The organism is Mangrovibacter sp. MFB070 (genome assembly GCF_000705335.1).
Lineage (GTDB): Bacteria > Pseudomonadota > Gammaproteobacteria > Enterobacterales > Enterobacteriaceae > Mangrovibacter > Mangrovibacter plantisponsor.
Genome location: NZ_JJMI01000010.1, coordinates 1 through 57,671 on the forward strand (window position 1 = coordinate 1; position 57,671 = coordinate 57,671).

Genomic DNA, 57,671 nt, shown 5'->3' on the forward strand with positions numbered 1-57,671 from the left:
GGGCGAAAGCGTCCTGAAGGTGGACCCGAAAGCCCTGACCCTGCTGGCTCAGCACGCATTCCGCGATGCCGCTTTCCTGCTGCGCCCGTCGCACCAGAAACAGGTGGCCGCCATTCTCAGCGACCCGCAGGCCAGTGAAAACGACAAATATGTGGCGCTGCAGTTCCTGCGTAACTCAGAAATCGCTGCCCGTGGCGTGCTGCCCACCTGCCAGGATACCGGCACCGCCATCATCATGGGGAAAAAAGGCCAGCGCGTCTGGACCGGCGGCGGCGATGAAGCGGCCCTGGCTCAGGGGGTGTACAACACCTACACCGAAGAAAACCTGCGTTATTCCCAGAACGCCCCGCTGGATATGTACAAAGAAGTCAACACCGGCACCAACCTGCCTGCCCAGATTGACCTCTACAGCGTGGATGGCGACGAATACAAATTCCTGTGCATCGCCAAAGGCGGCGGTTCAGCCAACAAAACCTATCTGTACCAGGAAACCAAGGCACTTATCACTCCGGCCAAACTGAAAAATTACCTGGTGGAGAAAATGCGTACCCTGGGTACGGCTGCCTGCCCGCCATACCATATCGCATTTGTGATTGGTGGCACTTCGGCTGAAAGCACCCTGAAAACCGTGAAGCTGGCGTCCACCCGCTATTACGACGGGCTGCCCACAGAAGGCAACGAACACGGCCAGGCGTTCCGCGATGTACAACTGGAACAGGAACTGATGACCGAAGCGCAGAACCTGGGCCTTGGCGCACAGTTCGGCGGGAAATACTTTGCCCATGATATCCGGGTTATCCGCCTGCCACGCCATGGGGCATCCTGCCCGGTTGGTATGGGTGTGTCCTGCTCCGCTGACCGTAACGTGAAAGCGAAAATCAACCGCGAAGGCATCTGGATTGAGAAGCTGGAAGATAACCCCGGCCAGTACATTCCGGCAGAGCTGCGTGGCGAAAATGAAGGCGAAGTGGTGAAAGTGGACCTGAACCGCCCGATGAGTGAAATCCTGCAACAGTTGTCGCAGTTCCCGGTTTCCACCCGGCTTTCCCTGAACGGCACCATCATTGTCGGGCGTGACATTGCCCATGCCAAACTGAAAGAGCTGCTGGACAGCGGTGAAGAACTGCCGCAGTACATCAAGGACCACCCGATTTATTACGCCGGGCCGGCCAAGACACCGGAAGGGTATGCCTCCGGCTCGCTGGGCCCAACCACTGCCGGGCGTATGGACTCCTATGTGGATTTACTGCAGTCCCACGGTGGCAGCATGATTATGCTGGCGAAAGGTAACCGCAGCCAGCAGGTAACGGATGCCTGTAAGAAACACGGTGGCTTCTACCTGGGCAGCATTGGTGGCCCGGCTGCGGTGCTGGCGCAACAGAGTATCAAGAGCCTGGAGTGCGTGGCTTACCCGGAACTGGGTATGGAAGCTATCTGGAAAATCGAAGTGGAAGATTTCCCGGCGTTTATCCTGGTGGACGACAAAGGTAACGACTTCTTCCAGCAGATCACCAGCAAATGCAATAACTGTGGAATGAAGTAACCCACAGGGCAAAGCGTTCATGGCTCACTACGGTGAGCCATAATATTGATGAAAAAGCAGGAAAAAACGTGGTTTTTCCTGCTTTTTAGTTTGCGGATGAAAATCAACCATTTGATTTTCCTTGTTTTTTATTAGGTGGCATCCTGTCGTTCTGTGCGGGCATGAGGTTTGCCATCAGCCTCGTGGCTCACTACGGTGAGCCATATTTTTGGGGAAAACAGGCAAGGCAAATCTGCGAGAAGGTTATTTCACTGCGCGTTATCAGGCAAACCACAAGACGTACTAACGCCTTTATTTTTCTCAATATTTAACACTATTCACCCATCCTGCCTATGGCTCTACTATTTCCGCCACGGCATAATTTCCTTCACGCCACCTGACAATACTAATAACAGGCTGGAACACGCTTTGCCTGCTCACTAATTCACCTGCTACATCAGCAATAATGGATGACACAAACCATGTCTGACGCACACTTCGCTCCGCCCTTGTTTATTCAGGAAAAAAATGAAGAAGACATCAATCTCGCTCTGACTCCCTGGTTTTGTAACACGCCCAATGGGCCAGTCTGGGTTGCCGAACCCGCTCCCGAAATAGTGCGAGTGGAAGCTGCGCCTGATAACCCCGCAACTGCCATTGGCACACCTTATGTGGTGGCGGATATTGTGAAAGTGACGCCAAACCCACCCTGGGGCACAGAAACACAGTTAGGATTTAGTGCAGCAGAAGTGGTCTTTGAGCCTTTCTGGGCTACCCCGGCGATTGCTGCAGCATTTGGTGCGACGCTGATTCAACCAGGGCAAGCGATTCAGGTTTCCAGCCCGGTAAGCCCATTGCAATATGTAGAATATGATTACGGTGTATTTGCCGGCCACTGGTCACCGTATCAGGGCACAGGGAATACCTTACTCACTGTTTCCTGTACCGACCTTGAACACCATGATTTTCCCCATGTCTTTGCCTCTACGGACCCGCGACAACCGCTGGTGGTTTCAGTAGGCCGTTACTGGCCTGAACAATCTATTATCCGTGTCGCAGACCTGTGGGTAAAACAGGGCGACGCATTGTATATTCCCCCCAAACCGGCACTGCCGAATCAGGTTTGTCTTGATTTGCATAATAACCGTAACTCGGCACTGGCATGCTGGGGTAATATTCAGCAAAACAGCATAACAACTCACACGCTATTACAACAAAACAACGGGTACTTCTACTGGTACTGGAACGCTCTGGCAACAGTACACAGTCGTCCGGTAATGCCCGGTTAATTTATTTTTTTGGAGAGTGTTTTATGGCAGACATCAGTGAACTCACCAGCGATAACGCAGTATATAAAACGTTACTGGAATCGACTCTGGCTATCCCGTGGAAAATAGACTGGTCAACCATGTCATTTGCCTACATTGGCCCACAAATTGAGCCGCTGTTAGGCTGGGAACAAGCCAGTTGGGTTTCAGCTGAAGACTGGGCGATGCGTATTCACCCTGAAGACCGGGAGCGCGTGGTCAACTTCTGCATTGCCCAGTCTCAGGCTGGCGTGGATCATGAAGCTGATTACCGGGCACTGACAAAAGATAACGGATACGTGTGGATCCGCGATGTTGTGCATGTGGTGCGCAAGGAAAATGGCGATCCAGACAGCCTGATTGGCTTTATGTTTGATATCAGTGAACGGAAGAAAACAGAAGAAAAGCTCATCGCGCTGCAAAAAGAGCTCGAAGCCTTATCTTACAAAGACGGCCTTACTGGTATTGCCAACCGCCGCCGCTTTGACGCCACGCTCGCCGTGGAGCTGGAAAGCGCCCGCCGCAGCAAAGCGCCTTTGTCACTGCTGATGATGGATATCGACTTCTTCAAACAATTTAATGATATGTACGGCCACATTCAGGGAGACCAGTGTTTGATCCGTGTAGCGCAAACCCTGAGCCTTGCCCTTGAAGGCCCGCGAGACCTGGTTGCCCGCTATGGCGGTGAAGAGTTTATTATTATTCTGCCTGGCGCTGATGCTGTTATGGCAGGCAATATTGCAGAGCGCTGCCAACGGCTTATCGCTAAACAGGCCATTGAACATAAAGGTTCACCACACCAGGAGCTTGTTACCACCAGCATTGGTTGCCTCACTGCTATGCCAGATGAATCATTAAAACCAACAGAGTTCCTGCGCAAGGTGGACCAGTTACTCTACAAGGCCAAACAAAATGGCCGTAACTGTATTGAAAAACAGTCGCTGTAACTCATGAAGGCCACACTATGTGGCCTTGAGTCGGAAGACAAACCTCATGTCCGCACAGAGCGAGAGGATGTCACCCAATAAAAAACCAGGAAAATCAATTTATTGATTTTCGCCCGCTAACTAAAAAGAAGGAAAAACCACGCTTTTTCCTTCTTTTTCATCAATCTGAAGGCCACACTATGTGGCCTTTTGGCATTAACGGCGAGCAGGCTGCTCGCCTTTTTTCTGACCAGCATGCCCTGTGCGTAATTGCCACTCAGGCAGCCGTACGTTTTGCCTTTGCAGGTAATACCACCAGAAAACTGGCAAGGGTGAACAAGGCAATAATCCAGGCCATTGTCCAGGGTGTGCCATCGCGGAAGAAAGCCAGTAACAGTGATGAAATAATACCGCTGCCATATTGCAACGCCCCAATCAAAGCAGAGGCGGCACCAGCGATATGTGGCACTTCATCCAGCGCAGCCGCTGTGGATGTTGCCGCGATTATCCCGTTCATAGAAAAGAAGATAAAAACGGTAATCACAATACTGGCTACCCCGCCAATATTCAGCTTTACCAACACAGACAGCGCGATTGTCGCGATCACTGCAATTACACTGGCTCCTTTCAACAGGCTCTCCAGAGAATGGCGGACAACCAGGCGGCGGTTCACCACGCTCATGGCCATAACACCCAGAATGTTCACCGCAAACAACCAACCATAGTGCTGTGGGTCAATGCCAAAGTAATGGATATAAACAAAGGGTGAACCGGTAATAAACGCGTAAGCCGCCACGTAATAAAAGGTAAGGCTCAGGGTATAACGCATAAAAGCGGTGTTTTTCAGTAACGAGAAGTAGTTATGAAAAGCATTCCCCAAAGAAGCCCGGGTGCGTTTTTCCGGACTGAGGGTTTCAGGCAACCACACCAGTGAAACGAACATCACCCCACCAATCACCGCAAGTAGCCAAAAAATGGAATGCCAGGTACTAAAACGGATAATTTGACCACCCAGTAAGGGTCCGGCAATAGGTGCTACAGCCATGACCAGCACCAGTGTCGATAACATTTGAGCGGCCTGGGTTCGGGTAAACAAATCACGAATCATAGCCCGGGCCAGCATCGGGCCGGTACAGGCTCCCAGCGCCTGAAAAACACGCCAGAACACAATCTGGGTAATATTTTCCGACATAGCACAACCGACGGAACCCACAGCGAACAGCACCATACCAATAAACAACGGCAGGCGGCGCCCGAAATGATCGCTAATTGGCCCCCAGATCAGTTGTGCGATAGTAAAGCCCACTAAAAAGCCGGTTACAGTAAGTTCAGCATCACCCTGTAAGTCCCGCGCCATTTGAGGCATTGCAGGCAGGTAAATATCGGTTGAAAGCGAAGTAAAAGCCATTAATGCGCCAAGAATGGCAATAAAGGCGACGGGTGTTTTTGCGGGGGAAGCAGTGCCCACCACAGGTTTTGCATTCATCATTATCTCTGTTTTATTTTCAATAAGCAGGTGATGCCCCGGGCCTGCAACAATAATAAACGGGCACAGCGCTATTGTACGTATTCATCCCTGGTGGATAATCCAGGGAAATCAGCATGTGATTATGAATTTAAATCATTAATCTGGCTGCCGAAGGGAGTGAATGGTTAACAGAAAACGCCCGTAGCCAGTGACGGCACCAGACAGGGCGTTGCCCTTTGGCTCTGGAGAAAGAGGAAAAAACACAGAAGAAAGGAATGGTATGCTACAACGACTAACTGAACCATGCAGACACCCCGGCGACAACGGCCAGGGAAGCAGGAACAATAGTTAGTATCAGCACCGTTTGTTTGTGTATAGCCTTATGTAACATACCCGAAAACTCACCACGAAAACCGTTTATTTCACCGCGCATGGCGGCCATTTCGCCACGCAACTCACCCATTTCGCCACGCAACTCACCCATTTCGCCACGCAATTCCTCACGCAGCTCACCCATTTCACCGCGCAACTCCTCACGCAGCTCACCCATTTCAGCACGTAACTCACCACGCAACTCACCCATTTCAGCACGTAACTCACCACGCAACTCGGTAATATCAGATTTAGTAGCAAACTGTTCAGAGCGTGTGGTTAATGCTGCAAGGTTTACACGGATATCGGCGACATCAACTTCGAGCTTCCCCACCCGCAGGCCGAGATTCTGCAAAAAATAATCCCGTGAGCCCTGATGTGGGTAGTGATTTTTGACACGACAGACACGCACACTGGTGATTTTGGGCGTAATACTCATACGTTATGTTTCCTTACCTGAACACACTCTTCCTGTTAAAAGGAATTATCCCCTGTTTCTTGACAGGGGAAAATAGTGCTTCGAATAACACTGCAATTCTCATCGCAGAAAAAACACGCAAGAATGAAACAGTTTCAGGAAGATGCAGCGAGACGCGCAGCAAACAGCAAAAACAAACCACCGGTAATGCGGTTAAGCCAGCGAGCCACAACGGGCTTTTTCAGGATATGGGCCACACGGCGTGATGCATTAATAAGCGTGAGTGACCAGAGTGTCCCCAACACCACATGAATGGATACCAGCAAGAAAGTCCACTCTACCGGATTGTGCCCCGCCGGGATAAATTGTGGCAAAAAAGAGACATAAAACACACCGACTTTAGGATTCAACACGTTGCCCAGCATCCCACGGATAAACCAGTTACTGTGCCGGGCTGTTCCCTCACCTTCGTTTAATTGAGGCGTTACAGGAGTACGTAACATATGAAAAGCGAGCCAGCATAAATACACCGCACCGGCCCACTTCAACAGCATATAAGCCAGTTCAGAAACAGCCAGTAATGCCGCCAGGCCAAATGCGACCATCGCGCCCCAGATAAAGCACCCAGTATTAATCCCCAGCGCGGCCATAAACGCTTTCCGGCCACCTTCAAGGGTTGCAGTGCGTAAAATCAATGCGGTATCAAGACCTGGCGTGATTGTCAAAAGTGAGGCTGCAAGGGAATAGGCAAGAAGGGAATCAGTGACCGTCATTTTCGAGCTCCGAAAGAGTGGAAATTACATAAATCCCCCCGTACAGACAAGCTCTTTATACAAAAAAATCTCACGCCCTTCCATGGGCCGCGATAATCAATCAAGCAAAGATGGGTCCTGGCGAATCATCAGTTGTTTCATTTCTTCAAAATGCTGGCGTGAAAAATCGGCAATTTTCTCCCAGTCTTGTGCTGTCTTTTCCGCAACTTCATCAGCAAGTACGCGCAGCGGTTGCCCGGTGGACCAGGCAGTAACCAAAATCTGGCAGGCCCGCTCAAGTGTCCAGATATCATCAAATGCTTCGCCAATATCCGGCGCCGTCACCAGAACGCCATGGTTGCCCATCATCAGGCGTTTGTTACCTGCCAAAAGCCCGGCCAGGCGTGCGCCTTCCTGTACTGTATCAGCCATGCCACCATACAGTGAATCGAAAGAAACACGGTTAAAGTAACGCGCCGTATTCTGATCGATTGGCGGAATATGCGGGTGCGCCTGGCAGGCAACACTGGTGGTGTAGACCGGGTGTAGATGCAATACCACTTTGACATCAGGCAAACGCTGGTGAATTTGCCCATGAATAGCCCACGCCGTTGCATCCACATCCTCACGCTGTGCCGCTTGCGGATCATCAGCATGTAATAACAGCAAATCACTGGCCCGAATGCGGGAAAAATGCATCCACTTCGGGTTCAGTAAAAACTGTTTTCCATCTGGCGATAACGCCGCACTGAAGTGATTGGCAACCGCTTCATGCATACCTTCATGCGCAATAATGCGGAATGTGGCAGCCAGGTCGATACGCGTTTGTTCTTCATGAGAAAGCGCCATAAATTACCTCACCTTACAGGAAACGAAGAAAACCGGGAGCTGTTATTGAGCCTGCGGCATCAAGGTTTTCAGGTCTGCTTGCGTGGGAGCCTGGAAATTATATTTTTTGAGCAATGCAGCGTACTCCGGTGTTTTTTGATATGCCGCCAGCGCTTTTTCCAGCGCCTGCTTAACCTCTGTGTTGCCTTTCTTCACCCCAAAACCATTGAGCACCGGATAAATCAGGGTATCAGAGGAGATAACAATACGATTACCCAATTTGGCCGTAACACCACGGGCCACAGCCGCATCTGTTATCTGCGCCTCAACTGCATGAGATAATAACGCCTGAGTGGTTTGTGGATCGGTGGTGAATTCGCTCAGCGCAATAGGTTTCAGCCCTTTTTTCACGCAATAGTCGTCAGACAGCTTATGTAACTGCTGGAGCCAGGAAGTGGCTCCCATTGAACCAATTTTGTGGCCACAAAAATCCTCAGGCTTTTTAGGCTGATAATTGCTGCCTTTCAATGCAAGGATGGACTCACCACTTTTAAGATAAGGCACCATGTCAATAACTTTCAGGCGTTCAGCAGTGATATACATTGACGAGTTGGTGATATCAAAACGCCCTCCCTGTAAACCGGGGATCAGGTTAGGGAAACGGGTATCCAGGTTTTCAGCCTTGCGCCCCATCACTTTCGCCAGGCCATTAAGAAATTCAATATCAAACCCGGCCGGATGGTTATTTTCCATGTATTCATAGGGGTAAAACGTCATGTCGGAACCCGCAATAATTTTCCCTGGCTGCATAAATGCCAGTGAACTGAATGACGCCATAGCGGTGGCCGCGCCAACCAGGCATAAAACAACAGGGCGAAGCGAAGTGCGTAGCTGTTTCATAAAACCTCCAAAGATAAAATATCAGGCACTGGCAAGATCGTTTCCGGCCTGTTGAACAAAAAAGGATGCGCCACGGGGTTTTTGCGGCAAACGTAACTGGTTGTCTGTACTGCGAATCAGGCCGCTTTCTTCACCCGCAACCAGTGTGCCGGTATGAATACTGGGTAACGGGTTTTCGCCATAAGGCAACGCATCTTCAGCGGCGTATACCGTAATGAATAACGTTCGCGGGTGTTCCGTTTCATTCGGGCTTGATGCATGCAGCAACCGGGTGTGCATAAAGCACACTGAGCCAGAGGGGCCAAAGCAAGCTACAGGCTCCTGGCAATGTTGTGCGACAACGGTCTCTTCCACAGCCCCGGTAAATTTTCCATTCTGCCAGTGAGACCAAAGCGGGCCATTGTGGCTGCCAGGGATCACGTTAAGCGGGCCGTTTTCTGGCGTCACATCGCTGACCATCAAAAGCGCCGTTATCAGGCTGTCATTGCTATGAGGCGTAAATAAAAAATCCTGATGCCATTTCACCTGTGTCGCAGTGTGCGGCAATTTGGAATTGATTTTGCTGTGATGAAACCGCGTGCCGTTATGGCCGATTAACTGGGCCGCAATCTCTGCCATACGTGACTTCAACGCAGTTTGCAGGTAAGACGCGGAAATCTCGGTTGGTGATGTTACCCGGCGTAAAGAAGGGTGTTCCGGGCTATGGTCACTTTCCAGGTCAAAGCGAGCTCGCCCATCCAGTGTCTCTCCCCAGGCATTATCATGATGACGGCTGTCTTCCACCCAGTTATCAAAATCTTTTTGCAATGCATTGATTTCACTGGCAGTTAATACGTTTTCGACTACCAGAAAACCTTGTTGATGAAACTGTTCAATTTGCCACTGTTCAATCACAACATGTTCCTCTCAAAATACAGGGTTCATTAAGCAAGGGAGACATCTTTCAGGAACGCACCAACACGTGGGTTCTGCCCCTCACGCAATACGGCAGGTGTGTCATCGCAAACCACACGCCCTTTCTCCATAAAGACAATTCGGTCAGAAACTTTGAACGCAAAATTCATTTCGTGGGTCACGATAACCATCGTTATCCCTTCATGGGCGAGAGCTTCAATAACCTGTAAAACTTCGTTAACCTTTTCGGGATCAAGTGCCGATGTAGGCTCATCAAACAGCATGATTTGAGGGCGCATCATCAGCGCGCGGGCAATCGCCACACGTTGTTGTTGCCCGCCAGAAAGTTGGTGAGGGTATTTCCACGCGTGTTCCAGCATGCCAACTTTATTCAGCAGTTCGCAGGCACGTTGTTTTAATTCAGATTCAGGGGCCAGGCGGTGATAACGTGGCGCCAGCAACAGGTTATTCATCACAGACAGGTGCGGAAACAGGTTAAAGCTCTGGAACACCATACCGATATTCAGGCGGTGTTCAGCATGCTCTGTAAAACGCGGTTTCTGCCGGTTACTCCGGTCAAGATGAATAAAGGGCTGGCCATTGATTTTAATTTCCCCGTTATCTATCTGTTCCAGGCCGTTCAACAGGCGAATAAGAGTGGTTTTCCCGGAGCCTGACGGGCCAATGACCGACACCACTTCACCCGGGTGAATGTTCAGGCTCACGGCCCCCAACACTTCCACATTGTTGTATGCTTTTTGCAGTTTGAATGCCTGCAAGGCGGGCCCGTCTGTTGCACTGACCGGGCGCTTTACGCTACCCGCCTGCTGTGTTGCCAGTGCCAGCATGGAGGCATCAACTTCACGGCTGGTATTGCGCTGGGTAACATCCAGGTAACGCTCCAGTTGTTTCAGCAGGAAATCAAATACCGTAACAATCAGCACATAATAAAATGCAACCGCTGCCATGGTTTCCATCACCAGGAAGTTCTGCGAATAAAGCCGCTGCCCTACCATCAGGATTTCGGTCAGGGAAATAACAGACACCAACGAACTGAGCTTAACAATCGCGATATATTCATTTGCCAGCGCGGGTAATGCCACGCGCAGTGCCTGGGGAATGACCACGCGCCATTGAATACCGGCATAACGTAACCCCAGAGCCCTTGCCGCTTCACTCTGCCCTTTCGGAATAGACAACAACCCACCACGATGAATCTCAGCCACATAAGCGGCTTCACTCAGTACCATAGCAATCAGACCAGACCAAAATGGGTCACTGAGAACCACGGAAGACCCGGGAAAAGCCTGAGGCAGGTTGTAGACAAAAATAAGCAATACCAGTAACGGCATACTGCGAAATAACCAGATATACCCCCGTGCAGGCAGGCGTAAAAATAAATGAGAGGATTGTTTCGCCAGGGCAAGAAGAAAACCAAATACAATACTTGCCCCCCAGGTCAAAAGACTGAGCTTAATAACAGTCCAGGTGGCTCGCCAAAAGTCTGCATCACTGAACAGACTCAACATGTAGTTCCAGTCAAAAGTCATGGGCTATTTCGCTCATTTAAAATAATGGAATTACGCGATACCCCATGGGCAATAATGGGGCATTTACCGTAATCAGCTTTGAATTACACTATGTCGGCACTCCTGCGATGGTGGCAACTAGTAAATTTTTTGCCTTTAACTTTAAAAAAACTATGCAGACTGGTTAACACATAGAAAACAGGCAAAATATTTACACCCACACATAATCAACAATAAAAAAACAATTACACACATAAAAAAACGCATACCCTAATTAAACATTAAAGCGCACAACCAGGGTGCAATTAATGAATCAAATAAGGGCATGCGTATTATTTTAGTGCAAAATAAAAAATAACCTTGAGAAACCACCTCCTCAATTACGTTCACCACGTAAAAAGGCCAGAGAAAGTAATGTATTCATAAGCCAGAGAATAATGGTGGCGGTATGTTCACTGGCATGATGCTTGCAAGACTGGTTAGCCTGAAACTATACCGATTAAGTCAGTAACAATATTTAATAAATGGTCCCTGCTATGACACGTTTTACACTTAAGCAACTGAAGTATTTCGTCACTGTCGTTGAGACAGAGAGCATCGCCGAAGCTTCACGACAACTACATATCGCTCAACCTTCCATTTCCATCGCGATTAAAAATCTGGAAGATACTTTCGACCAGCAACTGTTTATTCGCCACCATGCACAGGGAGTATCCCTGACTTCTGGCGGTCGCCGTTTTTATGAAAAAGCCAGAGAGTTACTCCGCCTTTCTTACGAGTTTGAGCAGAACTCCCGGGCAGATAAGGATATGGTTTCCGGTACTATTTCAGTCGGTTGTTTTGAATCTGCAGCCCCCTTGTATATGCCCAAACTGGTGGCAGGCTTCACCAAAATCTATCCGGAAATTACTATTCAGTTGTATGACGGTGAGCAACATGAATTAATGCACGGTCTGCACCGTGGGCGCTTTGACCTGGCATTTTTATATGATCTTGAATTAGGCAATACCATTCACAAAGAAGTGCTGAATGCGCCACATAAACCTTACGCTCTGCTTCCTGAGCGCCACCGGCTGGCAAACCGCAAAAGCGTTACTTTGCAGGAATTAAGCCGTGAACCCATGATTTTATTGGATGCCGTACCCAGCAAAAATTATTTCATCAACATCTTCAAAGAAAAAGGATTTAATCCGGAAGTCGCTTACAGCTCCCCATCGATTGAGATGGTTCGTTGCATGGTCGCCCAGGGGTTGGGTTTTTCCGTGCTGGTTACCCGGCCTTGCTCAGATATCACTTATGACGGAGAGCGCCTGGTACAAATGGATATTGATGATGAAATGCCAGCCTCCACGCTTATCATGGCCTGGTTACAAAATAACGAACCCACGCGCCCGGCACAGTTATTTATGGATTACTGCCGTAACGCTGAATTACAACCGGCGCCCACCAGCCACTAAATAAATGACTATTAAATAGATACGTCAGCGCTGGCGTATTTATTTACACCTGATTGCCTCATAAATTTCTATTCAGACACTCGTTTTATAATAATTTACCGTAACAGCTGAGTTACATACTCTGGTTTTTATCAACATCGGCCAGGTTGCCGATTCATGGTAATTGAAGGACCCAGAGATGACAGAAAACGTAATAACAACAGATACGCTGGTTGTAGGCGCAGGCCAGGCTGGCGTGGCAATGAGTGAACATTTAACCCGCCTGGCAATACCGCACCTGGTTGTGGAAAAAAACCGTATCGCAGAAGCCTGGCGCAGTGGGCGCTGGGATTCTCTGGTTGCCAATGGCCCCGCCTGGCATGACCGCTTCCCGGGGATGACCTTCCCCGGCAACCACCCGGACAGCTTTGTCGCTAAAGAACAAGTGGCTGACTACTTTGTCGCTTATGCCGACAAATTCAAAGCGCCCATTCGCACTGGTGTGGAAGTGTTCAGTGCCACACGCCTTAAAGGGCGCCCGGGGTTCAGGGTTGAGACATCGCAAGGCATTATTGAAGCACAGCGTATTGTCTCGGCTACCGGGCCTTTTCAGCGGCCGGTTATCCCCGCCATCGCGCCGCAAGACAGCGCACTCCTGCAACTCCACTCAGCTCAGTACCGTAACCCGGAACAACTGCCAGATGGCGGTGTGCTGGTTGTGGGAGCCGGTTCCTCCGGAGTGCAAATTGCCGATGAACTGAACCGTGCCGGGAAAAAAGTGTGGCTCTCCGTTGGCGCGCATGACCGGCCACCACGTACCTACCGTGGCCGGGATTTCGTATGGTGGCTGGGCGTGCTGGGCCTGTGGGATGCAGCAGCAAACCAGCCCGGCAAAGAGCATGTCACCATTGCGGTGAGTGGTGCCCGCGGCGGGCATACCGTCGATTTTCGCCAGCTTGCCCACCAGGGCATTACCCTGGCGGGCCAGACTGAAGGTTTTAATCAGGGTGTGGTGGCTTTCCAGGATAACCTGGCAACACATATCCGCACAGGTGACGAATCTTACCTCGCCCTGTTGGATGCCGCAGACCTGTATATTTCCCGCCACGGGCTGGACTTGCCGCCAGAACCAGAGGCCCGCTATTTCATGCCCGACCCGGATTGCATGACCCACCCGGTACGTACCCTGAATCTTCAACAAGCCGGTATCAGCACCATTATATGGGCAACAGGCTACGCCACGGATTTCAGCTGGCTCAAAGTGGGCGCCTTTAACCAACAAAACCAGCCTCAGCACCACCGGGGGGTATCCAGCGAGCCAGGCGTGTATTTCCTGGGGCTGCCCTGGTTGTCCCGTCGTGGTTCCACTTTTATTTGGGGAGTGTGGCACGATGCGAAATATATTGCCGACCAAATCGCCATTCAGCGCCAGTACCAGCACTATCGCCCGGATGATACCGAGGCCTGAGCCCCTTTACCCTTTGTGAACAGGAAAACCATCATGCCAACACATACACGCATCCGGATGTTTAACACGAAAGAAACCTACCCAAACCAGGTTTTGGATAATGACCTGTGCCAGGCAGTGCGCGCGGGCAACACCATTTATGTACGCGGCCAGGTCGGAACAGACTTTGCCGGTAACCTGGTTGGGCTGGGCGACCCGCGTGCCCAGGCTGAACAAGCGATGAAAAATGTGAAGCAATTGCTGGCAGAAGCTGGCAGTGATTTGTCACACATTGTGAAAACCACCACTTATATTACTGACCCGCGTTACCGTGAAGCCGTCTACCAGGAAGTGGGCAAATGGCTGAAAGGTGTGTTCCCGATCTCTACCGGCTTAGTGGTTGCAGGGCTTGCCCAGCCACAGTGGTTGATGGAAATAGATGTCATTGCCGTTGTTCCTGAAGATGAAATGGCACAGGAGGTGAAATGACACTCTCAATCAGCGCGCGTTGCCCGGAAACCGGGCAACTGGGCATTGCCATTAGCTCATCAAGTATTGCCGTCGGCTCTCGTTGCCCTTGGTTGTTGTCGGGCGTGGGAGCGGTATCCAGCCAAAACATTACCCTGCCCTCGCTGGGGCAACAGATACTGGCAAAACTGTCAGAAGGCCTGGCACCAGAGCAGGCCATGCGGCAAACCCTGGCTGAAGACCGCTTTCGCGAATATCGCCAGGTCGCCGTGATCGATGCCAGCGGTACAACAAGCGTATTTAGTGGCGAACAGACTTTAGGCATTCACCACACGGTTCAGGGAAACAACTGTGTTGCTGCCGGCAACTTGCTGGCCAACCCGCAGGTTATCAATGCCATGGTAGAAGCATTTGAATCCTCCACCGGGGAACTGGCCGCCCGGCTGATTACCGCGCTTCAGGCAGGTATCAACATGGGTGGCGAAGCAGGAAGTGAGCACTCAGCAGCCGTTAAAGTGGTGGATGATTACACCTGGCCGGTGGTGGATTTACGGGTGGACTGGGCAGAGCAGGCACCGGTAGAAGAATTGCTGGCGTTGTGGCAGGCCTGGGAGCCACAAATGGATGCCTACATTACCCGGGCGCTCGACCCGCGTGAAGCGCCCAGCTACGGTGTGCCTGGCGATGAGTAACCCGATGCGGGAAATTTTGTCCCAATTGCTGGCTTTCGATAGCACCAGCCGGGAATCCAACCTCGCGCTGATTGGTATGATTCGTGAGTTTTTGGTAGCTCGCGGGGTTGCGGTTCAGTTGTTCACTAATGAAAGCGGGAGCAAAGCCAACCTGTATGCACGTATCGGCCCGGACGGCCCTGGCGGTGTGATGCTTTCCGGCCATACCGATACCGTGCCGGTGGACGGGCAAAACTGGTCGGTTCCGCCATTTATGCTGACAGAACAAAATGGCCGCTACTATGGGCGTGGCAGTACCGATATGAAAGGTTTCCTCGCCTGTATGCTGGCCTCTGTTGATACCTTTTTATCTTCGCCATTACGCATGCCTTTACACCTGGCCTTTTCCTACGACGAGGAAGTTGGCTGCCTGGGCGTTCGCAGCCTGGTGGACTGGCTGCGTAATGCACAGGACCGCCCCGCAATGTGTATTATTGGCGAGCCAACAGAAATGCAGCCGGTATACGGGCACAAGGGGAAACTGGCAATGCGTTGCCAGGTTCATGGTCATGCCTGCCACTCTGCACAGGCACCCGAAGGGGTAAACGCCATTAGTTATGCCGCAAAAGTTATTGCCCACCTGGGAGAACTGGGTGAGCAACTGGCATTACACCAGGACACCCGTTTTTCCCCGGCATTCAGTACTGTGCAGGTGGGTACCATTCAGGGTGGCAGCGCGCTAAATATCGTACCGGAAAACTGCTCTTTTGATTTTGAAGTACGCTATTTGCCTGGTGTTCAGGTGCAAACCGTAGCGGAGAAACTGCAGGCATGGACCAGGCGCACGCTGGTTCCGGAAATGAAGCAGGTGGCAGGCGACAGTGAGATAACCTTTCACACCCTGAGCCATTACCCCGGCCTGCTGGCAGAGACCCAGTCTGAATTTGCCCGCCTGCTGTCTGGCTGGTGTGGCAGTGAGTCTTTCTCAACTGTCGCTTTTGGTACAGAAGCGGGTTTATTTCATGAAGTGGGTATCGCCACACTGATTTGCGGCCCGGGCAGTATGGCACAGGGCCATAAAGCCGATGAGTTTGTTGCCATTGAACAACTCGATAACTGCATGCTGATGCTGAAAAATCTGTTCGACTGGATGAAGACCCCGGACGCATCTTCTTAACCTGCACCACAAACCTGTATGACAGCTTTTGTAATTTTGCTTAAGCTGTCACATAGCTTTTCTCTTCAGACCGCTAAACTAACGCCAAATATTGTCACGCTCACTGACACAGGAGTCTGTTTCATGTCTGGTCTGGTTAACTGGGGCATTCTGGGTTACGCCCGCATCGCAAGAAATTCTCTTATTCCGGCTATCAGCCGCGCCGCTAATGCACATTTATACGGCGTAGCTTCGCGTAACAGTGCGCAACTTCCCGATGGCGAGTGGGATAAAAGCTACCCGGATTACGCCAGCCTGCTGGCCGATGAAGCAATTGATGCCGTATATATTCCCCTGCCCAATTCACTGCATAAAACCTGGGTGATACGCGCACTGGAAGCCGGGAAGCACGTTCTGTGTGAAAAACCGTTAGGCCTGACCGCCGAAGAAGGCAACGCAATGCACAAGGCCGCGCAACAACATGGTCTCATCCTGATGGAAGCCTTTATGTACCGCTACACTCACCGGATGCAGGCGGTAAAATCCGTGCTGGAGAGCGGTGTGCTCGGCGATATTCGCCATATCAATGCCACTTTCCGTTTCCTGTTAAACCGGCCTGGCACCATAAAAATGCAGCCCGCTTTAGGTGGCGGTGCCCTGTACGATGTGGGTTGTTACCCGGTGAATTTTGTCGGTATGGTCACCCAACGGGTGCCGGTTCGTTGTGAAGTATTATGTGAGATGGACAACGGTGTGGACACACAACTGTCGGCGCTTTTGCAATATGGCGACGGGCTGATAGCCAATATTCACTGCGGGTTTAACAGTTTTGGCAGCAATTTTGCCGAAATTATTGGCACTAAAGGTTTACTGCGTATTGACGACACATTCCAGGACAATGCCGGCGATATTTGGCTACATACCGACGAAGGTAGCCGCGCAATCCCTGTTGAGGAGTCTGACCGTTATCTGGCGGAAGTCAGCCAGTTTTCCGCCGCCGTACTGAAGCAGCCTGCGCACTGCCTGTCCCTGGAAGAAAGTATCCGTAACCTGCAAGTTCTGGATATGATCAGAACGAAACTCCCCACGGCAGGCAACTGAGGGTATATGGTAGCGTGCTCACTGATAGACAAAATAGTCTGAGCACGTTACCGTAATGAATGAACATTCATTTATAATCATCCCCCATGAAAGAAGCAAAACCAGACACTTACCAAAAAATTTTACGGGCCGCTTCCCGCTGCTTTTCTGAAAAAGGGTTTAACGCCACCAGTGTTGGTGACATCGCTCGTGCAGCGTCACTTAGCCAGGGTGCTATGTATGTGCACTTTCGCAACAAAGCAGACCTTATCGCCGCCATTGTTGAAACAGAAAAAGACACTGCGCTGGAGAAGTACACACAGCCATTTTCATGTGGCCCGATAGCCAGAATTTGCGAACTGATCCGCTCATGTATTAATGAAGTGGGTTACCCGGCAGACCATAAACTCTGGGTAGAAATCATTGCTGAGGCAGCCCGAAACCCGTCAGTCCGTGAAACATTTATCTCAACAGATAAAATCATGAGGACAGGAATTAAGTCACTGATAGAAAAGGGAGTTGAGCATGGTGATTTGGCAGAAGAGTTAGATTCAGAAGCCGCAACACTGGCAATCTTCGCACTTATTGATGGCTTTATTTCCCGCAAAGCGATTAACCCAGATTTTAATCTGGAACGTGATATCCCCGGTTTTGATGCCCTGATCCACCATATTCTGATGGTCAAATAACGCGATAACGGCTGCTACGATTCCCTGCAGCCAACAACCACTCCACTTTCTTTAAATTGCTACTGGACAGCAACTCCCCTTTCCGTTACGTTAATGAATGAACGTTCATTCATTAACGTAACAATACAAGCAAAAAACGCATATATAACAATAAAAACAAAAAGTTAATTGAAAGACCAAACAAACACAGGTGAGTCCACAAATGAGTAAGTCCAAAACAATACGCATAGTGATGCCGCAATGGCAGGGTGGAGATAACCCTGTTTATCATTTTGGAGCAGAGTTACTGGCATGGCTTGCCCCGAAAAATGATGACCCTGTTGTTAACATTCCAGTATTCGCGCCTGACCATGAACTTGAAGACGAACAAGGCATCATGGGCAGAAAAGAAGTTGTGGAACAACTGAAAGCAGCAGAGCGCGCAATCCAGGAACATGAACCAGAAAAAATTGTTGTACTGGGCGGAGACTGCCTGGTTGACCTGGCCCCTTTTGCCTGGCTTAGCCAGCGCTATGGTGAAAATTTCGGTATTCTGTGGGTTGATACGCACCCGGATATTATGTCACCAGAACAGTTCAGCCACTCTCACGCGCATGTACTGGGCGCACTAATGGGTTATGGCGATAAAGACCTGACTCAGGTGGTCAACGCACCGGTACCGGCAAAAAATGTCATGATAGCCGGGTTAAATGAGCCTAATGAATATGAAATCGGTTTTCTTGCTGAAAAAAATATTCAGTCTTGCTCCCCTGAAGAAATACAAAGCAATACACCCAGAATTCGTAACTGGATAAAAGAGAACAATATTACACACCTTGCCATTCACTGGGATTTAGATGTTCTTGATTATTATAAATTCCGTTCAGTTCTCTTTGCAGAGCCTAATATTGATGAAGCAGTTTGGGATGGTGTTGGTAAAGGAAAATTAACTCTTACGGATGTTGAAAACTTAATTCAGGAAGTTAACAAGCTTACTGAAATTGTTGGTATCGGTATTGCCGAACACACTCCCTGGGATGCCATAAACCTGAAAAACACATTATCCAAATTGCCTCTTTTCAGTGCAAAATAATCCCCACCTATCTAAAGCGAAGTGAGCCATCACTTCGCTTTATCCTTCCCTCTCGCAACGAAAAATAAAAAACATATATAAATTAATAAATTAACAGATAAAAACCCATCAAGAAACTCACCAAAAAAGCGCACACCACCAACCAATAACGCACCATAAAAGATCACTTAGCGCACCAATATAGACCAATATTAAACCCGCAAAACATAAACCCCTTTGAAAAATAGATAAATTTCACCTGGTACAAACATTGCATTAATAAAAATGAGAATTCAAAAAGGAATTTAATAAATAAAGCAATCTAGTTCACAAGATTAGTTTTAACGCCGGATTAACTGGCAAAAAAGCACAACAAATAACATTTCTGTCATCAGGAATGCGGGTTCACTTATCTTTTAAAAGAGAAACATTATGATTCAACAACTCGCTGGATTATTATCTGTCGCCATGTGTTTTATCCTGGTTGGTTCCAGTTACCCAATTGCACAAGAGGCAATGAATTCCATTCCGACATGGACATTCACACTCATTACTTTCATTATCGGCTTTTTATTTTTATTACCGTTATCATTGAAAAGCGAAAAGACTAACTGGTTTGCTATCAGTAAACGTGACTGGCTGATTATTTGTGTACTTTCGTTGCTCGGTGCGGTGCTTTACACAGTTTTCTTGTTGTATGGCTTGCCCTCAACCACCGCTGTTACTGCATCAGTTGTCACCAGTGCCTCTCCTGCAGTGGTACTGTTACTGTCTGTTGTCTTCTTCCGGGAAAAGCTTAAAGTTAATGCGGTTATCTCCGTCGCTCTGGCCGTTATCAGCGTCATCATTATGACACTGCCCTCTGCTCAAGGAGCCAGTGGTAACTCAATGACCGGGCTGGTTTTCCTGTGCCTTTCTACTCTGGCAAACTCACTTAATATCATTATTGCGAATAAAATGGCGCCAGGTATCAAGCCAATGACTATGGCGGCAGGCGTTTGTCTGACGGGGGCAATCTTTAGTATTCCAATGAGTGTGCATGAGCTACAGAGCTTCTCTTTAAGCCAAATTTCCGGGCACGATATGGGGATTATGGTGTATTACGGAATCTTTGTGTGGGCCCTGCCTTACTTCCTGTTTTTCAAAGGAATAAATAAAATTTCCGCCACCTCTGCGGGCATGTGTGTCGCCCTGACCCCGGTTGCATCAATGCTGTGTGCTGTTATTGGTTTTGGTCAGAGCATCAGCCATACCGACCTGATTGCTACTGCGGTGATAATTTTGTCTGTCTTTGCTTCTGAAATGACATTTAAAAAACGCGCCAATAAAGCGTTAGCCTGAAAAAAAACCGCTTCACCCGGTGGCACCCGATGGATGAAGCGGTTGCAGATTGATGAAAAAGAAGGAAAGTGCGTGGTTTTTCCTTCTTTTTAAACGGCCTTATTGTGTAGCCTGCCAACTACCGCCCAATGCGGCTATCAGCGCCACGCTGGCAACCCACTGGGTGCTTTGCAAAGACAGCAGGTTTTGCTGTTCAGACAGGCTACTGTTTTCTGTGGTGGCGACATCCAGGTAGTCAATCATGCCAGCGTCATACTGGTTGCGTGTTACCCGGGCTGATTCCTTCGCGGCGGCTGTGGCGTTCTGTTGCGCCACCACTTCCTGCTGCAATGTATTCAGTTCAACCAGGTAATCCTCAACTTCCTGCATACCTTCCAGCACGGCCTGGCGGTAGTTTGCCACGCTGGCGTCATACGCGGCTCTGGCCTGGTCTACTTGTGCCGATGTCGCGCCAAAATCCAGTAATGTGCCGCTTAACTCCGGCCCAAGGGACCAGACCCGGTAAGGTAAAGCAAACAGGTTGTGGAACACCGACGACGACGTGCCGCCGCTGGCACTCAGCGTCAGGTCTGGGAAATAGCCCGCAATCGCCACGCCCACCGAGGCATTGGCTGCTGCCACTTCCCGCTCTGCATATGCGATATCCGGGCGGCGTTGCAGTAATTGGGACGGCACCGCCTGAGGCATCGCTGGCAAAGTGGCATCCAGTTTTGCCACCGGCAGGCTGAATTCGGCTGGCGCTTTGCCCATTAATAATGCGATAGCGTGCTCAAGCTGAGCACGCTGCCACTGGTAATCCAGCGCGGAAGCCCGGGCGCTTTCTAATTGCATTTGCGCCTGCGCCAGAGTGGCGCGTGATTCCGTCCCGGCACCATATTTATTTTCGATCACAGTAAGATAGCGCTGGTAAGCAGCCACACTCTGTTGGTACAAAGCGATTTTTTCATCCATTACCCGCAACTGAAAATAATCCTGCGCCAGTTCAGACTGGGCACTGAGTGTCATGTTCGCCAGTTCGGCTGCGCTGGCCTGGGCACTTGCTTTGTTCTCTTCCAGCGTGCGGCGCAGTTTGCCCCATATATCCAGTTCCCAACTGGCGCTCAGCTCCGCCTGATGGCTGTTGCTGGCAGTACGTTGCCCGGTAGTACTGGAACGGCTGCCGCTACGGGTTGAGCTGGCATCATAGCTTACCGAAGGCAATAGCTCGGCGCGCGATTGTGCCGCCAGCGCCAGTGCTTCACGGTACTGCGCGGCATAACTGGCGATATTCTGGTTGGAGATAACCACCTGAGTCAGCAGCCCGTCCAGTACCGGGTCATGGTATACCGACCACCAGGCACCTTTGTTTTTATCATCCTGCGGCGCGGCCTGTTGCCACCCCTGCGCTTCTTTATAATGCAGCGGCATGTTGATTGCCGGGCGGTGATAATCCGGGCCCACAGCACAGCCGCTTAACACCAGCGATAACGCCAGAGCAGTGATTCGCAACGTTCTTTTCATCAATTAAGGTTCCACATGGCGTAAACGGTGCCATCTGCGTTTTGTGGCACGGCTGAGGCTGTCCAGCCAAAGATAAACCACCGGAGTGGTAAACAGGGTTAATAGCTGGCTCAGAGCAAGCCCACCGGCAATTGCCAGCCCCAGCGGGCTGCGTAAATCGGCATCGCCGCCACTGCCCAGCGCCAGGGGTAACGCGCCGAAAAATGCGGCCAGCGTGGTCATCATGATGGGGCGAAAACGCATCAGGCACGCCTGGGTTATCGCCTGCTGGGGGGTTATGCCCTGGCGTCGTTCAGCATCCAGCGCAAAATCAATCATCATAATGGCGTTTTTCTTCACAATGCCTATCAGCAAAATTATCCCAATCAGCGCTATCACGGTGAGTTGTGTATTGGTCAGCAGGAGTAACAGCAAAGCCCCCACCCCGGCGGAAGGCAGCGTGGACAGAATCGTCAACGGATGAATATAGCTTTCATACAATACGCCCAACACGATGTAGACCGCCGCCAAAGCAGCAACAATTAACCACGGCATGGTGGCTGTCAGTTCACCAAAAGCTTTTGCCGTTCCCTGGAACCCGGCCTGAATGGAAGACGGCAAACCAATTTTCGCCAGAGCCTGTTTAATCAGCACCTGAGCCTGTTCCAGTGACACACCATCATTAAGGTTAAACGCGATAGTACTGGTGGCAGACTGGCCCTGGTGAGCAACAGAAAGTGGCGCATTTCCACCGACAAATTTTGCAAAAGCAGATAACGGCACGCGGTCGCCGTCGTCGTTCACCACGTACAGTTCTTTGAGGATCTCCGGGTCGCGGGTGTAGTCATCAGCCAGTGTCATTACCACATGGTACTGGTTCAGGGTGTGGTAAAGGGTGGCTATCTCGCGCTGGCTGAAGGCATTATTGAGCATGGTATCCAGCATACTGACATTAACCCCCAGGCGCGTAGCCTGGTCACGGTCTATTTGAATCACCACTTCCTGCCCACCGGTTTGTGAGTCTGAATCAACACTATTTAGTTGTGGAATAGCTGCCAGCGCGGCCTGCACTTTCGGCGTCCAGGTGCGTAGCAGATCCAGGTCATCGGCCTGTAAGCTGTACTGGTATGAGGCATTGGCACTCCGCCCGCCAATATGCAAATCCTGCGCGGCCATTAAAAACAGCTGTGCACCGGGAATGTTACGGGTTTTGGCGCTCAGCCTGTTTGCCACTTCTGTCGCCGTGGCAGAGCGTTTATCAAAATCTTTCAGGCGCACAAAGAAGTTAGCGGAGTTACGTGAACCAAACATGCCCCCCCCCATAGATGACATCACGCTGTCTACTGCCGGGTCTGATTTGATGATATTGGTGAACATCAGCATTTTGGGCTTCATTGCCTGGAATGAGATGTTCTGGTCTGCCCGCAGTGCGCCCATCAGCAGGCCGGTATCCTGGTTGGGGAAAAACCCTTTTTGCACTACCGAATAGAGAAACAGGTTCAAAAGTACGGTGAGTAATAAACTCAGCATGGTAAGTTTCTGGTGTTTCATCACCCAGTCCAGCCCGCGCGAATAGGCAGCAAGCAGGCTGTTAAGCTGGTTTTCAATAAACTGGTAAACCGGGTGCGGGCGCTTTGTGACAGCAGGTTTGGCTTTCAGCAGGCGCGAGCACAGCATGGGCGTCAGGCTGAGGGAAACAAACATCGAAATCAGCAATGAGACCGTCAGAGTAACAGCGAACTCCCGGAACAGGCGGCCCACAATGCTGCCCATCAACAAAATAGGAATAAATACTGCCACCAGCGAAACCGTCATAGACAACACAGTAAAGCTGACTTCTTTTGCGCCACGCAACGCCGCACGCAACGGACTCAGGCCGGATTCAATATGCCGGGCAATGTTCTCCAGAACCACGATGGCATCATCCACAACAAACCCGGTGGAAATGATTAATGCCATCAGTGAGAGGTTATCCAGGCTGTAACCCAGCATATACATCACCGCACAGGTGCCTATCAGGGAGACCGGCAGAGCAAGAGCGGGAATGATAACTGCCTGAACATTACGCAAGAACACAAAGACAACCGCTATCACCAGTAACACAGCTATCAGCAGGGTTTCTTCGGTGTCATACAACGATGCCCGCACGGTTGGCGAGCGGTCCACCACCAGTTGTAACTGGGTATCTGCAGGCAGGTCTTTACGCAGGGCGGGCAGCTTCGCTTTAATGGCATCAATCGTTTCCAGCATGTTAGCCCCGGCCTGGCGGGTTATGCCCACCATCACCGACGGCGTGGCATTCAGGAAACCCGCCTGGTATTTGTCTTCCACCGAGTCATAAACACGGGCGACATCACTCAGCCGTATCGCCTTACCATTCTGATAACTGATTACCAGGTCGCGATATTGCGCGGCTTTATCTAACTGCCCATTGCTGTCCACCACCCAGGACTGGGTTTTGCCCTGTAACATGCCTTTTGGCTGGTTGGTGGTGCTGTTCGCCACCGCCTTGCGCACGGTATCAAGCGAAATGCCGAAGTGGGTCAGTTGCTGGGGTTGCAGGTCAATACGTACTGCGGGTAACGCACTGCCCATCAGGGAAACCTGGCCCACCCCCTGAACCTGGCCCATTGCCTGCTCAATTTTACTTTCGGCCAGGTCGTAGAGCTCACCCGGGCTGCGGCTGCTGGAGGTTAAAGCCAGCATCACAATAGGCGCATCGGAAGGGTTGGCTTTGCGGTAAGTCGGCAACGATTCCATGCTGCTGGGCAGTAAACTGCGCGAGGCGTTAATTGCAGCCTGGACATCACGCGCCGCGCCGTTGATATCGCGATCCAGTTCGAACTGCAAAATAATATTGGTTGACCCCTGAGAACTGCTGGAAGTCATCTCCGTGATACCGGCAATTTGCCCCAGAGCACGCTCCAGTGGAGTGGCAACCGTTGCCGCCATGGTTTCAGGGCTGGCACCAGCCAGGCTGGCGCTGACCATGATGGTGGGGAAATCCACCTGAGGCAATGGAGCCACCGGCAACAAACGGTAACCAAGCCCGCCCAACAGGAGAATAGCCAGAGTGAGCAACAACGTTGCCACCGGGCGGAAGATAAAGAGCCGTGTCAGGTTCATTATTCGCCCCGGGCCTGTTGCTGGCGGCGTTTAACCCAGGCAGAACCACGCTGGGCAAGGCCATCAAACCACAGGTATATCACTGGCGTGGAAAACAGCGTCAGCACCTGGCTGACAATCAGCCCGCCAACAATAACCAGCCCCAGCGGCTGGCGCAGTTCGGCCCCGGAGCCAGATGCCAGCATCAGTGGCAGTGCGCCCAGCAATGCCGCCATGGTGGTCATCATAATAGGGCGGAAACGTAACAAACATGCCTGATGAATCGCTTCCCGGGGGCTCAGGTGCTGGTGGTGTTCGGCTTCCAGCGCGAAGTCGATCATCATGATCGCATTCTTTTTCACAATGCCTATCAGCAGAATAACCCCGATCAGTGCTATCAGGCTGAACTCCGATCCTGCCAGGATCAGGGTCAGTAATGCACCCACGGCGGCAGACGGCAGTGTGGAAAGAATCGTGACCGGGTGAATAAAGCTTTCATACAGGATGCCCAGCACCACATACATGGTCAGTAACGCGGCGAGGATCAACCACAGTGTATTGCTGGTTGCACTCTGGAACGCTGCGGTTTCTCCCTGGTAACGCAATGTGATTCCGCTGGGCATCTGGAGTTGCTGGCTGGCATCGCTGATAGCCTGTTGTGCATCATCCAGCGAGTAGCCTTTGTTCAGGTTAAACGACACCATCACCGCCGGGAACTGGTTGAGGCGCATATGCATCAGTGAACCAGTGCGTTCATGAATGGTAGCAATGGATGTCAGTTTCACCATTCCCGTGGTGCTGGTACTGGTATCACTGGTTGAATCACTACTGGAGGACGAACTGCTCGTTGAGCTGGTGGTACTGGTAGAACTGCTGCCAGAAGTGGTGTCGGAGGTGGAAGTCGTTGTGGACGGCTGCAACCAGATGTCATCAAAAGAGGCTGGCGATTGCTGGTATTTCGGCGCCACTTCCAGCACCACACGATACTGGTTCGCCTGGGTAAAAATGGTAGAGACCAGGCGCTGGCCAAATGCATTGTAGAGCGCGGTATCCACATCGGAGGCGGTAATACCGTAACGGGCTGCTTTGTCGCGGTTCAGTTCAACCCAGGCAACACGCCCCTGGTCCTGCAAATTACTGACTACACCATTAAATTCCGGGCGTTTTTGTAATGCTGCCACCAGTTTGGGTGTCCAGTCCGCCAGGTCTTCACTGTTGGCATCATCCAGCGTGAACTGATACTGGCTGGGTGTCACCTGGTCATTGACTGTCAGGTCCTGAGCCGGTTGCAGGTAAAGCTGGATCCCGGCTACTTGCTTCGCGGCCTGTTGCAACTGGCTAATCACCACATCTGCTTTGTCATCCCGCTCATCAAAGGATTTCAGGTTAATTTGAATACGCCCGCTGTTCAGGCTGGTATTACTGCCATCAATCCCAATAGTGGACGATAAACTTTCCACAGAAGGATTTTGCAAAATGATTTTCGCCAGTGCCTGCTGGCGTTTTGCCATTTCATTGAATGACACATCCTGAGAGGCGACTGTCACGCCCTGGATCAGGCCGGTATCCTGGGTGGGAAAGAACCCTTTAGGAATCGCGATATACAACACCGCCGTTAGCACAAAAGTTCCGAGTGCAACCAGTAAAGTCAGTTTTTGGTGGTTGAGCACCACAGTCAGTAACCGGTCATAGCCCCGAATCAGGCTGTCAAAAACTTCACCACCTTTGCGGGAAAAGCGCGATTGCTGTTCCGGGGGAATATGGCGCAGTAAGTAAGCGCATAACATCGGTGTCAGTGTGAGTGACACCAGCATGGAAACCAGAATGGAAACCGCCAGCGTAATGGCAAACTCGCGGAATAACCGGCCAACCACATCGCCCATAAACAACAGTGGGATCAGCACGGCAATCAGGGAGAAAGTCAGTGAGATGATGGTAAAGCCGATTTGCTGCGAACCTTTCAGTGCCGCCTGCATTGGGGTTTCCCCCTCTTCAAGGCGCCGGGAAATGTTTTCCACCACCACAATGGCATCATCAATAACAAACCCGGTGGCAATAGTCAGCGCCATCAGCGACAGGTTATTCAGGCTGAAATCCGCGAGGTACATCACCCCGAAGGTGCCCACCAGCGATAACGGCACCGCCACACTGGGAATAAGCGTGGCAGCGACATTGCGCAGGAACAGAAAGGTCACCATGACCACCAGCGCTATCGACAGCATCAGTTCAAACTGCACATCATGAATAGATGCGCGGATTGTCTGGGTGCGGTCAGACAGCACGGTCATCTTCACGCCATCAGGCAACGCGGCCTGCAGTTTGGGTAACTGAGCTTTAATGTTATCCACAACCTGAATAACGTTAGCGCCCGGCTGGCGTTGCACACTGATGACAATGGCCGGGTTGTTGTTCGCCCAGGCGGACTGAAACGTATTCTCCGGCCCTTCTTCAATATGCGCGATATCTTTCAGGCGCAACGCCGCACCGTTTTGATAAGTGAGGATCAGGTTGCCGTATTCTGCCGCCGTGCGCAGCTGGTCGTTGGCGTCAATAGTCACTGAGTGATATTTGCCGTCAAACCCACCTTTCGAGCCATTCACATTACTGTTGTTAATCAGTGTGTTGACATCTTCCAGGGTCAGCCCGTGGGCAGCAAGCGCTTTGGGATCCATCTGCACCCGGATGGCAGGCTGATGCCCGCCAGCCAGTGTCACCATCCCCACCCCGGAGATTTGTGACAACTTGAGTGCCACACGGGTATTTACCAGGTCCTGCACGGTGGTCAGCGGCAGTGAATCTGAGCTGGCAGCCAGGGTGATTACCGCGCTGTCTGCCGGGTTCACCTTTTTGTAGGTTGGTGGGTTAGGTAAATCGCTCGGTAACAGATTATTCGCCGCATTGATAGCAGCCTGAACTTCCTGCTCCGCAACATCCAGCGACAATTCCAGGCCGAATTTGAGCGTGATTATTGACGAACCACCAGAGCTGGTGGAAGTCATCTGGCTCAGGCCCGACATTTGGCCCAACTGGCGTTCCAGCGGAGAGGTCACCGACGAAGCCATCACATCCGGGCTGGCGCCCGGGTAGAGTGTGGTGACCTGTATCGTGGGGTAATCCACCTGTGGTAACGCAGAGGTGGATAAAAAGCGGTAGGCAAAGATCCCGGCAATCAACACCCCTACCATGATTAACACGGTAGCGACCGGCCGCAGTATAAACAGGCGTGACGGATTCATTTGGCCTCAGGCGCGGTTTTGGTTTGTGCTTCATCCACCACGGAGACTTTGCTGCCGTTAGTCAGACGATCAATCCCTTCGGTAACAACCCGGTCTCCGGGCGAGATACCTTTCAGTATCGCCTGCTGGTCATCATTCACTTGTGGCCCGGCGGTCACCGCTTTGCGTGTAACGGTATTGTCTTTGTTGATAACAAATACAAAATAGCCTTCATTACTCAACTGTAATGCCTGGCGTGGGATCACCGTGGCACCTTTAAGCATGCTGGTTTGCAGGCGCAGGTTTACAAACTGGTTAGCGTATAAACTTTCATCCTGATTAGGGAAAATAGCTTTCAGTTCAACGGTTCCGGTACTGGTATCAATCTGGTTGCTGATAAATTTAACCTCGCCGGTTCCCAGTGCCGTGGTGTTATCCTGGTCAAACGCCGTTGCCGGCAAACTTTGGCCGTTATGCAGTGCTTTTACCAGCACCGGGATATTGCTTTGTGGCACACTGAATGTCACCGCTGCGGGTTGCATTTGAGTAATAGTAACCAGGCCTGTGCTACTGCTGCTTTCCACCATGTTACCCGGGTCTACCAGGCGCAACCCCACGCGGCCACTGACTGGTGCGGTAATACGGGCATATTCCAGATCCAGTTTGGCGCTCGCTATTTGGGCTTCATCTGACGCAACCGCCCCCCGGTATTGCCCAACAGTCGCTATCTGGCTGTCGAGGTCCTGGCGGGCCAGTGAATCCTGCGCATAGAGTTTACGGTAGCGGGCCAGAGTCAGTTCTGCGCTGTTTAATAACGCTTTATTTTCGCTGAGTTCTCCCTGGTACTGGTTCAGTGTTGCCTGGTATGGCCGCGGGTCTATCTGCGCCAGCAACTGCCCGGCAGCCACTTTCTGGCCTTCGGTGAAATAGACTTTTTCCAGTTGCCCGTCTACCCGGCTGGTAACAGTAACAGAAGCATTAGGAATCACTGTTCCCAGTGCATTCAGGTAGAGCGGCACATCGGCGCTGGTTGCCACACCGCCATGAACCAGCGTGGTACCACCGCCCATCATCCTCATTCCCGGGCCGCCTGGCCCACCAGGACCACCAGCCCCACCTGGCCCACCAACGCCTTTGCCACCAGGGAGTAAACGCCAGACAACGCCAGCAACGATTAACACCACAATCAAAATAATCAGCCATTTCAGCCAGCGTGCGCTCGCAGACCGGGAAGTATTCGTTGTCATTGGACTCTTCAGGTGAATGAAAAAGGAATATGTGTTGGAAAAACAGCGAAAAAGTTTATCACTCGAACCTTATTCACTGCACAATCTATATCGACCAGATTTGTCCTGGTTTCAGTGGGAATTTCATAGAGGAAAATCTGAAGAGCATTAAGCACAAAACAATATCCCCCTTAAATTACACATCACTTAAGCCAGACTGCACCAGATGTGGGCCAGTGTAAATCAGGGGGCTACTGTTACAGGAAACTTTGAAGTTAATTAGCTCCTGAATATTTCAAAATAATTCAAAAAACAACAAAAAGTAACTCACAGAGATAACCGTCAGGCACTGGTCTGCGCCATGAACATAATGGTGTCTGAGGTAAAAGAACCGTCATCCTGAAATGCAAAATGCTGGCGGACTTCTTCCGGAGCCGTGCCCTGCATTGCACGAATGGCGTCAGATAACACCGGTGGCGTTTTCATGCGCGCAATCCAGGTGGTAAATTCCAGCGGCAGGCGGTCACACACCAAGTGTTTGGTCATCAGCCCACTTTCACTGGCAAACTGCATCCATTCACTTTGGCTGTAATTACGCACATGGGACGGATCACGCAGAATTTCGATAGTCTGCAACCAGGTATCCAGTAACGGTGAACCAGGCGAGACGATATCCATCATAATAAACATACCACCGGGCTTCAGCACCCGTTTTACTTCCCGCATCGCTTTGCCGACATCGTGCCAGTGATGAGCGGAATAGCGGCTGATAACAACATCAAAACAACCATCACTGAATGGCAGTACTTCCGCCATCCCCTGGCTTACCTGAATATTTCCCAAACCACGGGCACGGGCTGCCTCGCTTACCACTGCCAGCATTTGTTCTGATAAATCATAAGCAGTAACCTGCGCCACTTTTTCTGCTGCCACAAAACTGGCGTGGCCTGCGCCGCAACCTAAATCCAGCACATTTGCCTGGTTTTTTTCTGCCAGCCACTCACCCAGGCGCACCAAATCCGCACCGGCAGAATGTACCTGGCTGGTTAAATATGCCTGAGCCTGTGAGCCAAATTGTTGGCCGGTTAATACATGATGTTTTATCGCCATCGCTATTACCTTTTTGATTGTATGCGTACAGGTCATTACTCCAGTTACCCACAAAACCGCATGTGCAAAACGCGTTATCTCAGGGGTTGAGGTCACTATAGAGAAGTGTTTATATTGGTACAATATTGCCATTTATACTGGTATTAACAGGTACTACTTAATGCAAAACACGTTATTTTCAGGACCAAAAGCACTGGGGGCATTTCTGCGTTCAGTGAGGGAAAACACCGCTCCGGCTGATATTGGCTTACCCGCTATGGGGCGGCGGCGCACCAAAGGGTTACGCCGGGAGGAAGTGGCGCAATTAAGTGGTATCAGTACCACCTGGTATACCTGGATTGAGCAGGGCCGCGATATCGTTGTGTCCGCACAAACCCTGGCTAATATTGCAGAAGTGCTGAAGATGAAGCCCTCTGAGCGCCAGTATTTATTTCACCTGGCACTAAAAAGCGACCCACAGGAAGAACAGATTCAGGTAGTAGAAGAGGAAGTGCTGGCATCTGTGCACCAGGTGGCCTCACCCTGTTATTTACTGGATATCACCTGGAATATGCTGGCATGGAACAGTGCGGCACAGGCACTGTTTACAGGCTGGCTGGGCTCAGAGCCACGGCCCAACATGATGACGTTTATGTTCCAGCACCCGTTGTCTCAAACGCTGGTTTGCAACTGGGAAAACCGGGCCAGCAGAATAGTGGCAGAATTAAGAGCGGATACCATGCATTACCAGCATGACCAGGGGTTGAATGCCTTTGTCAGCCGCATGAATAATGAAAGCGAAACCTTCCGTGAATACTGGTCACGCCAGCAGGTTGTGGTACGTGAAGGCGGTGAGCGCACATTCCGTAATGCGCAAGGGGGCTTGCAGCAGTTCCGCCAGGTTTCCTGGCAATTAACCAGCAACCGCTCAGTAAAAATGATTATGCTAATGCCGGAATAAGCCAGTATTATTTTCACAGGCCAGGGGAAGCATCTTCGCCTCGCCAAATAACGCTATTTGCCCGGAGACCCCGAGTTGCTTTCAATGTTCTCCCCTGCGCATACTTAATAAAAAAAACTTACTCTCTCACTTAGTTATTTTATATCAATACACTTTGTGAATTAATATCATAGCGGGGTAACTTCATTTTACCTTTCAGCACAGATACACTCGCCAGTCACCTACTAAATATAGCACTCACAGAATAAACCTTTCTGCCGATATGATTATCCAGGATTATAAGTGCCGATTACTTCGCTAATCAGGCCATATCATTACCATATTATTTTTTGATTCTATTAATGGGGTTCGCATGAAAAAGATCGTTAAATGGTTAACTGCTTTTGCAGTTATTGGTGCTCTGGCAGGGTGTGCCCGTACTGCGCCAATTGATAATGTCAATGCCACCGTTAGCGCCGGTCATTCGGCTGAACAAGTCAAAAGCGCTATCTTGAAGGCTGGTATTCAGCGCCAGTGGGTAATGAATGAGACTTCACCTGGCGTTATCACTGCCCGCCAGCAATCCCATGGGCATGTTGCAGAAGTGCGTATTACCTATTCCGCAAACAGTTATGCCATTAATTACGTAAGCAGCATTAACCTGCGCGCATCCGGCGGAAGAATTCATAAAACCTATAACCGTTGGATCGGTAATCTGGACCAGGATATTCAGTTAAACCTGGCCGGCAGTGCTATGTAAGCACTGACAGACACTAACCGGGCACACTGCCCGGCTGTCTACTTTGATACTGTTTACAAGGTTATTCTTGATGTACGAGCAGGATACACTCAGCGCGCTGGATGCCATTACCGAAGCACAACGGATAGCTTTTGCTCCCATGTTATTTCAAACCGCATTATGTTTGCGTAATTCGGGGATCCTTGCCTTGCTGGATAAACAAGGACCGGCAGGGGCAACACTGGAAAAAATTGTTGAAGAGAGCCCACTCAGTGAATATGCGGTCAGCGTTTTGCTGGATAGTGGCTTAAGTGGCCGGATTATTACCCGCAAAGCATCCTGCTATTACTTATCTAAAGTTGGGCATTTTCTGCTGCACGACCCAATGACCCGCATCAACATGGATTTCACTCAGGATGTCTGTTACCAGGGCATGTTCTATCTGTCTCAGGCGCTGGAAGAGACACAACCTGCAGGCCTGAAAGTGTTCAGCGATGAACCAACGATTTACCCGGTGTTATCTCAACTCCCCTCGCCTGCCCGGGAGAGCTGGTTTGCGTTTGACCATTACTACTCAGATATCGCATTCAATACCATTCTGCCGCTCATTTTTGCCGCAAAACCACGTACCTTATTTGATATCGGCGGAAATACCGGAAAACTGGCGATACGTTGTTGTGAATACGATGAAAATATCGCCATCACTATTTTGGATCTGCCACAACAAATTGCGCTGGCACGCAAAAATATCGAAAAAGTGGGATTTTTCCATCGGATTCATTGCCACGAAATTGATATGCTCAGTAACCAGTCTCTGCCTGATGGCGCAGATATTTGGTGGATGAGCCAATTTCTGGATTGTTTTTCACCCGAACAAATTGTTGCTATTTTAAGCAAAATAGCCCGAATAATGAAGCCGGGTGCGCAATTGTATATAATGGAACTGTTTTGGGACGTACAAAAATTTGAGGCCGCAGCCTTCAGCCTGAATGCCACTTCGTTATACTTCACCTGTATGGCAAATGGTAACAGCCGTTTTTACAGTTTCGAAAAATTTAATCACTACCTTGAGTTAGCAGGATTCCAGGTAAAACAACGCCATGACAATTTGGGTATCGGGCATACCTTATTGATATGCGAACCTTTTTAATACCTTAATACGCGGCAGGCTTTGAGAATGGTCTGACCTACCAAATAACAGTTTTATCGCAGAAGCGCGTTGATGAAATTTGCACTTGATATTATTGACTGGCAGGCACGGGCACCAGGGCTTAGCGAAGCAGCAGAGTGGTTGCACTGGGCACAGCACCCCTGTGGCATAGACCCGAACGCGCCCCAGGCAAAACTCACCGCATTACCCATGATGACCGCCAGGCGCCTGAATTCCGGGAGCAAACTGGCGGTTGAATGCGGGCTTAACATGTTAAGTAAGCACAGCATTGACGCCGTGCTTTATACCAGCCGCCACGGCGAACTGGAGCGCAATTACCGTATTCTGAATGCGCTGGCAGATGGCCAACCCGTCTCGCCAACTGATTTTGCTATGTCTGTTCATAATTCTGCGGTTGGTAATCTGACTATTGCTGCGCGCCAACCCGCTGTAACATCTTCATTATCTGCCGGTATGGATACTTTCCAGCAAGGGTTGTGTGAAGTTATCTGCCTACTGCAGGCCGGTTACCAACGCGTATTGATTGTCGATTTCGATGGTGCTTTGCCGGAGTTTTACCACCCAGGTATGCCTGCCACGATGCCATGCTGGGCATTTGCTACCGCACTGGTGATTGCGCCGGGGCAAGAACTGTCCTGCGAAACAACCTGCGATGCTGATGGCTGTGAAGCCGCGTTACCGCAAAGTTTACAATTTCTGCAGCATTACCTGCGTGGCGAACCTGAATTCAGTATACCTGGTGAGCGCTTAACCTGGCACTGGAGCCGTTCATGAGATGGCTGAACCAGGCCTGGCGGCTGGTGACAACCGGGTTGTGTTTTGCACTGTTTGGCCTGGGTGGCCTGGTGTTGTCTTTAGTCTGGTTTAATTTGTTGTTGATTGTTGTGCGTAACAAAGACAAACGACGCAGTCTGGCCAGGCGCAGTATTTCTGCCTGTTTTCGTTGTTTTTTATTCATAGCAAAATACACCGGCACGCTAAATTATCGCATCGAAGGTGCCGATATATTAAAACAGGAGCGCGGTTGTCTGGTGGTAGCAAACCACCCAACGCTGATTGACTATGTTTTGTTGGCGTCAGTAATGCCGGAGACTGACTGTCTGGTTAAAAGCCGGTTATTGAAGAACCCCTTTGTCAGTGGTGTAATTCGGGCGGCTGATTACCTGATTAATAGCGAAGCAGACACGTTATTGTCTGAAAGCCAGAAGCGGCTGGCACGGGGAGAAACCTTGTTGATCTTTCCTGAAGGAACCCGCACACGGCAAGGACAGGACATGGTGTTACAACGTGGTGCCGCAAATATTGCTGTACGTTGCCAGTGTGATTTACGTGTCGTGACAATCCATTGTAGCGAACACCTGCTCGATAAGCAGAGCCACTGGTATAACGTTCCGCCCACAAAGCCCGAATTTACCGTATGGGTAAAAGAACGCATTGCGGTAAAACCCTTTACTCATGCCGATGCTCAGGTACCAACACGAGCAGTCAGGCAGCTTAATAAGCACCTTTTACAGAAATTACAATTAGTTAATGATCCATTTTTGGGGATGAATGATGCAAGCGCTTTACCTTGAGATTAAAAATCTCATCATTAATACACTGAATTTAGATGAACTCACAGCCGACGATATTGATACAGAAGCCGCTTTGTTTGGTGACGGTCTTGGCCTTGATTCTATTGATGCACTGGAGCTCGGCCTGGCGGTAAAAAACCAGTACGGTGTCGTATTGTCTGCTGAAAGCGAAGAAATGCGCCAGCACTTCTATTCCGTCGCGACCCTGGCCGCGTTTATCAATTCCCAACGTTCCTGAGAATGCATTCATCATGACTGAACAAACTGACCAGAACGCAATCTATCAGGAAGTTTCGGCACTGCTGTGCAAATTGTTTGAGATAGATGCAGACAGTATCACCCCTGAAGCCCGCCTGTACGAAGACCTTGAGCTCGACAGCATTGATGCCGTTGACATGATTGTGCATGTGCAGAAAAAAACGGGCAAAAAAATCAAACCGGAAGAATTTAAGGCTGTTCGCACGGTGCAGGATGTTGTTGATGCCGTTGAACGGTTAATGAAAGAAGATTGATTTGCCGTGCGGCATTTTTATCAACGGTTGCTGGTGCTGATAACGGCATTAATGCTGCTGGCATGGCCTTTTCTCGTCTGGTTTGGTCTGGCACATAACGGCCTGCACTGGTTGCTACCCGTAATGGCATTACTGTTAGTTTTTCGCCTCAGGCAAGTCCGGCGAAGAACAGGCCCTCTGCGCCTTGTGGCACTGAGTGTAGCCGCCGCCGGGTTAGTGCTGTGCGTTGCCAGTTTTGTGTTACGCACTCACCAGTTACTGCTTTTCTACCCCGTAGTTGTAAACCTGGTCATGCTGGTGCTGTTTGGCGGTTCACTTTTTACAGCCATGCCGCTGGTTGAGCGCATTGCACGCCTGAAAGAGCCTCAATTGCCGCCGGAAGGGGTACGGTACACTCGCCGGGTCACACAAATCTGGTGCGTATTTTTTGTCGCTAACGGCAGCATCGCGCTCGGTACAGCGCTGTCAGGGAACCTGGCGCTCTGGACCACCTGGAACGGGCTAATTGCTTATTTTCTCATGGGCGGTTTAATGGCTGTTGAGTGGCTGGTGCGCCGCAGGGTAATGAAACGAGAAAGACCATGACACACACACTTCCCTTGTCTCAGTGGCTGGGTAATACGCGTGCTGACGCAACCCTCATTGCCTGGCTCGGCGATAATACCTGGACACAAGCCAGGCTGCGCTACGATGTCGCACTGCTACTGTCCCAGCTCAATAACCACCCGGGTGAGCGCTGGGCTCTGTGCTTTGAAAACAGTTACTTGTTTATTGTTGCGTTACTGGCAACGCTCTGTGCGCGAAAGATTCCGGTTATTCCCGGTCATTCCCGTGTCGCATTGCTGAAAGAACAGTGTGTGTTTTTTGACGGGATACTGAGCGACAAACCCCTGTCATGGCCTGAAAACTTGCTGGTTGTCTCCTCGTCTGGTGAAGCAACGATTACACAGCAACCACCACTTCCCATTATTGATGATGACCAGTTTCTCGAGCTGTTTACCTCAGGCTCAACCGGGCAACCGAAACGGGTTGTGAAGCGTATTGCCACACTGGACCAGGAAGCCCGTATCCTTGCGGCCCGGTTCGCGCCACAGATGACAGATTGCCGGGTTGTTGCATCGGTGGTTCCTCAGCATTTATACGGCCTCACCTTTCGTATTGTTCTGCCCATGGCGTTAGGCCTGCCACTCCATGCAGCCATGCTGTATTACGCAGAGCAACTGACGGCGTTAAACCCGCAGTACCGTTATGTATTTATCAGTAGCCCGGCATTTCTTAAACGCCTGGATAACCAGTTGCCCGCACCACAAGTGGCAATGACGTTTTCCGCTGGCGGCATGCTGCCCTGGCATGATGTGCAATATACCCGCGACTGGCTGGGTCAAACTGTCGATGAAATCTATGGCAGTACGGAAACCGGGATTTTAGCGTGGCGGCACAGAGAGCAGGACCAACAAGCATGGGTTCCCTTCCCGGGTGTTTATTTTGCTCATCAGGCTGAAAAATACATTGCCCACTCTCCACTGATTGATAACCCGTCAGGACTGATACTGGACGATATGCTGGCACTCAATGATGACGGCAGTTTCCAGTTATCCGGGCGGCGGGGCCGGGTAGTGAAAATCGAAGAGAAACGGGTTTCATTAACCGAGGTTGAGCAGCGCCTGCTGGAACTGGATGGTGTGAAAGATGCCGCTGTAATCCCGGTATCCCGGGGTGGCCGCCAGGGCATTGGAGCCTTGCTGGTGCTGGATGAAGAACATGGTTCGTTATGGTGTTCATCCAATAAAAAAACGCTGGAATTCGCCTGGCGGCAGGCTTTATTGCCATGGCTTGAACCGGTTGCCATACCGCGTTACTGGCGAGTGATTCAAGAAATTCCGGTCAACAGCATGAATAAACGTGTCTACGGGCAGTTGCAGGAGCTATTCCATGAAACCTCGTGAAATTGCACGCACGGCTGTACAGCCCAATGAGAAAGAGTTTGTGCTGGCCCTTGACCCTGAACTGTTTTGGTTTCGCGGGCATTTTGCCATACAACCTTTATTGCCAGGCGTGGCCCAACTTGACTGGGTGATGCATTACGCCATAACAGAACTGGCTCCTGGCTTTCGTTTTCTCAGCATTCAAAATGTGAAATTCCAGTCGCCACTGCTACCTGGCAACATTGTCACCCTGGCTATTTGCTGGCTTCCTGAAAAGCAAATGCTTACGTTCAGTTATCACCGCCATGATGGTGATGAACGCCATGCAGCCAGTAGTGGGAAGATAAAACTATGCCGTTAGACTTCTCACCCTGCGTTGTCATTCCTTGCTATAACCATGGCGCAATGATGCCGGGAGTATTGTCACGTCTGGCTCCTTTCGCTCTGCCCTGTTTTATTGTGGACGACGGAAGTGATTCTGCCACACAGAGCCAACTGGAATCGCTGGCGAACGACAATAGCCATGTGCAACTGATTCGCATGCCACAAAACGCAGGCAAAGGCGCGGCCGTGATCCACGGCTTAACTGTGGCGGCACAACAAGGTTTTACCCACGCGGTACAAGTCGATGCCGATGGCCAGCACGCCATTGAAGATATTCCTGCACTGCTGGCGCTGGCGCAGCAATATCCGGGCGACCTGATTTCCGGAACGCCCATTTATGACAACTCCATTCCCCGTTCTCGGCTATATGGCCGCTGGATAACCCACGTATGGGTTTGGATAGAAACCCTGTCGCTGCAACTGAAAGACAGCATGTGCGGGTTCCGCGTTTACCCAATTGTCCCAACGTTACGCCTGGCAAACCAGGTGACGTTAGGCAAACGGATGGACTTTGATACAGAAGTGATGGTTCGCCTCTACTGGCAAGGCCACAACAGCCATTTTGTCCCAACCCGCGTGACCTACCCGGAAGATGGGTTATCCCATTTTGACGCGTTTAAAGACAATGTGCGTATCTCGTGCATGCACACGCGCCTGTTCTTTGGCATGTTGCCACGCTTTCCTGCCCTTTTGCTGCGCCAGCGCCGCACCCAGCACTGGGCAAAACAACAGGAAGTGAGTGGGCTGTGGGGAATGCGTATCATGCTGAAGGTTTGGCAGTACCTTGGGCGCAACGCGTTCTCGGTTTTGCTGTGGCCGGTGGTCGCGGTTTACTGGCTGCTGGCACGCCGGGCGCGTGCTGCATCGCAGCAGTGGCTGAGCCGGGTAAGAACACGCCTGGCGGAACAACAACGCCCGGAGCCGCCGCGCCTTAACAGTTATTTTCACTTTTTGCGCTTCAGCCAGTCCATGCTGGATAAAATTGCCAGTTGGCGAGGTGAATTGCAGCCAGGTAAACAGATTCAGTTCGCCCCCGGCGCGCAGGAACACCTGGACTTAACCTCACCTCAGGGCAAATTATTACTGGCCTCCCATTTGGGCGATGTTGAAGTCTGCCGGGCACTGGCTCAGTTGCAGGGTGACAAAACCATCAATGCCCTGGTCTTCCATGAAAATGCACAGCGGTTTAAACAAATCATGGAAGAGATGGCGCCTCAGGCGGGGCTGAACCTGATTCCGGTCAATGATATCGGGCCAGAAACCGCCATGCTGCTCAAAGAAAAACTCGACCAGGGTGAGTGGGTTGCCATTGTTGGTGACCGCCTGGCCGTTAACCCACAACGTGGCGACTGGCGGGTCACCTGGAGCAACTTTATGGGGCATCCGGCACCATTTCCGCAAGGGCCATTTATTCTGGCTGCCATTATGCGCTGCCCGGTTTTCCTGCTGTTTGCCCTGTCGCAACACGGGCAACTGTGCATCCACTGTGAACCATTCGCCAACCCGCTATTGCTCCCCCGGGGCAACCGCCAGCAGGCATTACAGCAGGCAATTGACCGTTACGCTGAGCGGCTGGAGCATTACGCCCTCCTGTCGCCACTGGACTGGTTCAACTTTTTTGATTTCTGGCGCCTGCCTGACGCCGACGATAAGGAGTAACAGGTGTTAAACAACCCACGTTTCACCACGGAAGTCACGCTGACCATTCCTTTTCATGATGTCGATATGATGGGTGTGGTGTGGCACGGAAACTATTTTCGGTATTTCGAAATTGCCCGGGAAGCGTTACTCAACCAGTTCAATTATGGTTACCGGCAAATGAAGGAGTCCGGTTATGTCTGGCCCGTGGTTGATACCCGGGTGAAATACCGCGATGCACTGACTTTCGAGCAAAAAATTCGCGTGCGGGCCCAGGTAACCGAATACGAAAACCGCCTGCGCATCGACTACCAAATCTTTGATGATGCATCAGGGAAGCGCACCACCACGGGCTATACCATTCAGGTTGCCGTAGAAGAAGCCAGCCGGGAAATGTGTTTTATCAGCCCGCCGGTGCTGTTTGAACGTATGGGAGTTACGCAATGAAATACTGGGCACTCGTCTTCATTCTGTTCAGCCATTTTGCCTGTGCCATTACGCTGGATGAGCTACAACAGCGTTTCACGCAAACGCCGGTTATCCGTGCGCATTTTCAGCAAACCCGTACCATCAAAGATATGCCACAGCCGTTGTTATCTCAGGGTGACATGCTGATTGCCCGTGACCAGGGGTTGTTATGGGACCAAAAATCGCCCTTTTCTATGTTACTGATGCTGAACAATACCCGTATGGTGCAAATCATTAACGGGCAGCCACCACAAGTGGTTACGGCTGAAAATAACCCGCAAATGTTTCAGTTCAACCATTTGTTGCGCGCACTGTTTCAGGCCGACAGAAGCGTACTGGAACAAAACTTCCGCCTTGATTTTCAGGATAAAGGCCAGGGGCGATGGTCATTACGCTTGCAACCCATCACTACACCGCTGGATAAAATTTTCACCTCAATTGACCTGGCCGGGCAGACCTGGCTTGACAGTATCCAACTCTACGACAAGCAAGGCGACCAGACCCGGATTGTGCTTTCTGACCACCGTTTAACGCCCGCAACATTAACCGATGAAGAGCGTAAACGTTTTGACGAACACTAATTCCCGCGCCCCGGCTTACTTGTGGGGGGCGTTGTGCCTCGCCATGCTGGCGGTATTACTCTGCATTCTGCCGGGAGCCAAAATAAACAGCAGCGTGCTGGCGATGCTGCCAGAACAGGCCACCGGCAACATGCCACCAGCACTGAATGATGCATTTGTCACGCGCCTGGATAAGCAACTGGTGTGGCTGGTAAGCCCGGGCAAAGAAGCGCAGCCTCAGGCCGCCCGGTTCTGGCTGAATGCGCTGCAACACAATCCGTTATTCAGTGATGTAAAAGGCCCAATGGACGCTGCCAGCCAGCAGGCCTGGGGGGCTTTTTACTGGCAACACCGCAATGGGTTGATTGACAGTGCAACAAGGCAACGCCTTGAGCAGGGTGGCAGTGCGCAGGCGCAGTGGGTACTGGCACAGCTTTACTCGGCATTTTCCGGGGTCAGTGCCAAAGAGTTGCATAACGACCCACTAATGCTGATGCGTGGCGCGCAGTTAGCACAAGCGCAAAGCGGCCAGAAACTCCGCCTGATGGACGGCTGGCTGGTTACCCAGGATGACCAGGGGCGTTACTGGTATTTACTACATGGCGAACTGGCAGGCCACGCTTTTGATATGCACCAGAACCATCAGCTTGTCACCACGCTGGCGGCACTGGAACAACAGTTGAAAGCCGCTTACCCCGATGCCCGGCTGCTCTCCCGGGGCACCGTCTTTTACAGTGATTACGCCAGCCAGCAAGCCAAACGGGATATGTCCTCTCTGGGCACGGTGACCATTATTGGTGTGTTACTGCTGATTTTTGCCACTTTCCGATCACTACGCCCATTACTGTTATGCCTGCTCTCCATTGCCATGGGTGCGTTGGCCGGCACACTGCTGACCCTGCTTATCTTTGGTGAGTTACACCTGATGACGCTGGTAATGAGCATGAGCATTATTGGGATTTCAGCTGATTACTCGCTCTATTATTTAACTGAGCGCATGGTGCATGGCGAAGCCGTAACCCCATGGGAAAGTCTGGCCAAAGTGCGTAATGCCCTGCTGCTGGCATTATTGACCACCATTGCCGCATACCTGCTGATGATGCTCACGCCATTCCCAGGAATACGCCAAATGGCGGTGTTTGCAGCTGCTGGTTTAAGTGCATCCTGCCTGACAGTTCTGTTCTGGCACCCGTGGTTAAGCCAGCGGCTGCCTGTTCGCCCGGTGCCTGCGATGGCGTTGTTGCTACGCTGGCTGGCTGCATGGCGGCGCAACAACATACTGCGCATTGGGCTGCCTTGCGGGCTGTTTTGCCTGTGTCTGGTGGGCCTCAGCCAGGTGCGCATCGATGATGACATCACGCAACTCCAGGCGCTGCCACAGTCATTACTCACTCAGGAAAAAATCATTACCCGGCTAACCGGGCAAAGTCTCGAACAAAAGTGGTTTGTGGTTTATGGCAAAAATGCCCAACAAACACTGGAACGCCTGGAAGCCCTGAAGCCCGAACTGGATAAAGCCCGGCAACAAGGGGTTATTCACCAGTATCGCACTGTCGGCCTGAATTCATTAAAGCGCCAAACAGCAGATTTAGCGCTGCTGCAACAGGCGGCACCCGCGGTAGAAAAAGCGCTGAGCCAGGCGGGTATCACGCCGTTCACGCCGGATTTAACGCCCATGCCGGTTACCGTGCCTCAATGGCTGGCGAGCCCGGCAAGTGAAGGCTGGCGGCTGATGTGGATGACGCTTCCTGACGGAACCAGTGGTGTTCTGGTACCGGTAGACGGGGTGGATGCCCAAACGAGTGTGGTTATGGCAGGCATTGCACAGCAATTACCCGGTGTGAGCTGGGTTGACCGTAAAGTGGCTTTCGATACGCTATTTTCCCATTACCGTACGGTGCTTACCCGCTTATTACTGGTGGCGCTGGCAGTCATTGCAGCCGGTGCGATACTCCGCCTGGGGTTACGTAAAGGCCTGGTCACCCTGGTTCCGTCGGTGCTGTCGTTAGGCTGTGGACTGGCCGCACTGGCGTTCAGCCAGCATGCCGTAAACCTGTTTTCATTACTGGCCCTGGTCCTGGTTCTGGGGATTGGGATTAACTACACCCTGTTTTTCAGTAACCCGCGCGGCACCCCGGTAACCTCATTGCTGGCAATCACGCTGGCAATGCTGACAACATTATTAACCCTCGGCATGCTGGTTTTCAGCACGACGCAGGCCATCAGCAGCTTTGGTATTGTCCTGGTCAGTGGCATTTTCTCAGCATGGCTGCTCTCTCCACTTGCCATGCCCAATAAAAAGAGAAAAGTGAAATGATTAAACGTGTGTTGTTCTCTACCTTCTTGTGCCTTGCCACCACGTTAATCAGCGGGTGCGGCTACCACAATAACGCAAGTGTTGCCGGCCGTCCTCAGGCCTGGCTGGAGCCAGGTACCCGTATCACGCTACCTGCGCCGGGTATTTCTCCGGCAGTTAATTCCCAACAATTGCTCACCGGGTCTTTTAACGGGAAAACTCAGTCACTGTTGGTGATGCTGAATGCTGACGATAAAAAAATCGCGCTGGCAGGGCTGTCATCTATTGGTATTCGTTTATTTTTAGTGACCTATGACAAAACAGGGTTGCATACCGAACAGTCGATAGTGGTTCCACAATTGCCGCCGGCAAGCCAGGTACTGGCAGATGTTATGCTCAGCCACTGGCCGCTCAGTGCATGGCAACCACAATTACCCCGCGGCTGGACACTGCAGGACAGTGGCGATAAACGCGAACTGCGTAACGCTAAAGGGGCATTAATCACCGATATTACCTATATACAACGCAAAGGCCGCCGTGAGCCAATAAGCATTGAGCAACACGCGTTTAAATACCACATCACCATTCAATACCTGGGCGACTGATATGATTTATATTTCTGCCATCGGTGTGATTAATGCACTGGGGAATACCGCAGCCGAGGTGGCACAACACCTGGTGCTGGGTAAATCCCCCGGCATGCGCCCACGTGACGGGTGGTTGTCCGGCCACCCGCAGGCGGTGCTGGGCGGAGTGGACGGTGAGCTGCCAGTCATTCCCGATACTTTCCATGCGCATAACACCCGCAACAACCAGTTGCTGCTGGCGGCACTGGCGCAAATCCAGCCCACCGTTGACCAGGCTATAGCACAATACGGACTGGAACGAATTGCTATTGTGATGGGTACCAGCACATCCGGGCTGGATGAAGGTGACCAGCATGTGCGCCTGAGCCGCACAGGCCAGCCCAGCGAGCACTGGCGTTACCCACAACAAGAGCTGGGTGACCCTTCGCGCTTTCTCAGTAAATGGCTTGGGACCACAGGCCCGGCATTTACGCTTTCCACCGCCTGTTCGTCCAGCGCTCGGGCTATTATCAGCGGGCAACGCCTGCTTGCTGCAGGCCTTGCCGATATTGCTATTGTTGGTGGTGCTGACACGCTGAGCCGTATGCCAGTTAACGGGTTCAATAGCCTTGAATCGCTCTCACCAACGCTGTGCCAGCCATTCAGCCGTGACCGGAGCGGCATCACCATTGGTGAAGGTGCGGCACTGATGGTGCTGACCAAAACGCCACAGGACCTGGCATTACTGGGGGTGGGAGAATCCAGCGATGCCTGGCATATTTCCGCGCCGCACCCGGAAGGAAAAGGTGCGATTCAGGCAATCCAACAGGCACTGGATAATGCCGGGCTGTCTGCAAATGAGATTGGCTATATCAACCTGCACGGTACCGCCACCCGTCTTAACGACCAGATAGAATCGCGGGTAGTACATGATTTATTTGGCGACAAAATACCCTGCAGCTCCACCAAACACCTGACCGGCCATACGCTGGGAGCGGCAGGCATTACTGAAGCAGCACTGAGCGCCCTGATTTTGCGCCAGGGGCTGCCTTTACCAGCCCAGAACTTTACGCTATCGCCACTCGACCCGGAATTACCGCCCTGTGGCATTCTGCGGCAGTCACAGCCTCTGGTACGCCCCATCATCCTGTCGAACTCTTTCGCCTTCGGAGGAAACAACGCCAGTATCATTTTAGGGAGAACCTCATGAACAGCTACCAGCCACCCGGCAACTATCTGCCGCATGAATCCCCCATGATGCTGTTGGATGAAGTGGTCAGCGTGACCGATAACAGTGCCGATTGCCGGGTCGCTATTCATTCGGCAGGGGTTTTAGCGCCTTTTCTGACTGAGACACACACCCTGCCGGGTTGGTACGGGCTGGAGCTGATGGCACAAACCGTTGGGGTCTGGTCTGGCTGGCACCACCGGCAACGTGGCCAACAAAGCATTGCGCTGGGTATGGTGCTGGGCGCTCGCGAATATACCTGCCCGGCAGGTGAATTCCCGGCTGATGTGATACTGGATATCCATGTCAGCCTGCTGATGCAGGATGCCCGCTTCGGCAGTTTTGAATGCACTATCCGCCACCTTAATCAAAACCTGGCTACCGGGCGCATTAATACTTTCCAGCCCGATAGCGAGGAATTAGCTTCACTTTTTCAACAGGGAAATACGCCATGAAACGTTCCGTGCTTGTCACTGGTGCCAGTAAAGGCATAGGCCAGGCCATTGCCCGGCAACTGGCGGCAGATGGTTTTATTGTTGGAGTGCATTATCACAGCGATGCCTCTGGCGCGCGTGCCACGCTGGATGCCATTGAACAGGCTGGCGGCCAGGGGCGGCTTTTATGTTTTGACGTTGCCAACCGCCAGCAATGCCAGGAAATCATTGAACAGGATATTGAGTCTCACGGTGCCTGGTACGGGGTGGTGAGTAATGCCGGGATCACGCGGGATGGCGCGTTTCCCGCCCTGAGCGATGACGACTGGGACAGTGTTATCCATACCAATCTGGATAGCTTTTACAATGTTATCCACCCCTGCATTATGCCTATGATCAGTGCCCGCCAGGGCGGAAGGATCATTACGCTGTCTTCAGTTTCCGGGGTGATGGGCAACCGTGGGCAAGTGAATTACAGCGCCGCAAAAGCAGGTATTATTGGCGCGACCAAAGCCCTCGCCATTGAGCTGGCAAAACGCAAAATCACTGTCAACTGCATTGCTCCCGGTTTGATTGATACGGGAATGGTCGCACTTGAAGAAGCCGCCATGAAAGAAGCCATGTCCATGATCCCCATGAAACGAGTGGGGCAAGCCGAAGAGGTTGCCGGGCTGGCCAGTTATTTAATGTCTGATATCGCTGGTTATGTCACTCGCCAGGTGATTTCTATAAACGGAGGTATGTTATGACAAGACGTGTTGTCATTACTGGCATGGGTGGAGTAACCGCGTTTGGGGAAAGTTGGGCAAGCGTTGCCAGCCGCTTACTGGCAGGCAAAAATGCAGTACGTAAAATGCCGGAATGGCAAGTTTACGACGGGCTGCATACCTTACTGGGTGCGCCAATCGATGATTTCACGCTGCCAGACCATTACACACGTAAACGCATTCGCGCCATGGGGCGGGTTTCACTGCTCTCTACCCGCGCTACTGAACTGGCACTGACTGAAGCCGGGCTGGTTGATGACCCGGTACTCACCAGTGGGGAAACCGGCATCGCTTACGGCTCATCTACCGGGAGCACCGGGCCGGTGAGTGAGTTCGCCACCATGCTCACAGAAAAGCACACCAATAATATTACCGGCACCACCTATGTGCAGATGATGCCACACACCACCGCCGTGAATACGGGGTTATTTTTTGGCCTGCGCGGGCGCGTCATTCCCACCTCCAGTGCCTGTACATCGGGCAGCCAGGCCATTGGATATGCCTGGGAAGCTATTCGCCACGGGTACCAGACCGTTATGGTGGCCGGTGGTGCTGAAGAGTTGTGCCCATCTGAAGCCGCGGTCTTTGATACGTTATTCGCCACCAGCCAGCGCAATGACGCGCCGCATACCACCCCTTCCCCATTTGACCAAAACCGCGACGGGCTGGTCATTGGTGAAGGTGCCGGGTCGTTGATTCTCGAAGAACTGGAACACGCCAAAGCCCGCGGTGCCACCATTTATGGTGAAATTGTTGGGTTTGCCACCAACTGCGATGCGGCACATATCACTCAACCGCAGAAAGCCACCATGCAAGTGTGTATGGAAAAGGCATTAAATATTGCCGGATTATCTACCAGCGATATTGGCTATATTTCTGCACACGGCACAGCCACAGACCGTGGGGATATAGCTGAAAGCCAGGCCACCGCGGCAATCTTTGGTAATAAAACGCCGATTTCATCGTTGAAAAGTTATTTTGGGCACACTCTTGGCGCATGTGGTGCGCTGGAGGCCTGGATGAGCCTTGCAATGATGCGGGAAGGGTGGTTTGCGCCAACCATTAACCTGCACCAGCCAGATGAACAGTGCGGTGAGCTTGATTACATTATTGGCGAAGCACGTCACATTGATTGTGAGTACCTGCAGAGCAATAACTTTGCCTTCGGTGGTATCAACACATCCATCATCATTAAGCGCTGGGCCTGATTGTGTTGCGCACCCGGGTAATGGTTCGCCGGGTGTGCCACCAACGGAATAAGCATCCCTTATTAAAGACATGCCCCGGAGACCGCGTGGCTATCCTCAGACATACGAAAGCGGGTAATAAGACCACTTTCTATGCAGATATCGAGTACAAATTCAGTTTCAGTCAGCTTCTGCGTTTTTTTAACGCGTGATGCAAGCTCACCAATAGCAACCAACGGTGCTGTTTTAGCAGGTTTTTGAGAGCAACTGGCACGCCACCCAACACACTACCCAATGTAGATGATTGCCATCCTGATATGCGCAATTTATTCTGGTAGAATGTAACTGTCATTTAACAATAAATGGCCGTTACCACACTGACTTCATTTACGGGGAGATATCGGTATGAAAATTGGGATACTCTTCCCGATTGCTATTTTTTTCGTGGCTGTCGTTTTTATTACCTGGTTTGTGGCAGGCGGTTACGCCACCTCATAAAACCGGTCACCACAGCTTTGCCCTGCACTGCGGGGCAGAGTTATTCCCTTCTGCATTTCCCGCGTTGTAATTGACTACCCGCTGAGTCACAAGGCTTTTTTTGCTACATCACCCATATGCGTGATGGTATCCGCGCTGAACTCATCTACAGTTAAATAGTGAGCTGGTAATAAACAGCCAGTTACCACGGCGCGTTCCCCTCAGCACAATTAACTACCCAATATCATGGGTGTATTAGCCATGCTGTCTGCCGGGCTGAATGCACGAAATGAAAATGGATAAAACAATGCGCAAGAAGGCTACGGACTATGCTTGAAAAACTTCGTCATGCCAAATTCAGCATGAAGCTAACAGTTGTCACTATTTTTGTTGCGTTATCGCTGTTAATTATTGCTGTTGCCCTGGCAATGCAGTTTTATTTCGCCCAGTCGTTTGCCAAGGATGCCGCCCGGACTTTATTTACCCATACTGCACTTAATGTCAGTGATAAAATACATTCACTGGACAGCGAAACCAGCGGCCTGACCACGCTGTTTGCACAATTTCCGGGTCTGGAAAAGCAAGACACATCCCAACCTCTGCGCCCCATCACACCAGCCATGGCCCAGGCAATACGCCAGCACCCGCAGGTTTATGCCATTTATATTGGCTATGGCAATGGCGATTTCTATGAATTAATTAATCTCAATAGCAGTAAGAATTTACGCACTGTATTAGGGGCAACGGCAAAGGACCGCTGGCTGATAGTCAATATCCGCAATACGCCTGCAGGCGGGCAGCAACAATCCAGTTTTTATGACGATGCTTTCACATTAACTCACCAGAAACAAAGCACCAGCCAGTATGTCGCAAATTCCCGGCCCTGGTATCTCAATGCCATGGCAAGCGGCACCACAATAAAAACTGAGCCTTATGTATTTCATACTACGCAATCTTCCGGAGTGACGTTTGCCCGGCGTATAGGTACCAGCCAAAATGTCCTGGCTGTCGATATTTCACTGGATACGTTATCGGTCTTTCTGCAAAACAACCGCTTATTTAAACACAGTGAAACCTTTATTTTTGACAGTGATGGTAATGTCTCTGCGCAATCACTAAGCCTGCAACCCGGGCACACAGCAGAGCAGGCCAGCCCCATTCCCCTTACGTCTGAAGAGACTCAGGCAGTAGCCCAAATGGGCACAGTACGCGTAGCTAATGAGCTTGACTGGGCACCTTATGACTTTTCCTGGAGCGGCACACCTCAGGGCTATGCTATTGACCTGATGAACATGCTGGCGGCAAAAACCGGGTTAAAGCTTGAATATATAAACGGTTTTGACTGGAACACTCTGACTATGATGTTCCAAAAGGGCAAGTTGGATGTGATTCCTGCTATTTTCCAGACACCCCAACGAACAGAATGGGGGTTGTTTACCCAATCCTGGCAGACAGCACCACCGGCATTAATTACCCGGGTCAATGCCCGGCAGCTTAATACACTGCCGCGGTTACAGGGCAGGACGCTGGCTATACCTGCGGGCTGGTCGCTGGCAGAAGAGGTGCTCACTCACTTTCCCCAAATTAAGCTGATGAGCGTGGAAGATTCACTGGCTGCCTTACAGGCTGTCGCCGACGGGCAGGCCGATGCGGCACTGGAAACCCGGGATGTCGCCCGTTATCTTACCGGGCTGTACAGCATTCCGGGGCTGAAAATTCATAACCCGGTGCCATTATTTTCTGGCAGCAACAGTTCCGCGTTGTCGATGCTGGTAAGCGCCGATAAACCGCTATTACGTGATGTACTGAATAAAGCCATTCAGTCTCTTACTCCGGAAGAAAAAAACACACTGGCAAAACGCTGGCTGACCGACAGCCCCTCTTCGGCAATGCAACGCACTCTGGTTGCCGGTATTGTGCCCTCACCTGCGTTTGTGAGCCTTGCCGCACAGGCAAACAATACCCACACGGCAGTATCACAAGACGTGGTTATCGATGGCAGCCGCTATACGCTGTTTGTACAGCCCGTTGTATCGAATGCCGGGCAGAATCACTACCTCGGTATTATGGTGCCAACAGACGTGCTGCTCGGCCCTTACATGAAAAAAGTGTACCTGTCCCTGGCAATCACGTTGCTGTGCCTTGCTTTGTTGGCGCCAGCAATACTGTACCTGGCAAGTATGATTGTCACTCCGGTACGCCTGCTGTCTCTGGAAAATAAAAAAATTCGCCAGCGGCAATTTCGCGATGTACGCCCGGTACCGAGCCGCATTAATGAACTGCACCATTTATCTGACTCGATTTACAACATGGCGCTCTCTCTGGAAGCCTATCACGCCAACCAACGGGCGCTGATGGATGCCTTTATTCAGTTAATTGCCAAAGCCATTGACCAGAAATCCCCCTACACCGGGGGCCACTGCGCGCGGGTGCCGGTTATCGCCATGATGCTGGCTGAATCCGCCGATAAAAGCCAGCTCCCGGCCTTCCGGCAGTTTCACTTTGCCAATGAAGACCAGTGGCGTGAATTCAGAATCGCCGCGTGGTTACATGACTGCGGGAAAGTGACCTCCCCCGAACACATCATTGATAAAGGCAGTAAGCTGGAAACTATCTTCAACCGCATTCATGAAATTCGTACCCGGTTTGAAGTGTTATGGCGCGATGCAGAGATCCGCTACTGGCAGGGCAAAGCGGCGGGCGAGCCAGAAGACGCTTTACAGGCTGCCCGGCAGGCCCGGCAACAACAACTGACGGACGACTTTGCGTTTATCGCCCAGAGTAATATCGGTTCAGAATTTATGAGTGACGATAAAATCACCCGCATTCGTGAAATTGGCGCGCAACCCTGGACCCGCCACTTCAGCGACCGGGAAGGCCTGTCACCAGAGGAGTCAAAACGCCTGGCGCACATAGCTGAAAAGCCACTGCCCGCTGAAGAAAAACTGCTGGACGATAAACCAGAACACCTCTTTCCCTGGATAAAAGACCCGGCCATTTTACTGAGCAACGACATGAAAATGACCGCGCCCCCGATGCAGGCCAACCTCGGGGAGATCCATAACCTGTCGATTCAGAAAGGCACGCTGACAGAAGCAGACCGCTACCGGATTAACGAACATATCATCGCCACAATACGGATGCTGGAATCGTTACCTTTCCCTAAAGAGTTGGCGCGGATCCCTGAAATTGCTGGCGGCCACCATGAAACATTAAAAGGCACAGGTTACCCGAAAAAACTGACGGCGGAGAAGTTGTCACTGGAAGCCCGCATACTGGCTATTGCCGATGTCTTTGAAGCACTGACTGCCGGAGACAGGCCATACAAAAAAGCCAAAACACTGAGTGAAGCCATCAATATTTTGCACATGATGGTGAAAGATGAGCACCTGGATAAAGACCTGTTTGAATTGTTACTCTCCAGCGGTATTTATCAGCGCTATGCCGAGCAATACCTGGAGCCAGGCCAGTTAGATGACGTAGATATTCAGCGTTACCTGAAAGCGTAATTCACCGCTGTGGAAGGGTTCTCCACGTGGCCTGACAAGCCACGTGAACCTGCATGGGCAGGCAAGCCAATTCATGAAATTCCTTCATTATTCTATTCGTATATCTGCTATTCATTAAATAAACCTGCCCTGTTTACAATGGCTCATTGTTAACCGGCACCAGGCAGGAGTTTTAATGCGGCTGTTAACCACCATGGCTATTTCCCACCTGCTACTGTCCTGGCTGTTCATAGCACTGCCAGCCAGCGCATCCACCGCCTTGCAAGGGGATACCATGAAATTACACATTATTACCAATAACCAGCTGATTACCGCCACCCTCAACACAACACCAGCAGCGCAGGCATTTGCCAAACTTCTGCCACTCACACTGACACTAAAAGATTACGCTGGGGAGGAGAAAATCAGTGACTTACCTGTTCGCCTGCCCACAGACGGTTCCCCTGCGGGTACTGCGGCCCACAAAGGCGACATCATGGTTTACGCCCCCTGGGGAAACCTGGCGCTGTTCTATAAGAACCATGGTTACGCAGCAGGACTGGTGAAATTAGGGCAGCTCGATAACCCTGACGAACTACCGGCTAAACCGGCCTCTTATACAGCCAGGTTTGAACTGGCTGGCGAATAAAAAACACACGTGTCTGCAAGAACAAGGTTGTTCTGCATATCCGTTGGTGAACGAGCACCATCAGAATACTGGCACAGCCTCCATGCTGGTCAGAATATTATGGGGAATCATTAAGTTACCCCGTTTCGCGAATCAAACAGAACTGACGTTCTTTTCATAACAGGAGAGTATGATGATCCGCTTTACCTCTGCAGTAGCTGCACTTGTTATGTTCGCTGGCGTATCTGCCCATGCAGAAACATCGCCACATATGTCCATCTCATCGAGTGGTAGCCGGGCATATATTGCCGGCCCTGAAGCCACCTTCACAGGCAAGGCCTGGATAGACCCGTTATTTCCTTCACCAAAAACCCCGCAACGTGCCAGTGCAGGTTTAGTCACCTTTGAGCCAGGCGCACGCTCGGCATGGCATACCCACCCGCTTGGGCAAACACTGGTCATTACATCTGGCACTGGCTGGGTTCAGGAATGGGGTGGCGAGAGAAAAGTGGTGCATGCTGGCGATGTTGTGGCATGCCCGCCAGGAGTGAAGCACTGGCATGGTGCTACCGACAAAACCGGCATGGCGCATATCGCCATTCAGGAAATAGATGACTCGGGCAAGAATGTTGAGTGGCTGGAAAAAGTCAGTGATGAACAATACAACCCGGTGGCCGCCCAATGAAAACCGTCACAGCCATGTTATGCATAGCCATGCTGGGCCTGGCGGGGTGTGCCCCAAAAGACACAAGCAGGAGTTCTTTACCTATGACAGATAATACCCAACGAGCCGTTGCTGACGTTGCACCTGCAATGGCGGCTTATTCAGATAAATTTATTCAAGATTTATGGAACCGCCCGGCGTTATCGCACCGCGACCGCAGCCTGGTAACACTGGCAGCGCTAATTAGCCGGAAAGACACCGCAGAGCTACCCCATTACCTGAATGTGGCGCTGGACAGTGGTGTAACGCCAACGGAAATCTCAGAGACTATCACTCACCTGGCCTTTTATGCAGGCTGGCCCAATGCGTCTTCTGCCGCCGTTGTCACTCGTGACGTTTTTCAACAACGCCATATTGATACCTCCAGCCTGCCGGGCGCAGACGTTGCGTTCCTGCCACTGGATGAAGCAACCGAGAATAAACGCGCCACGATGGTTGAGGCCAACTTTGGCAAAGTATCTCCGGGTGTAGTGCAGTACACCACGGATGCCCTGTTCCGTAACCTGTGGCTGCGCCCGGGCCTTGCTCCGCGCGACCGTAGTCTGGTTACCGTGAGTGCGCTGGTTACCGCGGGGCAGGTGGCGCAAGTGCCTTACCACCTGAATAAAGCCATGGACAACGGACTGACTGAAACCCAGGCCTCAGAAGTGCTGACTCAACTGGCCTTTGTTGCCGGCTGGCCGAATATTTTCTCCGCCCTGCCGGTATTTAAAGACGTTTTTGCATCACGCCACGCGGCATAACCCCGCGTAATTAACTGGCCGGGGTATCGTTCATTCCGGCCGGTTTTCCCTGCACGCGTAGCGCATCAACCACTAATGACAGCGCCCGGGAAGACTGCTGGCGGCTGGGGTAATACAAATGGTGCCCACTCCACACCGGGCAATAATCCAGCAATACGCGCTGCAAACGCCCGGAAACAATATGTTCTTCCACTAATGCTTCAGGCACATACGCCAGCCCGAAACCATCCAGTGCCGCTTCTGTTAACTGAAAGGCATCATTGAACACCACCTGCCCTTCCACACGTACACTGATTTCCTGACCCTGGTGCGCGAACTCCCAGGCATACAAACCGCCGTGGGTGGCTAAACGCAGGTTAATGCAGCGGTGATGAACCAGATCCTGTGGTGTGTTGGGTATAGTGCGCCCGGCAAAATAACCGGGTGAGCCAACTACAGCAAAACGCACATCCGGGCTGATACGCACCGAAACCATACCATTTGCCACCTGTTCCCCCAGGCGCACACCGGCGTCAAAACGCTGAGCGGCAATATCCGATAGCGCATACTCATTCACCAGTTCAAGGTTGATATCCGGGTAGCGGTGCAGCAGGGTTTTAAGCTTTGGCCAGAGGATATATTTGATAGCGTAATCGGTAGCGGTGATACGTACTGTACCCATCGGTTTATCGCGCAGATCGCTGATTGCCACCAGATCTTCACGGATCGCTTCAAAGCGCGGCGCGAGTGATTCAAACAAACGCTGCCCCACATCTGTTGTTGAAACACTGCGGGTTGTGCGGGTTAGCAGCCGAAGCCCCAGCCGGCTTTCCAGGCTGCGCATACTGTGGCTCAGCGCCGATTGAGACACCCCCAGCAACGCTGCGGCACGGGTAAAGCTATGCTCTCTGGCAACAGTGACAAAAGCGACAAGGTCATTCAGGTTTTCCCGGGACACCACTACCTCTCTGCAACAGTGAAACAGCACAGCCTTTTCACTGGTAAAAAACACTCACCCGCCTGATACGGGCAATATAGCGATGATCTTAGGGAAAAAACGCAGGCAGAGTAAGGCGCAATACGCGAATAGAGTAATGAGATAGTTTCATTAATCAGGCTGTAGCAGAAGAGAGAAAAAAAGCTCAGGAACCCGCAGAATTGCGGTATAGCAGGCATTAAAAAACCCGGTATCAGAACCGGGTTTTTGCTATTGGTGAATATTGACCTGTGCTGCGTTCACTTTATTGATAAGTGAACAAACAGTTGAGCCAGACACCATATCCGCTTTGCAAAAAATGCATTTCGCACCAAACGGGTTGCCGTGTTTAACATCGAAAGATGACACACGATACTGCGAACCCTGGCAGCGCGGGCAACGGAGATGCCCCAATACAGGACGAATGATGTCCTTAGAGTGCTACCACGTTTACAGCAGACGGGCCTTTCTGACCATCTTCTACTGAAAACTCAACTTTCTGGCCTTCAGCCAGAGTACGGAAGCTGTTGCTCTGAATTGCGGAGAAGTGTACGAATACATCTTTGCTGCCATCTTCAGGAGAGATAAAACCGAAACCTTTAGTTTCGTTGAACCATTTAACGGTGCCGATAATTTTGTTAGACATGTTTTTTACCTTATTAATTAAACATTTACTTAAATGATTTAATTACAGATATCAATCGGCGTGTTACAGAGAAGACTCAAGAAGAAGGGGTACTCGCAGGAATACACTTTAGAAATGAGGACAACTTTTCGAACGACTTATAATGATTCTGTGTATCAAATCGGTGCTGATTAACTCATACATCTTCCAGGATAACAAGGGTTATTTTTTTATTTACATTTTATTGACGGTTTCCCAGGCAAAACAGATAACTGCATAAAGTTCTGGGATTAAACAGGCCAAACACGTTAAGCTGTAGGCAGTTAATCACAGAAGAAAATCTATGCAAAATATTAAGAAAGACACTCAAAAATCCTTCCTGGTCGCCATCGAATGCCCAAAATGTGCAAAAAAATCAGAGCACAGTGCAGCCCGGGTAAACAAAAAGAAAACACTGATTTGCCCATTCTGTAACGCCCTTTTCCTGCCACCTGAAACTCACTCAAGGCCCGCGGTTTTCTCCCTGAAAAAATAATCTGATGCAGTAAAATTTGTTGCCATAAACTGGCGGCTGACGCCTGCCTGTTATTTATACAGGCAGGCGCGAATGTAACCTGGCAGACTCTGGCAAAATCAGCCCAACAATGCCGTACCGTAAGAATTATCAATGGTACATAGCCAGTTTTCTGCCCCATACTGGCGAAAAACGTAGGTTGCGCGCCGGCTTTCGGTGACGGTGTTGCCCGCTGAATCCGGGTAATGCAGCACCGTTTCCATAATTACCAGAGCATCGCCACCGCCTTCAATAACCTGTATATTGCCCTGCTCCACCGTCAACTGGTGATGAAAGTGTTCGGCAATCGCAATAAACGCCTGCTTTATTTTTTCTTTACCCTGAACCACCATACCCGGCTTAATCACCAGCGTTGCGTCATCGGCATAGTAATTCATCAACACATCAAAATTACGTTCAGAAATTGCCTGGTCGCAGGCCTTGATAATGCGGCGTAACGGGTGCCTGTCCATACTTATTCTCCCTGGTTGTTATCTACTTCCCCTGGCAACACTTGCTGTATTAGCCCGGCCCGTCGCTGCCTGCAGCCAGAAGCGGCACAATCACGTCGCTTATCGGCGTGGGGATACCATGAACCCGCCCATAACGCTGTATCACGCCATTGCGGATATCCCATTCGAGAGTTTGCCCGGCCACCCGGTCGGCCAGAATAGAGGTGCCTAAATCAGCCGGGGCATTTTGAAAGCGCGCGACTATTTCCGCCGGTACCTCATCGCTAAGCTGTGCGCCTTCGGCACGCGCCACCTGCAGGCACTCACGCAAATAGGCATATGCCAGAGCGGTGATATCGGGCCGGGTGAACATACCCGCCCGGCGGCCAGACAGCACCATCAAACCGGCAACGGCATTCTGCAGCAATTTACGCCAGGCAATAGTGGTGAAGTCTGCCGCGACATCCACCTCGCACCGCGTCCCTTCCAGTGCGGCCAGCACTACAGCCGTGTGCGGTGTTTCTGGCAGTGTCAGGCGTGGTTTTGCCCGCAACCAGACCGAGTAATCAGGCTCACGCTGAGCAGGGAACCACACAACCGATGGCAGCACCACCACCCCGGGCAGATATTCAGCAAACTGCGTTTTCTGCTCAACCCCATTTTGCAGAGCGCAAACCACCGTGTTTTCATCACACAGGGCAGACAACCACGGCGCCGTTGCAGCCATTTGCGTGGTTTTCACCGCAACAAACACCAGCGAGAAAGGCTGTTTCACCTCTGAAGGGTTGGTTAATACCGGGCCAGGTACGACAACTTGCCCGTCATCAGCACGCAAAGTGAGTTGTGCATGGGCAGTACGCCCACAAATAACGGGTGTGCGCCCCACTTCATGGAGTGCTGCCGCAACAGTGGTGCCAATTGCGCCAGGGCCGATAAGTGCAATACTGGATTTGGCTGACATCCTATTCTCCCCTGATTATCTGCCACCGCGCAGGTGGTCTGAGCGATATAAAACCATCTATACCACGGGAAGATGACAAAAACGATGCTACTATTCAGCGTTCAGTCACCGCATTATGTTAGTAACTATGACAACAACGCTTTCTGCTGGCGCACGCAACACGATGACACACAGTGAAACCAACCGCAGGCAATTGATTACGCGCTTGCAGTTGAATGACCTGTAAGCACCAGGTAAGGCAGTGCCAGGGCTACCCCTGGGCTTTATTATTGCGTTGCACCTGGCGCAAATATTGCCCGGGCGGTACCCCCATAATCTTACGAAAAGCAGTAGAAAAACTGCTGGCGCTTTGGAACCCCATATCAAAGGCAACTGCCGTTGCGGGCACCCCAATCAACAACCGCTCAATTGCTGTGAGAATACGTAACCGCTCCCGCCAGGCAGTAAAATTCAGTTGTGTTTCTTTTTCGAATAACCGGGCCAGTGTCCGTGGGCTTGAATGCGCTGTATCGGCCAGTTCAGCCAGAGTTTTATTGCACCCGGGGTTATCTTTCAGTAATGCCGTCACCACCCGCAGGCGTTTATCCTGGCCGTCGGCAATAAACAAGCCAGAAGAGGCCTGGTTATCACGCAGCTGGTACACAACCAGTTGCCGCACCACGCCCAGTTGTGGCAGATCAGCCTGCGACTGCCCAAGCTTATACGCCTGGTGCGCCAATGCCATCAGTAGCGGTGAAACCATCAGCAAAGCCACATTTTCCGGGACGCCCTGCTCATGGGCATCGAAACGCAAATTAAGCAGTTCCGCAGATTCGGTATAGTGCGCCCGGTGGCTGATGCCCGCCGGTACCCAAATACCCGCACCGGGTATGGCAAGCCACCACCCGTTCACCGCCTGAATTCTGACGGAGCCCTTAATCGCAATGGTCAGTTGCCCCTGCTGGTGAGCGTGGAAAGCCACCTCGTTACCGGATGCGTGCTTCATATACGCCGCATTTATCGGGAAAAACGCTGTTGTCATGTCAACCTGGCCGTTTAGCAAATCACTTTGGCTGAATAGCGAAAGAACCACGCAAAAATTTATTTAAAATACCAGCATCAGTTTAGTCTTAACTCAATTAACAAGGAAAAATAAATGATGAAACCACTGAATATAATTTGCCTGCACAGCGGCATACGCCGGCAGTCTCATTCCCAGGCCGTACTGGCCTGTGCAATTGAATGCCTGCCTGCAAATACGCAAGTTCACACATTACCGATTGGGGAATATCCCCACTACAACCAGGATGTTGAGCAGGAAGCAATGC

General features: G+C 51.3%; 56 protein-coding genes (1 of these 56 running past the window's edge). 38 read left to right on the plus strand and 18 right to left on the minus strand.

Annotated features, from left to right (window positions below; all coding sequences use genetic code 11):
- The 3 genes from fumA to DT73_RS03850 form a co-directional block, all read left to right on the plus strand.
- The coding region (gene fumA, locus DT73_RS03840; RefSeq protein ID WP_036104206.1) for a class I fumarate hydratase FumA at positions 1–1,543 on the plus strand (1,543 nt) is incomplete at its 5' end.
- A gap of 461 nt (positions 1,544–2,004) precedes the next feature.
- Entirely contained in the window at positions 2,005–2,811 is an 807-nt protein-coding gene (locus DT73_RS03845; RefSeq protein ID WP_036104522.1) for a hypothetical protein, read from the plus strand.
- Positions 2,812–2,834: 23 nt separating this feature from the next.
- On the plus strand, positions 2,835–3,776 hold the full coding sequence (locus DT73_RS03850; protein WP_036104209.1) for a sensor domain-containing diguanylate cyclase: 942 nt from the start codon (positions 2,835–2,837) through the stop codon (positions 3,774–3,776).
- A 256-nt stretch (positions 3,777–4,032) separates the two neighbouring features.
- On the opposite strand, the gene DT73_RS03855 is transcribed toward DT73_RS03850, so the two are convergent.
- The 7 genes from DT73_RS03855 to DT73_RS03885 form a co-directional block, all read right to left on the minus strand.
- A complete protein-coding gene (locus DT73_RS03855; RefSeq protein ID WP_051691264.1) occupies positions 4,033–5,244 on the minus strand; it encodes a Bcr/CflA family multidrug efflux MFS transporter in 1,212 nt (403 codons plus the stop codon).
- Positions 5,245–5,515: 271 nt separating this feature from the next.
- The gene (locus DT73_RS25070; protein ID WP_051691265.1) at positions 5,516–6,034 is read right to left on the minus strand and encodes a hypothetical protein; all 519 of its coding nucleotides are present in this window, start codon (positions 6,032–6,034) and stop codon (positions 5,516–5,518) included.
- 134 nt (positions 6,035–6,168) lie between these two features.
- Positions 6,169–6,786, minus strand: a complete 618-nt coding sequence (locus tag DT73_RS03865; RefSeq protein WP_036104212.1) for a LysE family translocator — start codon at positions 6,784–6,786, stop codon at positions 6,169–6,171.
- Between the two features lie 96 nt (positions 6,787–6,882).
- Positions 6,883–7,614, minus strand: coding sequence for a class II aldolase and adducin N-terminal domain-containing protein (locus tag DT73_RS03870; protein ID WP_036104215.1), 732 nt, complete (start codon positions 7,612–7,614; stop codon positions 6,883–6,885).
- Positions 7,615–7,656: 42 nt separating this feature from the next.
- The gene (locus DT73_RS03875; protein ID WP_036104218.1) at positions 7,657–8,493 is read right to left on the minus strand and encodes an ABC transporter substrate-binding protein; all 837 of its coding nucleotides are present in this window, start codon (positions 8,491–8,493) and stop codon (positions 7,657–7,659) included.
- A gap of 21 nt (positions 8,494–8,514) precedes the next feature.
- Complete coding sequence (locus DT73_RS03880; RefSeq protein WP_036104221.1) at positions 8,515–9,387, minus strand: phytanoyl-CoA dioxygenase family protein; 873 nt, start codon at positions 9,385–9,387, stop codon at positions 8,515–8,517.
- A gap of 29 nt (positions 9,388–9,416) precedes the next feature.
- Positions 9,417–10,937 (minus strand): amino acid ABC transporter permease/ATP-binding protein, encoded by a 1,521-nt coding sequence (locus DT73_RS03885; RefSeq protein WP_036104225.1) that lies wholly within the window; start codon positions 10,935–10,937, stop codon positions 9,417–9,419.
- Positions 10,938–11,452: 515 nt separating this feature from the next.
- Here DT73_RS03885 and DT73_RS03890 point away from each other — a divergent pair.
- The 9 genes from DT73_RS03890 (at position 11,453) to DT73_RS03930 (ending at position 20,255) form a co-directional block, all read left to right on the plus strand.
- Entirely contained in the window at positions 11,453–12,373 is a 921-nt protein-coding gene (locus tag DT73_RS03890; RefSeq protein ID WP_036104226.1) for a LysR substrate-binding domain-containing protein, read from the plus strand.
- Positions 12,374–12,551: 178 nt separating this feature from the next.
- Positions 12,552–13,820, plus strand: a complete 1,269-nt coding sequence (locus tag DT73_RS03895) for an NAD(P)/FAD-dependent oxidoreductase (protein WP_036104229.1) — start codon at positions 12,552–12,554, stop codon at positions 13,818–13,820.
- A gap of 33 nt (positions 13,821–13,853) precedes the next feature.
- Entirely contained in the window at positions 13,854–14,288 is a 435-nt protein-coding gene (locus tag DT73_RS03900) for a RidA family protein (protein WP_036104232.1), read from the plus strand.
- Positions 14,285–14,959: a DUF1028 domain-containing protein gene (locus DT73_RS03905; RefSeq protein WP_036104235.1), complete on the plus strand. Its 675-nt coding sequence runs from the start codon at positions 14,285–14,287 to the stop codon at positions 14,957–14,959. Before DT73_RS03900 ends, DT73_RS03905 begins: the two co-directional genes overlap by 4 nt.
- A complete protein-coding gene (gene argE, locus DT73_RS03910; RefSeq protein WP_036104238.1) occupies positions 14,952–16,115 on the plus strand; it encodes an acetylornithine deacetylase in 1,164 nt (387 codons plus the stop codon). Before DT73_RS03905 ends, argE begins: the two co-directional genes overlap by 8 nt.
- 123 nt (positions 16,116–16,238) lie before the next feature.
- Positions 16,239–17,195: a Gfo/Idh/MocA family protein gene (locus DT73_RS03915; RefSeq protein WP_036104241.1), complete on the plus strand. Its 957-nt coding sequence runs from the start codon at positions 16,239–16,241 to the stop codon at positions 17,193–17,195.
- An 86-nt stretch (positions 17,196–17,281) separates the two neighbouring features.
- Positions 17,282–17,863: a TetR/AcrR family transcriptional regulator gene (locus DT73_RS03920; protein WP_036104243.1), complete on the plus strand. Its 582-nt coding sequence runs from the start codon at positions 17,282–17,284 to the stop codon at positions 17,861–17,863.
- Positions 17,864–18,065: 202 nt separating this feature from the next.
- The gene (locus tag DT73_RS03925; RefSeq protein WP_036104246.1) at positions 18,066–18,935 is read left to right on the plus strand and encodes an arginase family protein; all 870 of its coding nucleotides are present in this window, start codon (positions 18,066–18,068) and stop codon (positions 18,933–18,935) included.
- Positions 18,936–19,346: 411 nt separating this feature from the next.
- Positions 19,347–20,255, plus strand: coding sequence for a DMT family transporter (locus tag DT73_RS03930; protein WP_036104248.1), 909 nt, complete (start codon positions 19,347–19,349; stop codon positions 20,253–20,255).
- 99 nt (positions 20,256–20,354) lie between these two features.
- On the opposite strand, the gene DT73_RS03935 is transcribed toward DT73_RS03930, so the two are convergent.
- The 5 genes from DT73_RS03935 to DT73_RS03955 form a co-directional block, all read right to left on the minus strand.
- Positions 20,355–21,755: an efflux transporter outer membrane subunit gene (locus DT73_RS03935; RefSeq protein WP_036104250.1), complete on the minus strand. Its 1,401-nt coding sequence runs from the start codon at positions 21,753–21,755 to the stop codon at positions 20,355–20,357.
- Between the two features lie 3 nt (positions 21,756–21,758).
- Positions 21,759–24,860 carry a multidrug efflux RND transporter permease subunit gene (locus DT73_RS03940; protein ID WP_036104253.1) on the minus strand — a complete coding sequence of 1,034 codons (3,102 nt, stop codon included), beginning with the start codon at positions 24,858–24,860 and terminating at the stop codon, positions 21,759–21,761.
- Positions 24,860–28,075, minus strand: a complete 3,216-nt coding sequence (locus DT73_RS03945; protein WP_036104256.1) for an efflux RND transporter permease subunit — start codon at positions 28,073–28,075, stop codon at positions 24,860–24,862. Before DT73_RS03945 ends, DT73_RS03940 begins: the two co-directional genes overlap by 1 nt.
- Positions 28,072–29,301: an MdtA/MuxA family multidrug efflux RND transporter periplasmic adaptor subunit gene (locus DT73_RS03950; protein ID WP_036104259.1), complete on the minus strand. Its 1,230-nt coding sequence runs from the start codon at positions 29,299–29,301 to the stop codon at positions 28,072–28,074. The genes DT73_RS03945 and DT73_RS03950 overlap by 4 nt, the downstream gene beginning before the upstream one ends.
- A gap of 321 nt (positions 29,302–29,622) precedes the next feature.
- Positions 29,623–30,426: a class I SAM-dependent methyltransferase gene (locus tag DT73_RS03955; RefSeq protein WP_369792562.1), complete on the minus strand. Its 804-nt coding sequence runs from the start codon at positions 30,424–30,426 to the stop codon at positions 29,623–29,625.
- Between the two features lie 124 nt (positions 30,427–30,550).
- Here DT73_RS03955 and DT73_RS03960 point away from each other — a divergent pair, with 124 nt between their 5' ends.
- The 24 genes from DT73_RS03960 to DT73_RS04075 all read left to right on the plus strand — a co-directional run bounded on the left by DT73_RS03960 (position 30,551) and on the right by DT73_RS04075 (position 52,818).
- Positions 30,551–31,330 carry a helix-turn-helix transcriptional regulator gene (locus DT73_RS03960; protein ID WP_036104264.1) on the plus strand — a complete coding sequence of 260 codons (780 nt, stop codon included), beginning with the start codon at positions 30,551–30,553 and terminating at the stop codon, positions 31,328–31,330.
- Positions 31,331–31,682: 352 nt separating this feature from the next.
- On the plus strand, positions 31,683–32,069 hold the full coding sequence (locus DT73_RS03965; protein WP_036104265.1) for a lipoprotein: 387 nt from the start codon (positions 31,683–31,685) through the stop codon (positions 32,067–32,069).
- Positions 32,070–32,139: 70 nt separating this feature from the next.
- The gene (locus tag DT73_RS03970) at positions 32,140–33,198 is read left to right on the plus strand and encodes a class I SAM-dependent methyltransferase (RefSeq protein ID WP_036104268.1); all 1,059 of its coding nucleotides are present in this window, start codon (positions 32,140–32,142) and stop codon (positions 33,196–33,198) included.
- A 72-nt stretch (positions 33,199–33,270) separates the two neighbouring features.
- Positions 33,271–33,993 (plus strand): beta-ketoacyl synthase chain length factor, encoded by a 723-nt coding sequence (locus tag DT73_RS03975; protein ID WP_036104270.1) that lies wholly within the window; start codon positions 33,271–33,273, stop codon positions 33,991–33,993.
- Complete coding sequence (locus DT73_RS03980) at positions 33,990–34,793, plus strand: 1-acyl-sn-glycerol-3-phosphate acyltransferase (protein WP_036104272.1); 804 nt, start codon at positions 33,990–33,992, stop codon at positions 34,791–34,793. Before DT73_RS03975 ends, DT73_RS03980 begins: the two co-directional genes overlap by 4 nt.
- A complete protein-coding gene (locus tag DT73_RS03985) occupies positions 34,774–35,031 on the plus strand; it encodes a phosphopantetheine-binding protein (protein WP_036104525.1) in 258 nt (85 codons plus the stop codon). The genes DT73_RS03980 and DT73_RS03985 overlap by 20 nt, the downstream gene beginning before the upstream one ends.
- Positions 35,032–35,044: 13 nt before the next feature.
- Complete coding sequence (locus DT73_RS03990) at positions 35,045–35,305, plus strand: acyl carrier protein (protein ID WP_036104276.1); 261 nt, start codon at positions 35,045–35,047, stop codon at positions 35,303–35,305.
- A 51-nt stretch (positions 35,306–35,356) separates the two neighbouring features.
- Positions 35,357–35,890, plus strand: coding sequence for a hypothetical protein (locus tag DT73_RS03995; RefSeq protein ID WP_051691270.1), 534 nt, complete (start codon positions 35,357–35,359; stop codon positions 35,888–35,890).
- Positions 35,887–37,251, plus strand: a complete 1,365-nt coding sequence (locus DT73_RS04000; RefSeq protein ID WP_036104281.1) for an AMP-binding protein — start codon at positions 35,887–35,889, stop codon at positions 37,249–37,251. Before DT73_RS03995 ends, DT73_RS04000 begins: the two co-directional genes overlap by 4 nt.
- Positions 37,238–37,591 carry a hydroxymyristoyl-ACP dehydratase gene (locus tag DT73_RS04005; RefSeq protein WP_036104283.1) on the plus strand — a complete coding sequence of 118 codons (354 nt, stop codon included), beginning with the start codon at positions 37,238–37,240 and terminating at the stop codon, positions 37,589–37,591. Before DT73_RS04000 ends, DT73_RS04005 begins: the two co-directional genes overlap by 14 nt.
- Positions 37,582–39,273 carry a glycosyltransferase gene (locus tag DT73_RS04010; protein ID WP_036104296.1) on the plus strand — a complete coding sequence of 564 codons (1,692 nt, stop codon included), beginning with the start codon at positions 37,582–37,584 and terminating at the stop codon, positions 39,271–39,273. The genes DT73_RS04005 and DT73_RS04010 overlap by 10 nt, the downstream gene beginning before the upstream one ends.
- Before the next feature lie 3 nt (positions 39,274–39,276).
- Positions 39,277–39,699, plus strand: coding sequence for a thioesterase family protein (locus tag DT73_RS04015; RefSeq protein WP_036104298.1), 423 nt, complete (start codon positions 39,277–39,279; stop codon positions 39,697–39,699).
- Positions 39,696–40,301, plus strand: coding sequence for an outer membrane lipoprotein carrier protein LolA (locus DT73_RS04020; RefSeq protein WP_036104301.1), 606 nt, complete (start codon positions 39,696–39,698; stop codon positions 40,299–40,301). Before DT73_RS04015 ends, DT73_RS04020 begins: the two co-directional genes overlap by 4 nt.
- Positions 40,270–42,597 carry an MMPL family transporter gene (locus tag DT73_RS04025; protein ID WP_036104305.1) on the plus strand — a complete coding sequence of 776 codons (2,328 nt, stop codon included), beginning with the start codon at positions 40,270–40,272 and terminating at the stop codon, positions 42,595–42,597. The genes DT73_RS04020 and DT73_RS04025 overlap by 32 nt, the downstream gene beginning before the upstream one ends.
- Positions 42,594–43,181 (plus strand): DUF3261 domain-containing protein, encoded by a 588-nt coding sequence (locus DT73_RS04030; RefSeq protein ID WP_036104307.1) that lies wholly within the window; start codon positions 42,594–42,596, stop codon positions 43,179–43,181. Before DT73_RS04025 ends, DT73_RS04030 begins: the two co-directional genes overlap by 4 nt.
- A gap of 1 nt (position 43,182) precedes the next feature.
- Positions 43,183–44,352 (plus strand): beta-ketoacyl-[acyl-carrier-protein] synthase family protein, encoded by a 1,170-nt coding sequence (locus tag DT73_RS04035; protein WP_036104310.1) that lies wholly within the window; start codon positions 43,183–43,185, stop codon positions 44,350–44,352.
- Positions 44,349–44,825 carry a 3-hydroxy-fatty acyl-ACP dehydratase gene (locus DT73_RS04040; RefSeq protein ID WP_036104313.1) on the plus strand — a complete coding sequence of 159 codons (477 nt, stop codon included), beginning with the start codon at positions 44,349–44,351 and terminating at the stop codon, positions 44,823–44,825. The genes DT73_RS04035 and DT73_RS04040 overlap by 4 nt, the downstream gene beginning before the upstream one ends.
- Positions 44,822–45,553, plus strand: a complete 732-nt coding sequence (locus tag DT73_RS04045) for a 3-ketoacyl-ACP reductase FabG2 (RefSeq protein ID WP_036104316.1) — start codon at positions 44,822–44,824, stop codon at positions 45,551–45,553. The genes DT73_RS04040 and DT73_RS04045 overlap by 4 nt, the downstream gene beginning before the upstream one ends.
- Entirely contained in the window at positions 45,550–46,779 is a 1,230-nt protein-coding gene (locus DT73_RS04050) for a beta-ketoacyl-ACP synthase (RefSeq protein WP_036104318.1), read from the plus strand. The genes DT73_RS04045 and DT73_RS04050 overlap by 4 nt, the downstream gene beginning before the upstream one ends.
- A gap of 384 nt (positions 46,780–47,163) precedes the next feature.
- Entirely contained in the window at positions 47,164–47,256 is a 93-nt protein-coding gene (locus DT73_RS26085; protein ID WP_036104321.1) for a YoaK family small membrane protein, read from the plus strand.
- Between the two features lie 308 nt (positions 47,257–47,564).
- Positions 47,565–50,744: an HD domain-containing phosphohydrolase gene (locus DT73_RS04060; RefSeq protein WP_036104325.1), complete on the plus strand. Its 3,180-nt coding sequence runs from the start codon at positions 47,565–47,567 to the stop codon at positions 50,742–50,744.
- Between the two features lie 175 nt (positions 50,745–50,919).
- On the plus strand, positions 50,920–51,372 hold the full coding sequence (locus DT73_RS04065; RefSeq protein ID WP_235234399.1) for a cyclophilin-like fold protein: 453 nt from the start codon (positions 50,920–50,922) through the stop codon (positions 51,370–51,372).
- Between the two features lie 172 nt (positions 51,373–51,544).
- Complete coding sequence (locus tag DT73_RS04070; protein ID WP_036104327.1) at positions 51,545–52,036, plus strand: cupin domain-containing protein; 492 nt, start codon at positions 51,545–51,547, stop codon at positions 52,034–52,036.
- Positions 52,033–52,818, plus strand: a complete 786-nt coding sequence (locus DT73_RS04075) for a carboxymuconolactone decarboxylase family protein (RefSeq protein ID WP_036104332.1) — start codon at positions 52,033–52,035, stop codon at positions 52,816–52,818. The genes DT73_RS04070 and DT73_RS04075 overlap by 4 nt, the downstream gene beginning before the upstream one ends.
- 10 nt (positions 52,819–52,828) lie before the next feature.
- Here DT73_RS04075 and DT73_RS04080 read toward each other — a convergent pair whose 3' ends face one another.
- From DT73_RS04080 to cspE, 3 genes are all read right to left on the minus strand, one after another.
- Entirely contained in the window at positions 52,829–53,755 is a 927-nt protein-coding gene (locus DT73_RS04080) for a LysR family transcriptional regulator (RefSeq protein WP_051691271.1), read from the minus strand.
- A gap of 249 nt (positions 53,756–54,004) precedes the next feature.
- Positions 54,005–54,187, minus strand: a complete 183-nt coding sequence (locus DT73_RS26665; RefSeq protein ID WP_110027660.1) for a cold-shock protein — start codon at positions 54,185–54,187, stop codon at positions 54,005–54,007.
- Between the two features lie 19 nt (positions 54,188–54,206).
- The gene (gene cspE, locus DT73_RS04090) at positions 54,207–54,419 is read right to left on the minus strand and encodes a transcription antiterminator/RNA stability regulator CspE (RefSeq protein ID WP_036104338.1); all 213 of its coding nucleotides are present in this window, start codon (positions 54,417–54,419) and stop codon (positions 54,207–54,209) included.
- 322 nt (positions 54,420–54,741) lie between these two features.
- On the opposite strand from cspE, the gene DT73_RS26670 reads away from it, so the two are divergent.
- Complete coding sequence (locus tag DT73_RS26670; protein WP_036104341.1) at positions 54,742–54,933, plus strand: YnfU family zinc-binding protein; 192 nt, start codon at positions 54,742–54,744, stop codon at positions 54,931–54,933.
- Positions 54,934–55,031: 98 nt separating this feature from the next.
- Here DT73_RS26670 and DT73_RS04100 read toward each other — a convergent pair whose 3' ends face one another.
- From DT73_RS04100 to DT73_RS04110, 3 genes are all read right to left on the minus strand, one after another.
- Positions 55,032–55,424, minus strand: coding sequence for a DUF4440 domain-containing protein (locus DT73_RS04100; RefSeq protein WP_036104344.1), 393 nt, complete (start codon positions 55,422–55,424; stop codon positions 55,032–55,034).
- A gap of 49 nt (positions 55,425–55,473) precedes the next feature.
- On the minus strand, positions 55,474–56,364 hold the full coding sequence (locus tag DT73_RS04105; protein WP_036104347.1) for an oxidoreductase: 891 nt from the start codon (positions 56,362–56,364) through the stop codon (positions 55,474–55,476).
- Between the two features lie 250 nt (positions 56,365–56,614).
- On the minus strand, positions 56,615–57,385 hold the full coding sequence (locus DT73_RS04110) for an AraC family transcriptional regulator (RefSeq protein WP_036104350.1): 771 nt from the start codon (positions 57,383–57,385) through the stop codon (positions 56,615–56,617).
- 114 nt (positions 57,386–57,499) lie between these two features.
- On the opposite strand from DT73_RS04110, the gene DT73_RS04115 reads away from it, so the two are divergent.
- Positions 57,500–57,671: the 5' end (the start) of an NADPH-dependent FMN reductase gene (locus DT73_RS04115; RefSeq protein ID WP_051691266.1), read on the plus strand. The gene runs 389 nt beyond the window's last position; the window shows 172 of its 561 coding nt (coding positions 1–172); it begins with the start codon at positions 57,500–57,502; its stop codon lies off the right edge, out of view.

Coding starts and splice junctions, on each gene's coding strand:
- DT73_RS03845 (WP_036104522.1), top strand. CDS start 2,005: ATGTCTGACGCACACTTCGCTCCGCCCTTGTTTATTCAGGAAAAAAAT.
- DT73_RS03850 (WP_036104209.1), top strand. CDS start 2,835: ATGGCAGACATCAGTGAACTCACCAGCGATAACGCAGTATATAAAACG.
- DT73_RS03855 (WP_051691264.1), bottom strand. CDS start 5,244: ATGATGAATGCAAAACCTGTGGTGGGCACTGCTTCCCCCGCAAAAACA.
- DT73_RS25070 (WP_051691265.1), bottom strand. CDS start 6,034: ATGAGTATTACGCCCAAAATCACCAGTGTGCGTGTCTGTCGTGTCAAA.
- DT73_RS03865 (WP_036104212.1), bottom strand. CDS start 6,786: ATGACGGTCACTGATTCCCTTCTTGCCTATTCCCTTGCAGCCTCACTT.
- DT73_RS03870 (WP_036104215.1), bottom strand. CDS start 7,614: ATGGCGCTTTCTCATGAAGAACAAACGCGTATCGACCTGGCTGCCACA.
- DT73_RS03875 (WP_036104218.1), bottom strand. CDS start 8,493: ATGAAACAGCTACGCACTTCGCTTCGCCCTGTTGTTTTATGCCTGGTT.
- DT73_RS03885 (WP_036104225.1), bottom strand. CDS start 10,937: ATGACTTTTGACTGGAACTACATGTTGAGTCTGTTCAGTGATGCAGAC.
- DT73_RS03890 (WP_036104226.1), top strand. CDS start 11,453: ATGACACGTTTTACACTTAAGCAACTGAAGTATTTCGTCACTGTCGTT.
- DT73_RS03895 (WP_036104229.1), top strand. CDS start 12,552: ATGACAGAAAACGTAATAACAACAGATACGCTGGTTGTAGGCGCAGGC.
- DT73_RS03900 (WP_036104232.1), top strand. CDS start 13,854: ATGCCAACACATACACGCATCCGGATGTTTAACACGAAAGAAACCTAC.
- DT73_RS03905 (WP_036104235.1), top strand. CDS start 14,285: ATGACACTCTCAATCAGCGCGCGTTGCCCGGAAACCGGGCAACTGGGC.
- argE (WP_036104238.1), top strand. CDS start 14,952: ATGAGTAACCCGATGCGGGAAATTTTGTCCCAATTGCTGGCTTTCGAT.
- DT73_RS03915 (WP_036104241.1), top strand. CDS start 16,239: ATGTCTGGTCTGGTTAACTGGGGCATTCTGGGTTACGCCCGCATCGCA.
- DT73_RS03920 (WP_036104243.1), top strand. CDS start 17,282: ATGAAAGAAGCAAAACCAGACACTTACCAAAAAATTTTACGGGCCGCT.
- DT73_RS03925 (WP_036104246.1), top strand. CDS start 18,066: ATGAGTAAGTCCAAAACAATACGCATAGTGATGCCGCAATGGCAGGGT.
- DT73_RS03930 (WP_036104248.1), top strand. CDS start 19,347: ATGATTCAACAACTCGCTGGATTATTATCTGTCGCCATGTGTTTTATC.
- DT73_RS03935 (WP_036104250.1), bottom strand. CDS start 21,755: ATGAAAAGAACGTTGCGAATCACTGCTCTGGCGTTATCGCTGGTGTTA.
- DT73_RS03940 (WP_036104253.1), bottom strand. CDS start 24,860: ATGAACCTGACACGGCTCTTTATCTTCCGCCCGGTGGCAACGTTGTTG.
- DT73_RS03945 (WP_036104256.1), bottom strand. CDS start 28,075: ATGAATCCGTCACGCCTGTTTATACTGCGGCCGGTCGCTACCGTGTTA.
- DT73_RS03950 (WP_036104259.1), bottom strand. CDS start 29,301: ATGACAACGAATACTTCCCGGTCTGCGAGCGCACGCTGGCTGAAATGG.
- DT73_RS03955 (WP_369792562.1), bottom strand. CDS start 30,426: ATGACCTGTACGCATACAATCAAAAAGGTAATAGCGATGGCGATAAAA.
- DT73_RS03960 (WP_036104264.1), top strand. CDS start 30,551: ATGCAAAACACGTTATTTTCAGGACCAAAAGCACTGGGGGCATTTCTG.
- DT73_RS03965 (WP_036104265.1), top strand. CDS start 31,683: ATGAAAAAGATCGTTAAATGGTTAACTGCTTTTGCAGTTATTGGTGCT.
- DT73_RS03970 (WP_036104268.1), top strand. CDS start 32,140: ATGTACGAGCAGGATACACTCAGCGCGCTGGATGCCATTACCGAAGCA.
- DT73_RS03975 (WP_036104270.1), top strand. CDS start 33,271: ATGAAATTTGCACTTGATATTATTGACTGGCAGGCACGGGCACCAGGG.
- DT73_RS03980 (WP_036104272.1), top strand. CDS start 33,990: ATGAGATGGCTGAACCAGGCCTGGCGGCTGGTGACAACCGGGTTGTGT.
- DT73_RS03985 (WP_036104525.1), top strand. CDS start 34,774: ATGCAAGCGCTTTACCTTGAGATTAAAAATCTCATCATTAATACACTG.
- DT73_RS03990 (WP_036104276.1), top strand. CDS start 35,045: ATGACTGAACAAACTGACCAGAACGCAATCTATCAGGAAGTTTCGGCA.
- DT73_RS03995 (WP_051691270.1), top strand. CDS start 35,357: ATGCTGCTGGCATGGCCTTTTCTCGTCTGGTTTGGTCTGGCACATAAC.
- DT73_RS04000 (WP_036104281.1), top strand. CDS start 35,887: ATGACACACACACTTCCCTTGTCTCAGTGGCTGGGTAATACGCGTGCT.
- DT73_RS04005 (WP_036104283.1), top strand. CDS start 37,238: ATGAAACCTCGTGAAATTGCACGCACGGCTGTACAGCCCAATGAGAAA.
- DT73_RS04010 (WP_036104296.1), top strand. CDS start 37,582: ATGCCGTTAGACTTCTCACCCTGCGTTGTCATTCCTTGCTATAACCAT.
- DT73_RS04020 (WP_036104301.1), top strand. CDS start 39,696: ATGAAATACTGGGCACTCGTCTTCATTCTGTTCAGCCATTTTGCCTGT.
- DT73_RS04025 (WP_036104305.1), top strand. CDS start 40,270: ATGAAGAGCGTAAACGTTTTGACGAACACTAATTCCCGCGCCCCGGCT.
- DT73_RS04030 (WP_036104307.1), top strand. CDS start 42,594: ATGATTAAACGTGTGTTGTTCTCTACCTTCTTGTGCCTTGCCACCACG.
- DT73_RS04035 (WP_036104310.1), top strand. CDS start 43,183: ATGATTTATATTTCTGCCATCGGTGTGATTAATGCACTGGGGAATACC.
- DT73_RS04040 (WP_036104313.1), top strand. CDS start 44,349: ATGAACAGCTACCAGCCACCCGGCAACTATCTGCCGCATGAATCCCCC.
- DT73_RS04045 (WP_036104316.1), top strand. CDS start 44,822: ATGAAACGTTCCGTGCTTGTCACTGGTGCCAGTAAAGGCATAGGCCAG.
- DT73_RS04050 (WP_036104318.1), top strand. CDS start 45,550: ATGACAAGACGTGTTGTCATTACTGGCATGGGTGGAGTAACCGCGTTT.
- DT73_RS26085 (WP_036104321.1), top strand. CDS start 47,164: ATGAAAATTGGGATACTCTTCCCGATTGCTATTTTTTTCGTGGCTGTC.
- DT73_RS04060 (WP_036104325.1), top strand. CDS start 47,565: ATGCTTGAAAAACTTCGTCATGCCAAATTCAGCATGAAGCTAACAGTT.
- DT73_RS04065 (WP_235234399.1), top strand. CDS start 50,920: ATGCGGCTGTTAACCACCATGGCTATTTCCCACCTGCTACTGTCCTGG.
- DT73_RS04070 (WP_036104327.1), top strand. CDS start 51,545: ATGATCCGCTTTACCTCTGCAGTAGCTGCACTTGTTATGTTCGCTGGC.
- DT73_RS04075 (WP_036104332.1), top strand. CDS start 52,033: ATGAAAACCGTCACAGCCATGTTATGCATAGCCATGCTGGGCCTGGCG.
- cspE (WP_036104338.1), bottom strand. CDS start 54,419: ATGTCTAACAAAATTATCGGCACCGTTAAATGGTTCAACGAAACTAAA.
- DT73_RS26670 (WP_036104341.1), top strand. CDS start 54,742: ATGCAAAATATTAAGAAAGACACTCAAAAATCCTTCCTGGTCGCCATC.
- DT73_RS04100 (WP_036104344.1), bottom strand. CDS start 55,424: ATGGACAGGCACCCGTTACGCCGCATTATCAAGGCCTGCGACCAGGCA.
- DT73_RS04105 (WP_036104347.1), bottom strand. CDS start 56,364: ATGTCAGCCAAATCCAGTATTGCACTTATCGGCCCTGGCGCAATTGGC.
- DT73_RS04110 (WP_036104350.1), bottom strand. CDS start 57,385: ATGACAACAGCGTTTTTCCCGATAAATGCGGCGTATATGAAGCACGCA.